This is a genomic window from Pallidibacillus thermolactis, assembly GCF_025660415.1.
Taxonomy (GTDB): Bacteria; Bacillota; Bacilli; order Bacillales; family Caldibacillaceae; genus Pallidibacillus; species Pallidibacillus thermolactis.
Genome location: NZ_JAOUSE010000002.1, coordinates 57,672 through 115,342 on the forward strand (window position 1 = coordinate 57,672; position 57,671 = coordinate 115,342).

Genomic DNA, 57,671 nt, shown 5'->3' on the forward strand with positions numbered 1-57,671 from the left:
AAGCAGATAAAGGATGATGTGGATTAGCAAAAGATTCGAACTTATCAATGACTTCTCCATTCTTAATTTTAACTGCAGCAAGTTCAATTATCGTATTATAAACCGCTGAAAGACCTGTCGTTTCAACATCAAATACAACATATGTGGCGTCTTCTAAATTCCAATTAGTCGGATTATAGACGATTGGAACACCGTCATCAACAAGATTTGCTTCAACACCATAAATAACTTTAATTCCTTGTTTTTTTGCTTGTTTATAAGCTTCTGGAAAGGATTGAACAACAGCGTGATCAGTTATGGCTACTGCCTTATGCCCCCATTTGGCTGCCTGTGCAATTAAGTCACTCGCCGAAACTACAGCATCCATTTGGCTCATTTGAGTATGGGCATGTAGTTCAACACGTCTTTCTCCTTCTGGCGCGAGATCTTTTCGAATGCCCTTTGGTTTTATTTCATTAATATCGTTAGCCATTAAAACTAAATCTCTAACAAACGTATCATTTTGGACATTCCCGCGTACTTTAACCCACATACCTTTTTTTATACGGTTTAGTTTTTCTTTATCTTCCTTATTGTCTTTAGAAAACATTTTTACAAGAATGGAATTGGTATAATCAGTCATTTTAAATTCTAGTAATGTTCGACCACTACGCAATTCTTTCGTTTCACATGCAAAAATATAACCTTCAACAACGATCCTGCGCTCTTCTTCTGTAATTTCATTTAAAGTACGGTACTCTTGATCTCCTTGAATTGGATAACCAATGATAAGCGGACCTTGTTCCTCATTTTCTTCTTTGTTTTCAACAACAGGTTTTTGCATGTCCAATACCGCTTGTTTGGCTCGTTCTTCATCTTCTTTTTGACGCTCAATAAGGAACTGTTGATATATTTCATCGTTTGTTTGATAGTTTTCATCAACATCGAATTGAAGCGGTGGAAAACCATATTGTTGGTATAAATTTAAAATAATAGGCGCATATTTTTTCTTTAAAGTTATACGTTCCGTATCATTTCGTGCTTGGACAATTATTTTGTTCCCTGCTATTTTCGGAACCTGATCATTCAACAAGGTTAATAGTACAGGAGACATTCCGTCCAACTGTTGAATAATATATTTCCAATATTCTTGTACAATTTGTCCATTTACTTCTTGATTAAGGGTTTTAATCATAAAAGAAATTGTAGCAATTTCTGCAAACGTTTCTTTTAATCGAGTCGTAAAGGGGAGAAAGACTTGGAAAGGAAGGACCGATTCAAGTAAAAAATGAAACTCCCATTTTCTGGCTTTCTTCTCTATTACTAACTTTTCGATTTCACCATTTTTAAAATATGGAAAATATTGATCTTCCCTTAAATTTAATTGTTGTAAAAGAATTTGAAAATGCTCTTTATGTTTATTCATTTGATTCATATAATCCCCCCGTAGGATTACAGATTTTCTTCATCCATACCTCTACTAAAAGACGCATCAAAAATGTCATGGACTATTATAACATAAACCAATATTTCTATCAGTTCGTTATTGTTGCTTACATTCAAGTAAAAAGAAAAGGAGGCTGAATGAATAGTCAGCCCCAAATATATTATGCTTTTGCTAGTTCATTTATCATTTGGTCAACAGCGATTTCTTTCACTTCACCTGTTTGACGATCTTTCATCTCAACGATTCCGTCACTAGCTTTTTTACCAATAGTAATTCTTGTTGGTATGCCAATTAGATCACTGTCAGCAAATTTTACACCGGCACGTTCATTTCGATCATCTAATAATACTTCGAAACCTGCTTTTTGTAATCGATGATAAACATCAAAGCCTAAAGACGTTTGGGTTTCGTCTTTCATATTAACAATAAGGATATGAACTTGATATGGAGAAACAACCTCTGGCCATACAAGTCCTTTATCATCTGCAAATTGTTCAGCGATGGCCATCATTAATCTTGAAATACCGATTCCATAGCAACCCATAATCATTGGTTGAGAACGACCATTTTCATCAAGAAAAGTTGCATTTAATGCATTACTATATTTTGTACCTAGTTTAAATACATGACCAACTTCAATACCTTTTGCAAATTTTACTGTGCCTTTACCATCTGGTGAAGGATCTCCTTCTTGAATAAAGCGAAGATCTGCGTATGTGTCTACTTGAAAATCACGATCAGGGTTAACATTTACATAATGCATGTGTTCTTCATTGGCACCACAAACACCGTTAACAATATACTGGACTGCAATATCTGCAATCACTTTTACATTTTGAACACCGATAGGTCCGACGTTGCCAATTTGACAACCGATGATTCGTTCAGTCTCTTCTGGTGTTGCTAGTTCAACAACTGAAGCATCTAGTAAATTTTTCACTTTCACATCATTTACTTCATGGTCACCACGAACTAGAACAAGAACAAATTCGCCGTCAACTTTAAATAATAATGATTTTATCGTATCTTCGGACTGAATTTTTAAGAAGGTTACAACATCTTCAATCGTTTTATGTTCACCAGTATTGACTTTTTGTAATTCTTTTAATGGTTCATCCTTTTTATTATAGGTTGTGACGACTTCAGCCATCTCAATATTTGCAGCATAGTCAGATTCATCAGAAAAAGCGATTGTATCTTCACCAATTTCAGATAATACCATGAATTCATGGGTACCTTTTCCACCAATTGATCCAGAATCGGCAATAACGGCTCGGAAATTCAAGCCTAATCTTGAGAATATATTCGAATATGCTTCGTACATTTTCTCATACGTTTCATCAAGACTTTCTCTCGTGGTATGGAATGAATATGCATCTTTCATTACAAATTCCCTTCCGCGAAGTAATCCCATTCTCGGGCGTTTTTCATCACGGAATTTTGTTTGGATTTGATACAAGGTTAATGGTAACCGTTTATATGATTTTATCTCATCACGAACAAGTGCAGTAATTACTTCTTCATGAGTTGGACCGAGAGCAAATGGTCGTTCATGACGATCATTTAAACGCATCAATTCAGGACCATAATCATTCCAACGCCCGGATTCTTGCCAAAGTTCTGCCGGTTGTAATGCTGGCATTAATAATTCAACACCACCGGCTTTATCCATTTCTTCACGGACAATTTTTTCAATCTTTTGTAAAACACGCCAGCCTAACGGCATATACGTATAAACACCACTAGCCACTTGACGGATGAAACCGGCGCGTAGTAATAGTTTATGACTTTTAATTTCTGCATCTGATGGAACTTCTCTTAAAGTAGGAATAAAAGTATTGCTTTGCTTCATTTTTTACACCTCAAAGTCTATTCTATTTTCTATTTTAAAAAGAATCGTTGAATATCGTTCCATGTTACTAGTATCATAAGCAACATGAGTAATGAAAAACCAATCAAATGGACAAAACCTTCTTTTTCTTTACTTACAGGTTTACCCCGTAATGCTTCAATGGCAAAAAACGTTAGTCTTCCACCATCAAGGGCTGGTATTGGAAGTAAATTCATAATCCCCAAGTTTATACTTAGCATTGCGCCCCAACGTAATAAATTAAAGAACCCTGATTCTGCAACCATTTCTGTGGAAGCGTAAATGGCAACAGGACCGCCAAAGGCATCAATCGTAAATCCCCCACTAATCAAATCTCCTAAAATGATGAAAATCGTTTTAATCCAAAACCAAGTCTCTGTAAATCCATAAGTAAAAGCACTTAATACTGATTGATCCATCGGGGCATATACACCGATTTTACCTTGTCCTTCCACTTCCTTCGGTACAACATCAATTTCGATGTTTTCGTTATCTCGTTCTATTTGGAACGTTAATGTTTCACCAGGGTTATCACGGACAATTTCAACAATTTCTGTCCAAGTTTCCACTTTTTCACCATCAATGGCTTGAACAGTATCCCCTTCTTTTAATCCAGCTTCAATGGCCGCACCATCTTCAGTAATAACCCCTAGCTTTGCTTCTTCAGAAGGTACACCTTGTAACAATCCGATAATAATGAAAACAACAATGGCTAAAAGAAAATTAAAAAGAGGACCAGCAAATATTGTTAATGTTCTTGCTAGTAGTGGTTTACTTGCAAATTGACGATCTAATGGAGCAATTTGATTTTCAACTCCATTTTCAACAATCTGGGCTTTTGGGTCAATTTTATAAATTTTACTTTGTTCATCGTCCTCTTCTTCAATACCTTGGATAAATAGATCTTTTTCAATGTCTGCCCGCTCAATTTCAATAATTCTTGCATTTGGATATTTACTCTTTTGATTAAGGATAATTTTTTGAACGGTTTCTTCATTATCCAATATTAAACCTACCCGAAGCCCAGGCTTTAATTCGATTAATTCGGGATCTTCACCGGCCATACGCACATATCCACCGAGGGGTAATAATCGAATCGTATAAACAGTTTCATTTTTTTTGAAGGCAAATAATTTGGGACCAAAACCTATGGCAAATTCACGACATAAGATCCCTGCTCTTTTGGCGAAAAGGAAATGACCTAATTCGTGAAAAAATACAAGGGCTCCAAACAATAATATAAATGCTAAGACAGTTGACAGTGTACTCACAATGATTACCCCACCTTTGTGAAAATAAGATTTACAATTAATTTTATTCTATTTTCTCATGAATAAAAAATAACTTGTCTTCATTTTTAAAAAACTACTCATTAATATCGGCTAACAACTTCTCGTGTTTCTTTATCAACTTGTAAAATAGTCTGTAAATCTGGATTGGCAATAACTTGATGGGAGGTCAATGCTTTTTCAATCCAGTCTTCAATTTGCAAAAAAGAAATTTCTCCAGCTAAAAATGCATGAACAGCAACTTCATTTGCGGCGTTTAGGACTACAGGTAAGGTACCACCAATTTTTCCTGCTTCGTAAGCAAATTGTAAACATCTGAAACGATCAAAATCCATTTTTTCAAAATGAAGTTTGCCAATTGTTGCTAAATCCAATCTTTCCGATTTCGTAGGAATTCTTTCTGGATACGTTAATGCATATTGAATGGGAATTCGCATATCTGCTGTACCAAGTTGTGCAATAATGCTGCCATCTTTGAATTCGACCATTGAATGGATCGTACTTTCTCTGTGAAGTAAACAATCGATTTTTTCATACGGTTGATTAAATAACCAATGGGCTTCAATCACTTCGAGACCTTTATTCATCATTGTAGCCGAATCAATCGTAATTTTTGCACCCATGGACCAATTTGGATGATTTAATGCATCTTCTACTGTCACATTTTCTAATTCAGCCCTTGATTTATCTCGAAAACTACCACCGGATGCGGTAATTATTAATCTCTCTATTTCCTTATCACTTTCCCCATTTAAACATTGAAATATTGCGGAATGTTCACTATCTACAGGTAGTATTGCGACATTTTTCTCTTTTGCCTTTGCCATCACAATGTGCCCTGCTGTTACTAACGTTTCTTTATTCGCGATAGCGATCGTTTTTCCTGCTTCAATCGCTTTTAGTGTCGGTAAAAGACCAACACTACCTAAAATCGCATTTACTAATACTTGTGATTCCTTATATGTGGCTACCTCGATTAATCCTTCTTCTCCATAATAAATCTTTATATGACTTGAAAACTCAGCTCTTAATTTTTCTTGATCTTCTTTACATTGAACAGATACGACTGATGGTTGAAATTCTTGAATAATCTTTCTCGTTAAATCAAGATTTCTTCCTACTGCGATTGCCTGTAATTTAAAACGATCGGGGTTGGATCGTATACAATCTAATGTTTGAGTGCCTATAGAACCTGTTGCACCTAATAAACTAATTCCTTTCATACCCTCTCACCTCAAATATATGAAAAAACAGCTGCTTCATTCGAAATTTGTCTATATGAATTGAAGAAAATGTAACAACGGCATAACAAATAGCCAGCTATCTACCCGGTCGAGTATGCCACCGTGACCTGGCAGGATATTCCCTGAATCCTTCACATCGTAAAGTCGTTTCAAAGCAGATTCCACTAAATCACCTAACTGACCAAATGCGGATAGAACAATCGTAATCAAAAATAAACGGATTAACGAATATTCTTGTCCTAAATTAGTGAAGAAGAAAAAGATCAGCATAACAATTAATGCACAAATGACGCCGCCAATCGAACCTTCCACCGTTTTGTTGGGGCTAATTGTCGGTGCCAGTTTCTTTTTACCAAATTTTCTTCCAATAAAGTAGGCCCCTGAATCCGTAGCCCAAATGAGAAATAGAGCAAAAAAGATATATAAAATCCCTTCCATTCTCGTTTCAATAATATAAAAAAAGCCAATCCCTATGTATAAAATCGTTAAAACTGAATAAGCCACATTTTCGAAAGAAAATTTGTTATGACTCATAATCGAATATGTCATTAAAATAAGGAAACCGAAAAAGATAAGTTCAATTTTTAATTCTAAATCTAGAAATGAAAATAATGGATACTGATCAATTGGAATTAAAAATACCCATAATATCAATAATGAAAATATTCCAGGAAAAGATCGTATGTCTATATTTTTCATCCTTAAAACTTCAAATAAGGCAACGGAAGCCATCGCATAAATTAAGATTAAAAACGGAATTCCTCCGATGAATGTTAATGGCAAAAAAATTAATGCTGCAATGACTCCTGTGATTATTCGCTGTATCATGAAAACCCACCTTTAAATTCCGCCAAATCGACGTGATCGTTTTTGATATTGTTCTATTGCTTTTAAAAACTCGTCTTCATCAAAATCCGGCCACAACACATCCGTAAAGCAAAATTCAGTATAGGCTAATTGCCACAGCATAAAATTACTTAATCGAATTTCTCCGCTTGTACGAATTAATAAATCTGGATCCGGTAAATGTTTTGTCATTAAATAATTAGAAAATAATTCTTCCGAAATATGTTCTTCAAGAATTTTCCCATCTTTAAGATCATGGGCAATTTCTTTCACCGCGTGTATAATTTCAGCGCGACTACCATAGTTTAAAGCAAAATTTAATATCAAGCCATTATTATTTTTCGTATCATGAATTGCTTTATCCACTGCGCGAAGTGTATGTTTAGGGATTTGCGTGCGATCTCCAATCATTTGCACTTTTACATTTTTTTCAACAAGTTCAGGTAAATAAATTTTTAAAAACTCTTCTGGAAGATTCATTAAAAAATCAACTTCACTTTTCGGTCGCTTCCAGTTTTCAGTTGAAAAAGCAAACATTGTAAGCGTTTCGATTCCGAGATCATTTGCTAAAATCGTAATGTTTCGAACTACTTTCATTCCTTCATGGTGTCCCGCTACTCTAGGTAAAGAACGTTTTTTAGCCCACCTTCCATTTCCATCCATTATGATCGCTACATGTCTTGGAATCACGGATGATTTTATTTTATCCATACGTTCAGCAACAGTTTTAGGCACTGTTTGCTTCTTGAAAAATTTATTATAAAACATAGTCCATCCTCCACTTTAACCTCAAAAAAGCATATGTATACAGGAATAAGGTGACAATTCAAATCTCGATAAGATCCGTTTAGTAGTGATGAGATGAATGTAAAGATCTATCCTTATTCCATTAGTAAATTATACCAGTTTTCCTTCCATTAAAGAATAAAAAAGTCAACGGAATACATACATTATATAGGAAAATGGATATAGAAAAAACCCCTGAATCCTATAGGGGTTTTAATCAATATTTTTTACATATGGACGTGATGGATACTTATACTTCTAAAATTTCGTCTTCTTTTTCTTTCGTCATCTGATCAATTTTTGCAATATATTCATCAGTTAATTTTTGGACATCATCCGTTAGACTTCGTAGCTCGTCTTCAGTAATATCTCCGTTCTTTTCTTGTTTTTTCAAATCATCATTTGCGTCTCTTCGTATATTGCGAATAGCTACTTTCGCATCTTCAGACTCTTTTTTCACTTGTTTTACTAATTCTTTTCTGCGTTCTTCTGTCAAAGGTGGGAAAATTAGTCGCACAACGGTACCATCACTTGTCGGGTTAATGCCTAAGTCTGATTTTTGAATTGCTTTCTCTACTTCGCTTACAATAGATTTGTCATAAGGTTGAATGACTAACATTCTTGCCTCTGGAACAGAAATCGAAGCAATTTGGTTAATTGGAGTTGGAACACCGTAATATTCTACTTGGATACGATCTAATAAGGAAGCATGTGCTCGTCCTGCACGGATGGATGATAAGTTACGAGAATAGGCTTGAACGGCTTTTGTCATTCGATCTTTTGCATTATTCATGATATCATTAGCCATAAATTTATTTCCCCCTCACTATGGTTCCGATTGTTTCACCTAGAACGGCTTTTTTAATATTTCCTTCTTCCATAATTGAGAATACGATAAGTGGAATGTCATTATCCATACATAATGTAGAAGCTGTAGAATCCATTACTTGTAAACCGTTTTTAATCACTTCTAAGTATGAAAGCTCTGTATATTTTTTAGCGTTGCGATCTTTCATCGGATCAGCGGTATACACGCCGTCAACGTTATTTTTTGCCATTAAAATAACATCTGCTTCAATTTCAGCAGCTCTCAATGCAGCAGTCGTATCCGTTGAAAAATATGGATTACCTGTACCTGCAGCAAAAATAACCACCCGGTTTTTTTCAAGGTGACGAATGGCACGACGACGAATATACGGTTCAGCCACTTGTCTCATTTCTATAGAAGTTTGCACTCTTGTTTCAATACCTAGTTGTTCAAGACTATCTTGTAGTGCCAAAGAATTCATTACCGTTGCCAACATTCCCATATAATCAGCTGTGGCTCGATCCATTCCCATCTCACTACCGACTTTTCCACGCCAGATATTTCCACCGCCAACAACAACGGCGACTTCAACACCTAATTCAGCAACTTCTTTCACTTGAGTTGCAATCGATTTTATAATCGTTGGGTTAATTCCAAATCCCTGGTCACCGGCTAAAGCCTCACCGCTCAATTTTAAAACAACACGTTTATATTTTGGTTTAGTCATAGAAAGCCCCCGCTATGTATCAAATCATTGATATTTTAAATACATCTGTTTTCTTTAAAAAGGTTGACAAGGAAGTAATAAATTAAACAAAATAATCATTACTATCCCAACGTCAACCTTTTACATTATTATTTATTTTTAACTTGGCTCATAACTTCTTCAGCAAAGTTATCTTCACGTTTTTCTAAACCTTCACCAACTTCATAACGAATGAAACCTTTTATTGTTGCATTGTGAGATTTAACGAATTTTTCAACAGTCACATCAGGGTTTTTAACGAATTCTTGGTCAACAAGCGTAATTTCTTTAAAGAATTTTTTCAAACGACCTTCTACCATTTTTTCTACAATATTTTCTGGTTTACCTTCATTTAAAGCTTGTTGTTTTAAAACTTCTTTTTCATGTGCAATGACATCTGCAGGCACTTCAGCTTCATTTAAGTATTTCGGATTTAAAGCTGCTACATGCATTGCTACATCTTTCGCAACAGACTCATCTGTCGTTCCTTCTAAAACAGTCAATACAGAAATACGACCGCCTAAGTGTTGATAAGCACCAAATGCAGCATTGTCATCTTTCGTAACTACTTCGAAACGACGAAGTGTAATTTTTTCACCGATTTTCGCAATTGCAGCATTTAAATGTTCGCTCACAGTCGTTCCATTTTCCATTTTTTGTTCAAGCGCTTCTTCAACTGTAGCTGGTTTATTTTTCAAAATATGAGTTGCTAACTCATGAACTAATGTTAAAAATTGTTCGTTTTTGGCAACAAAGTCTGTTTCCGCATTTACTTCTAAAATAACTGCATCGTTTCCTTCGGTAACAATTGATGTAATACCTTCTGCAGCAATACGGTCTGCTTTTTTCGCAGCTTTTGCAATTCCTTTTTCACGTAATAAATCGATGGCTTTATCCATGTCACCATTTGTTTCCGTTAATGCTTTTTTGCAGTCCATCATTCCTGCACCAGTTTTTTCACGTAATTCTTTGACCATTTGGGCTGTAATTGCCATATTTTTTCCTCCTTGAATAGTAAATATGTATCTTTTAGTATGTATCAAGAAAAAATATTCATTTATAAACAGACTATCTTTTAAAAAAGGTGATAAGGGATTGCCCTCTTATCACCTATATCATTCAAAGCTTACTCAGCAGTTTCCGCTACTACTTCTTTTTCTTCAACAGCAGTTTCTTCTTCGCCTTGTTTTGCTTCTAAGATCGCATCTGCCATTTTACTTGTGATTAATTTTACTGCACGAATCGCATCGTCATTAGATGGAATGACATAATCGATTTCATCCGGGTCACAGTTTGTATCAACCATTGCAACAATTGGAATATTTAATTTACGCGCTTCTTGCACTGCAATACGTTCTTTACGTGGATCGATGATGAAGATTGCATCTGGTAAATCCTTCATCTCTTTGATTCCACCAAGAAATCTTTCTAATTTTTCTTGTTCTTTCTTTAATCCAACAACTTCTTTTTTCGGTAATACATCAAATGTACCGTCTTCAGCCATTCTTTCAAGATCTTTTAATCTTTGCACACGTTTGCGGATTGTTTGGAAGTTTGTTAAAGTACCACCTAACCAACGATGGTTAACATAGAACATTCCAACACGTTCAGCTTCTTCTTTAACAGATTCTTGTGCTTGTTTTTTAGTACCGACAAAAAGTACATTTCCACCATCAGCAGCAAGTTCTTTTAAGAAGTTATACGCTTCTTCAACCTTTTTAACCGTTTTTTGAAGGTCAATAATGTAGATGCCGTTTCTTTCTTGGAAAATGTATTTTTTCATTTTTGGATTCCAACGGCGAGTTTGGTGTCCAAAATGTACACCTGCTTCAAGTAATTGTTTCATTGATAAAACTGACATAAAAAAATTCCTCCTAATAAAATTGGTTTATGTTCCTCCGCCCGCTTCTTCTTCAAACAGCACTGAAAAATGTTCAGCACCCCTGTTCGAATCTGCGAACGTGTGTATTCACACCATTAGATAATATAGCATATATCATATTGACATTCAAGGTCCATTTCAAATTTATTTAACTAAAAATGGTAGGTGAAAACGATTCTGATAAAATTGAAGACAGTCTATGTAATACAGAATGATATTTTTAATATAAAGATTCTTTATTATTTAAGTTCTGTAACTTATATAGTTCTGGAGAAAATTTTATGATTAGTTCAATTTCTGTCTTACCTTTATCTAAAATTTTAGCTACTTCTTCAACAGTTTTCCCAGCCTTTAATAGTTCTTTGATTTGCTCTTTTTCAAATTCATGTTCAGTAAGTACTTTATTTTTATTAGATTCAATATGCTCTTTACCATTCCAATCAACGATGTCTTCTTCATTTACATGTTCATTAGTATTATCGGTTACCGATTGTTTAGCCGTATCTTGCATGTTTTCATAGGTTTTAATAGCTGCATAAAATGGCTGACTTTCCACTGAACGTTTGCCGTTATTTTCGGTTTTACTGTTCTCAAATGTTAAATGTTGCTTTTCTTCAGAAGAAACTTGACTTGTTTGAACCTCTTTTAATTTTTTTATAAATGCCTCATTTTCTTCCTGCATTTGTATAAAAAAGGAGGACATTGAATCCTCAAGTTCTTCATTTAGCTGACGATATTTTTTTTCTAAATCCAACAATTGATTTTGTCTTTTAAATAACAAGATTATGGCAAAAATTACTATAATTACGAGTAAAAAGTTAATGATACTAAGAAATTCCATTTTATACTCCTTTAACCGCGAATATCTATAATGTGCCCTTTAAAAGGATGATTGGTTGAAGGTTCTCCTTCGTCTCTCCTTGACTTTTTCGGTAGAGATTGCTCATCTTTTTCTTTATTATATTTATCATCAAGGTTCGTTTGTAATTTTGATGTGGCTCCGTTTTTAATGACCGTTTTGCGTCTCTTCTCAACCTCTTTTACTACCGCTATACTTGCTTGTGCATTGGCATGATTCGAACGTTCATTTAATTCATTTTGTATTTTACTTGCATCCTGTGTTCGAGGGATTGCAATTTGCAATTCTATCGTTTTTAAACTCATCAGACCATCGCCTCTTATATTTGGATTTCAAACGATGTCTATTCTGAGATGGTTAATTTTGTAAATAATTACGTAATTTTTTAATAGTTTTAGAATGAATTTGTGAAATTCGAGAAGTTGATAAGTCAAGTACTTGTCCAATTTCTGTTAATGTTAGTTCTTCCTGATAAAATAAGCTTAATACAATTTGTTCTTTTTTCGTTAATTGTTTAATTGCCTCGGAGAGCTCTTTTATTCGTTCAGAAAAAAGTATACTTTCTTCAGGGGTCTTCACTTTATCATCTTGAATAACAAAAGATTGCTGTTCTTTTTCCTCTCCGTTTTGCGGAATATGATCATCTATGGATAAAATATTGGACAAAAAACTTTCATCCATAAGCGCATTCACTTCATCAATTGTTAAATTTGTTTCTTTTGCAATCTCTTCTGGTGTTACCTTCCGCAAATATTTTTGTTCCAGTTTTTGTATGGTTTGCTCTAATTTTTTCGCCTTTTCTCTCGTTTTTCTAGGTAACCAGTCCTCTTTCCGAAGTCCGTCTATTATTGAACCACGAATTCGAAATGAAGCATAGGTTTCAAACTTCAGTTCTCGTGTGGGATCATATTTCTCTAGTGCCTCATATAAACCAAAAAAACCTAAACTAATCAGTTCCTCTTTCGATATTGATTTAGGTAATGTTTTATAGATTTTTTCGACGATGATATGTACAAGGGGTGTAAATTTTTTTACAAGTTTATTTCCAGCATGATCATCACGTTTTTTTGTCCATAAATAAAATAAATCTTCGATCTCTGAATTTCTTTTTGTCTCTTCTTTATATTTTACATGTATCGAATAAGGCATATACTCCCCTCCTTGCCATCGTTATATGCTTTACTAACTAATTGGAATCAAATTTCTTTCATCCCTTTATTGACTGTTCGGACTAGAAGGATTCCAGTCTCAGGATTAAATTCAATTGTTCGACCACTTGTTCCACCTACATCTTCACTAACTAACGGTATAGCATAACGTTGTAGTGCCTTCTTCACTGCCTCCACATTCCTTGGTCCAATTCGCATGTGGTCATTTTTTGTATGAAAAGTAAACATTTGTGCACCTCCAGCAATTTTCGCTTTCAGTTGTTTCTGTGACACTCCTTTTGATTCTAATAATCTAATTAAGGTGACAATGGCCGTATCTGCAAATTTTGCTTTATGCATTGTTTTCCCTTTTGCTAAATTAGAATCCGGAAGCATCACATGAGCTAGACCTGCAATTTGTTTACTTAAGTCGTAAAGGACGACACCGACGCATGAACCAAGTCCTGATGTTCGAATTTTTTTAGGTGCTTTGCAGTAACTCATATCTGCAATGCCTACTTTTACAACATTTTCATCCGTTTTCATTTCGTTGCAACTCCGAGTTTCGTAAGAATATAACGATAGGAATCTGTGTCAGGCATAAGGAAAAAATGTCCCTTAATTAGAGATTCGCTTTGATGATTTGAATCTGATTCAATGATCTCAGTATCAATCACGATAGCGTAATCACTTTCCTTTGATATTTCTAAAAGCCCGTAACTAATGATTGCACCAAACATATCAATGCCAACATCAGGGACCGTTGGAACGACTTGCATTTGTAAAAAATCGGATAAAGCAGATAAATACGAACCAGCAACAATATTTCCCATCTCTTGAAAGGCAGAAAGAGCAATGTCAGAATAAGGCGGTTCTTGAAAAGAAAACTTAACACTACCTGTTAATTGCCGAACAAACAAGCTGGCCTGTTCTATAGGCAGTACGAAAAACATATTTCCTTTAAGATCACCTTCAATTTGTAAAAAGATGGCTGCTACAGATTCATCTGGACCGCCAACCATTTCCATCATTTCATTAAAGGTAACAACTTGAACAGACGGAACCTTCATTTGTAGACGTTTTTTTACTAACTTCGACAATGCTGTTGCAGCATTTCCTGCTCCAATATTCCCTACTTCCTTTAAAACATCAAGTGCAGTTTGATTAAGGGTCTCTTTATTTACCATTAGGAAACACGATCCTCATCTTCTTTTAATATAGTTTCTAATTTTAATATTATAAGTAGACGATCAGCGACTTTTACTACACCTGTTATATAATTTTGTTGTATATTACCTACAACATCCGGTTGTGGTTCGATATTCTTTTCTTGAATATTAATCACATCGTTCGCTTCATCTACAATAAAACCGACTTCTTTATTTTCCCAAGTCACAATAATAATTCTGGTATTTTGATTGTATTCAACTGGTTCCATGTCAAATCGAATACGTAAATCAAGAATCGGAGTAATGACACCGCGTAAATTTATGACCCCTTTAACATATGGTGGTACATGCGGTACTCGAGTTATAGTCATCATTTTTTCAATCGAAACAACATTTTTCACATCTATTGCATATTCTTTTCCATTTAAGGAAAAGGCGACTAATTTCATCTCTTCTTTTAAAACTTCTTGGACCATCCGATTCACTTCCTTTCCAAGACTATTTAATCAAAGCATTACAATCAACAATTAATGCAACTTTTCCGTCTCCTAAAATCGTTGCACCTGAAATGGCAAATACATTGGTTAAATAATTTCCAAGTGATTTTAATACAATATCTTCTTGGCCAATAAAGGAATCTACAATTAATCCAGCAAGTTTATCCCCTTTCCGGATAATAATCGTTGATAAATATTCATCTTTTTCTTTAACCTGAGGTACATCAAAGATTTGATCTAAATAGAGCAACGGAACAACATTACCACGATAGTCAAAAACCGGTTGTTCATGAGCATAGCGAATATCAGATTCACGAATAATCGCAGTTTCAATAATTGAAGAAAGCGGAATCGCATATGTTTCTTCTTGAACGTTTACTAACATGACCGAAATAATTGATAAAGTTAAAGGCAACTGGATAATAAATTGCGTTCCTACGTTTTCTTTTGAGTGAACGGAAACCGTACCACCTAACGATTCGATTGTGCTTTTAACAACATCAAGTCCAACACCGCGACCGGATATATCGGAAACTTTTTCCGCCGTCGAAAAACCGCTAGACAGAATTAAATTATAAATTTCATTATCTGATAACGTAGCTTTTTCTTCTTCTGAAATGAATCCTTTTTGAACTGCTTTTGTTGCGACTTTTTCTCTATTAATCCCTGCTCCATCATCATTGATTTCAATAAAAACATAATTTCCACTATGGTATGCTTTTAATTCAATCGTCCCTTCTTCTGATTTTCCTTTTTTCAGACGAATTTCTGGGCTTTCGATACCATGATCGACGGAATTTCTCAATAAATGAACTAATGGATCACCAATTTCATCGATTACGGTTCTGTCGAGTTCGGTATCAGCGCCAATAATTTTTAGATTAATTTTTTTATTTAATTCTCGAGATAATTGACGGACCATTTTCGGAAACCGATTAAATACCGTTTCTACAGGAACCATGCGCATGGTTAAAACAACAGATTGTAAATCGTTCGTAACCCGAGACATTTTTTCCACTGTTTCAATTAATTCTTGATGATTGACTTCCTTTGCAATTTGATCAAGTCGACCACGGTCAATGACAAGTTCTTCAAATAAATTCATTAATGTATCTAATCGTTCAATGTTAACACGTATCGTTTTATTCGTTTTTGAATTTGTTTTGGTTTCCTTTTTTAAATTTTGCTTTTGTCTCGTACGTTCAACCTTTTTGCTGTCAGTATTTTGTTTATTTTTTACGTTTAAGTCCAATTCAGTATTTTTTAATTGTTTTATTTTCTGAACATCAATATTTTTAACAATTACATTATCAATCTCGGATACTTTCATAATTTTCTTTTTAACATCATCTTGACCATCTTTTGTAACTAACGTAACGACAAATTCATCATTAAAATTTTCCTCTTCTAAATCTTCTGTTGATGGACTTGACTTAACCACATCGCCCATTTTTTCTAAAACATCGAACACCATATAAACCCTTGCTGCTTTTAACAATGTATCTGAACGGACGATAACAGTAACTTCATATGTATGAAAACCTTGTTCCTGAGCTTGTTCTAAAACGGTCAGTTCAAATTCATCATATATTTGTTTATATTCTTTACCGAATGATTGATCCGTTTTATCTTCAATGACAGTTGCGGCAACTTCCCCGATACTGCTATCCAGTGCTTGACCTGTTTCAATCGCTTTTAACTTTGCAATAACCTCTTCGACATCTTCTTTTCCGTCTCCACCTTCTGCAATTGACTCAATCATATTTTCTAAATGATCAATTCCTCCAAAAATAATATCTAATAGCTGAGAAGAAAATACCAATTTACCATTGCGAATACCGTCTAATACATTTTCCATTTGATGGGTTAAATTTGCCATATCTTCAAACCCCATCGTAGCAGACATTCCTTTTAAAGTATGGGCTGAACGGAAAATTTCATTTATAATGCTCATATCATTTGGATTATTTTCCAATCGTAATAAATTTTGATTGATCGATTGTAAATGCTCTCTTCCTTCGTCTAGAAAAACTTCTAAATACTGATTCATTCCCATTCCGATCACCTCTCATTTACAAATCTAGTAATATGACAAGCTATTTCATCTAAATCTGCAATTTTATCCACATAACCTGTTTGGATTGCTGATTTTGGCATCCCATATATAACAGCTGTATTTTCGGACTCTGCAATTGTATATGTGTTATCGGTATTATGTTTTAGTACTTCCAGTCCATAAGCCCCGTCTGAACCCATACCAGTTAATACAATCGCAATTTTTTGGTGATTTTTTAACTTTGCTGCCGAAAAAAACAATGTATCAACACTCGGGCGATGTCCCTTAACTGGATCATCAGTTGTCAATGAACTAACAATGGAATGACCAACTTGTCTTACTTTTAAATGTTTTCCGCCAGGCGCAATATAAGCAACTCCATTTCTTAGAATTTCACCATGTTCTGCCTCTTTTACCTCGATCGCACTAGCAAAATTTAACCTTTCAGCTAATGATTTTGTAAACCCTTTCGGCATATGCTGAACAATTAATATCGGTGCAGCGAAATTTTTTGGAAGATTTTTTATGACAAACTCTAAGGCTCGTGGTCCTCCAGTTGATGATCCGATTAAAACTAACTTATTATTTCTTTTTTGTGTATAAGAGAAAACTTGATCGGTTGCCGTATTTTGCTTGCCTTTAAATGTTTGATTTCTTAAGCGTAATGGTTTTATATTTGCTCGCTGTGCTTCTATGATTTTCTTGATCAGTTCATCTTTAACTTGACGTAAATCAAATGAGATTGTACTTGAAGGTTTTGGAACAAAATCGAAGGCTCCTTTTTGTATCGCTGCAATCGTATTTTCTGCACCTTCTACCGTAGTACTTGATAACATGATAATTGGAAGTGGTTGTTCATTCATTATTTTTTCAAGGCAATCCAGACCGTTCATGACTGGCATTTCAACATCCATTGTTATGACATCCGGTTCATACCTTTTTAATTTGTTAATCGCATCCGCTCCATTACGGGCCGTTCCAATTACTTGAATTCGTTTGTCACTCGACAGTAAATCTTTAATCATTGTTCGCATAAAAGCAGAGTCATCAACGATCAATACTTTAATTGGTTCCATTCCGTAACCTACTTTCGAAACAAGACGATTTTTAATTTTTCTATGAAACTCGTATTATTTTTGATTTTACTTTCATTTAGATTGGTTGATAAAAATACTTGCGTGATGATGTTGATTTGTTTTGCTGCATAGGATTTTGGATTTAATAAAACAAAAGGGATTTGTCTCTTTACGGCAGTACTTATAATAGAATCTTCAGGTAAAAAACCAATCAGATTACTGTCCTTTTGCAGAAACTGATAAACCGCCTTCTGTAGTCTCATGAGGACAGCATTACTTTCTTTTTCGTTTTTCATCCGGTTTCCTAATAAATGAAAGTTTGAATGAGCATCATTGATCGTTAAAATTTTCATTGCGGAATATGCATCCATAATGGATGTAGGTTCAGGGGTAACGACAACGATAATATCTTGTACACTAGAAAGAAACAAAACCAAATCTTCACTTATCCCTGCTCCCATATCAAAAATGAAATAATCGTAATCGTAAAAAAAGGTATGTATATGATCTAAAAGTTGGTTGACACGATCATTATCTAAACTGATGGCTCCTTCAAGGCCAGAACCACCAGCAATATACTTCAATCCTTCAGGTCCATTTTGTATGATTTGTTCAAATGGGATATCGTTTAAAAAATAATCTGCAATTGTGTATCTCGCTTGATTCCCGACTAATATATCTATATTTCCCATACCTATATCTAAATCAAATAATAGCACCTTTTTCCTATGTTGTGATAACATTATCGATAAATTTAATGCAATGTTCGATTTTCCAACACCACCTTTTCCACTTATGACGGCGATCGTTTGTGCTGCTTTTCGATTGAACCGTTCCCCTCTTACTCGTGCACGCAAATTTCTTGCTTGGTCATTCATCATATGTCCACTCCGATGATTTGATTTATAATGTATTCTTTTGATGCTTCAACGATATCATCTGGGACATCTTGCCCATTTGTAATATAAGCAATCCCCTTTTCATATTTATAGGAAAGGTTAAATAATGATCCGTAATTCATGGTTTCATCTAATTTTGTAAAAATAAACTTATGGATTGGAATATCGGAAAACTGTTCATATATTGTTTCCATATCTTCTTCTTTTGTTGTTAATGAAAACACTAAAAATGATTGCATATCATGACGAAAATCAATCATATTCTTTATATCTTTGACATATTGAGGATTTCGAAAGTTTCTTCCAGCTGTATCAATGAAAACAAAATCTTTATCAGCAAATTTTTTGACGGCCATTTTAAAATCAATCATGTTGTAGCATACTTCACAAGGAACATCTAAGATTTTTGCATAAGTTTTCAACTGTTCTACAGCAGCTATACGATACGTATCTGTTGTAATAAATGCTACATTCTTTTTTAGTTTTAAAACTGTTTCAGAGGCAATTTTAGCTAGCGTTGTCGTTTTCCCTACCCCTGTTGGACCGACAACATTAATAAATTTTTTGTCCAAGTTCATTGGACCAAATGTTACTGTTTCTAAATAGCTTTTCAATTCATTCGCAACAAACAAGACCGCATCTTGTTTTGTCACTTGCTCGTTGTTTTTATAATAATGTTCTATACATCTTGTCTTTATCTCATCTAGGACTCGTTGATGTATATTTTGATTGATCAATCTTTGGTAAATGTCCCGATACATTGATGGTACATGTTGCAACTCTGGTCCGATAGACTTGATATTTTCGACTAAAGCTTTTAATTGCTGAATTTCCTTTAATAACTGTTCTTCATTTTTTTGGTTGTTAACCATTAGACTTTGGGTTTTCTGATCATTATACGCCTCTTTTTTTCTATTCATTTCTTCTTTGCGCTTAACATCGGGATCAATGGCCGCTATCACTTCAATATTTTTTTTGCGAAATAAACCAAAGAAACCTCCGGAATAAACGACTTTTGAATTTAAAATGACGGCATTTTTACCAAGATCTTTACTTATTTTCTTCATCGCCTCAGGCATTGATGATGCAATATATTTTTTTACTTTCAATCAACGTTCACCACCCCAACACTTTGTACTTCAATATTGGCATCTAATTCATTATAGGAAAGTATAGGTACATGTGAAAAAAAGCGTTCGGTTAAATCTCGTACATACATGCGAATTGCTGGTGAACATAGGATAATTGGCGATTGATTTGTCATTTGTACCTGTTCTATATGTTTCTGCATACTTTCCAAGATATTTTGAGTAATTTGTGGATCCAATGCTAAATAGTTGCCATGTTCTGTTTTTTGAATATGATCGGCTATGAGCTTTTCAACTTTACCGCTTAATGTTAATACTTGTAATGTATTGTCATCTTGCTTATATTGATTCGTAATTTGTTTCGCTAGGGCTTGTCTAACATACTCCGTTAATACGTCTGGGTCTGTCGTTAATTTACAAAAATCGGCTAACGTCTCAAAGATGACTGGCAAATTTCGGATCGAAACTCGTTCTTTAAGTAGCTTTGCCAAAACTTTTTGTACATCTCCAATAGATAGTGGTTCAGGTGTTACTTCTTCAACTACAATTGGATATGATTCCTTTAAATGATCAAGGAGTTGTTTCGTTTCTTGACGGCCAAGAAGGTCATGGGCATATTGTTTCAAAACTTCTGTTAAATGTGTACTTACAACCGATGGTGGATCGACTACCGTATATCCAGCGATTTCTGCATCTGTTTTCATATCTTCCGTAATCCATTTAGCTGGTATTCCAAATGAAGGTTCTATTGTATCAATTCCTGTTATAGACGGATCATCTGTCCCAGGACTAATCGCTAAATAATGTTCAAGCAAAATTTCTCCCTTACCAACTTCATGCCCTTTAATCTTTATACGATATTCATTTGGTTCTAGTTGAATGTTATCACGAATACGAACGACAGGTATGACAATCCCTAACTCGATGGCAAGTTGTCGACGAATCATGACGACTCGGTCAAGCAGGTCTCCACCCTGATTCGTATCTGCTAAAGGGATTAATCCATATCCAAATTCAAATTCAATGGGATCGATATGAAGTAAACTGACGACATTTTCTGGTTTTCGTAATTCATCAGAAGCTATTTCTTCCTCTGTTTCCATTGTTTCGGATTCATTATCTATTTGCCCTTTCGTAATCATATACCCACCAAATAATAATAATCCACCGATTGGAACGGTAATATAAAGAGGAATGGGGGTTAATATCCCCATTAAAATAATCGCAAATCCTGCTACATACATCATTTTTGGATAGGCAAATAATTGTTCCGTAATATCCGTACCTAAATTCCCTTCAGAGGCAGAACGAGTTACAATAATACCCGTTGCTGTAGACATTAACAATGCTGGTATTTGAGAAACAAGTCCATCACCAACGGTTAGCATGGAAAAGCGATTGATTGCTTCTCCAAAAGACATGTCCATTTGTAACATACCAATAATAATCCCAAAAATAAGATTTATAAAAACAGTAATGATCCCGGCAATTGCATCCCCTTTAACAAATTTACTCGCTCCATCCATAGAACCATAAAAATCTGCTTCACGGGATATATCACTTCTACGTTTTCTTGCTTCTTGTTCAGAAATTAATCCAGCATTTAAATCCGCATCAATGGCCATTTGTTTTCCTGGCATCGCATCGAGTGTAAAGCGAGCAGCTACTTCTGCAACCCTTTCAGATCCTTTTGTAATAACGATAAAGTTAATAATGACAAGAATCAAAAATACGACTAGACCAACCAATATATTTCCGCCGACGACGAAAGAACCAAATGTTTCAACAACGGCACCAGCATCGCCACCTGACAAAATCGCCCTCGTTGTTGAAACATTCAGTGCAAGACGAAACAATGTCATTACTAATAAGAGAGAAGGAAATATAGAAAAATCTAGTGCCGTACGCATATTCATAGCCGCCAATAAAACTAACAAAGCTAATGACATATTAATCATAATTAAAAAACTTAACAATGTTGGCGGTAAAGGGATGACTAACATAACTACTATAAAAATAACGCCAATGATAACGGATAAATCTTTTACTTTCATTCCTTACTCTCCTAACATAACTCCATTTTGAATACTGAAAACCTAATCATGTATTACACTCTTCTTTGAACTCTGTATACATAAGCTAAAATTTCAGCAACGGCTTTAAAAAATTGTTCAGGGATTTCCTGACCGATATCTGTTTCTGCATATAAGCTTCGTGCAAGGGGACGATTTTCGACAATGATCACTTTATTTTCTTTCGCAATCAGTTTAATCTTTTGTGCAACGAAATCGACTCCTTTTGCAACAACATATGGGGCATCCATTTTGGTTTCATCGTATTTTAATGCCACGGCATAATGAGTCGGGTTCGTAATCACAACATCAGCATGAGGAACTTCTTCCATCATTCGCCTGGTTGCAATTTCCCTTTGCCTTTGTTTAATGCGAGATTTAATGAGTGGATCCCCTTCGATATTTTTATGTTCATCTTTAATATCCTGTTTTGACATGCGAATATTTTTTTCGAAATCATATTTTTGGTACATATAATCCAAAATGGCAATAAAAAGTAAGCCTCCGCCCATTAACAACCCCATATTACCTACAACAGAAGCGATGGCAGAAAGACTATTTACAGGTGTTGAAGTAATTAAAGTTAATATTTCGGGTAAATGATTTCTAATGAAAATAAAACCGATCACACTAATGATCGAAACTTTTAATATCGACTTAATTAATTCAACAATGGCACGTAATGAAAAGATTCGTTTAAAACCTTTAATCGGATCTAATTTTTCCAATTTCATTTTTAATGGCTCACCTGTAAAAAGAAAACCAACTTGAATATAATTGGCTAATAATGCTGCAATCATTGCCAAAAGAAAAATCGGAGCAACTATTTTCATAAACTGTATAAACATTTCCACTGTAATTGTTTCAATGGTATGTGCTGTTATCTCCATTAAAAAATATTTTTCAAAGGTCATATGAAAGATGTCAAAAAAGTATTTTATAATCAACGGTCCAAAAAAAAGAAGTGTCGAAAAAACAAATAAGATGATAATTGCTGTATTAACGTCTTGACTTTTTGCTGTTTGTCCTTTTTTACGAACATCTTGCCTTTTCTTCGGGGTTGCCTTTTCCGTTTTTTCTCCAGCAAAATATTGCAAATCTAAACGGTATTTAAACATTAAGCTCCCCCTTTCTTTAGGATGACGATAAAGGTTGACCTAGAAGTGCCATAAAATCTCTTAAGGCATGCAGTAATAAGTCAAATAAACTTTGTACCGAGAAAATCATTACACCGATAATGATGAATAATAGTATAAAGCCGACTAAAATTTTTACAGGTAAACCGATAACAAAAATATTCATTTGTGGGACTGTGCGAGCAATAATTCCTAATGCAAGGTCCACTATAAATAGACACGCAATAACAGGAATCGATATTTGAAAAGCAATAAGAAACATTGCACTCAGGATTTTAGCGATCATTACAATTATATTTTGTTCGCCAAAGGTTATAAAAGATTGGTCGATCGGAATAAATTGATAACTATAAAAAATTCCATCAATTAACAAATGATGTCCATCAACCGATAATAAAAATAAAAGAGCAAACATATATAAATATTGTCCCATTATCGGGGATTGAGCACCTGTTTGAGGATCCACCACATTGGCTAGCGCAAACCCCATCTGAAAGTCAATTAACCCACCTGCCGTTTGAATGGCGGAAATCAAGATATATGCTATTAATCCAATGGAAATACCGACTAAAATTTCTTTTACAAGAAGCAATATATACATTCCATCAAAAGCAATCGGGTCAACTACTTCAATCACAAAAACCATGATATATGCTAAATAAAAAGCAAGTCCGATTTTAAACATTGTTGGAATGGTTCCATAAGAAAAAATCGGCACAATCATAATAAAGGAAATGACGCGAATAAATATAAGCAAAAAAATCGGTATGGTATTAATGAAAGTTTCCATATGATCAACCTACAAATTTCGTTAAGTTTGCAAAAATTTCTGTGGCAAATTGGACCATATGATTGATCATCCAAGGTGCTAAAACGACAATTCCAAGTAATACTGCTACAATTTTAGGAATAAAAGCTAAAGTTTGCTCCTGAATTTGTGTCGTTGCTTGTAAAATACTTACAATTAACCCAATACCTAACGCGATGGCTAATAATGGACCTGCAACAAGTAAAATGGTTAATATTCCCTGTTCAGCAAGAGCAATTACTTCTTCACTGTTCATTTATTTATTCACCTGCTTAAAATGTCTGTAATAATGATTTGACTACGAGATGCCATCCATCAACGAGTACAAATAACAGTATTTTAAATGGTAATGAGATCATAACCGGGGGGAGCATCATCATCCCCATCGACATTAAAACACTGGCCACAACCATATCAATGACTAGAAACGGTATAAAAATCATAAAACCAATTTGAAAGGCTGTTTTCAATTCACTAATTACGAATGCCGGTACTAATGCTGTCAAAGGGATATCCTCAATCGATTCAGGTTGTTTGGCACCTGAATAATCTAAAAAAAGTGCTAAATCTTTTTGTCGTGTATGTTGGGACATGAATTCTTTAAATGGTGTAGCCGCTGCCTCATATGCTTCTTCGAGATTCATTTCCTCATTAAATAAAGGTTGTAAAGCATTTTCATTCACTTCTTGAAATGTAGGTGCCATGATAAAGAATGTCAAAAACAAACTGATTCCAATAATCACTTGGTTCGGTGGTGTTTGATTGGTTCCTAGACCTGTGCGCACAAAAGAAAGAACTACAACAATTCGTGTAAAAGAAGTTAGGAGAATCAATATACTTGGAGCAATTGATAATACTGTTAAAAGTAATAATAGTTTAATAGAAGTAGATACCGTATCAGGGTCACTACTATTAAAAAATGACATAAAATCATTCATTTTTCATTAGACCCTTTCTTTACATGTTCTTCCATTGCTTCCTTCCTTTTCATTTCGATTTCCTTCATTCTTTTCTCTATTTCTTGTTTAAAAGATGACTGTTGCTTTGCCCCAGTCATAGAGGAATTTTTCTCTAACTTCTCTTTAAAAATAGTAACAAGATTACTAGTACGCATTACTCGGTCCAAACGCTCATCATATTGTTTTAGCAGTTGAGAAATTTCCTTCTCATCGGTTACTTCTTTTAATAATTGAACATTCTCGCCGACACCGACAATGAAAATTGATCTTCCAACTTTAATTAGTTGTATCGAACGATTTCCACCTAAGGGGGTGCCACCTAAATTCTTGATTAAATGATCGGAATGCGGAAAGTTACTCTTTTTTTGCATCCACTTTAACAAAGCGATGAGTAATCCGATGACAATACATAACACTAAGATTGTTCGCATAATATCCATAAAAGTGACACCAACAGAGGAATTAGATTTTTCCTCAGCATTTACATTGTTTATCGATTCTGTTTCATTCTCAGCTTCACTTTCTTGGTCAAAATAATCATATACACTATTATGAATCGAGTCATCGGCATAGACCGTTTGCATGTGAAAAAGCAATGCGAATATCACAATACATATTGAGTACATAAAGATCATACGCTTGTTCATCATTCTTTATCTGTCACCTACTTTCGATTGCCACAACATGAGAAAAAAGAAGTGATAACCTTCAATTAACTAAGCACCTAAAGTCTTTTTAATCGCTTCTAAAACACGGTCAGCTTGGAATGGTTTAACAATAAAATCCTTAGCACCAGCTTGAATCGCGTCGATGACCATCGCTTGCTGTCCCATAGCTGAACACATGACAACTTTTGCATTAGGATCAAACTCACGAATCACTTTAAGAGCAGCGATCCCATCCATTTCAGGCATTGTAATATCCATCGTAACTAAGTCAGGTTTTAACTCTTTATATTTATCAACTGCTTGTGCACCATCCGATGCTTCACCAACAACTTCGAAACCATTTTTAATGAGAATATCTTTAATCATCATTCTCATAAAAGCTGCATCATCAACGATTAAAATACGATTTCCCATTTCTTTTCCCCCATTCAATTACTTCATGTTTTTAATTCTTTCTTTTTGACTTAATATATCAGTAATACGAACACCAAAGTTTTCGTCAATGACCACAACTTCACCCTTAGCAATTAATTTATGATTAATTAATATATCAACAGGTTCTCCCGCTAATTTATCTAATTCGATTATTGAGCCAGGTGATAATTCTAGGATATCTTTAACTTCCTTTGATGTTCTTCCTAATTCCACTGTCACCTGCAGTGGAATGTCAAATAGCATATTTAAATTTCGAGGTGTTTCAGAAATAGAAGTTAATGTATCGAATTCTGCAAATTTTGCAGGTTGTACGTTTTTTACCTTTTGTTTATTTGGTGATGTACGCCCTTGTAATCCATCGTGAGATTGTTGAGCCTGTAGGTAATAATCCTGCATACCATTTAAGTTATCTTCCATTTGCTCGAAATGATTTATATTTTTCATACTGTTACCCTCATCAAACAGATCAACACGATGATCCTGATTTTCCACTACCGTCGTTGTTGCCTCATTTTTTGTTGAGTTTATCAAATCATTCACTAATTGCTTGGCAAAAGGAATCGAAAATAATTGCATAATCGAAGAATTAATTAGTTCTCCGATTTTTAAACTAAAAGATACTTTTACAATATAGTCATCATCTGGTAATTGGTCAGTTCCTTGTCCTTCCGGAATATTTAGTAAATCTAATGTTGGCGGTGAGATATCCACTCGTTTTTGAAAAACAGTAGACATACTCGTTGCTGCATTTCCCATCATCTGATTCATTGCTTCCTGGACAGCACTTAGTTGTAGTTCGTTGATAACATCACTAACATTTTCTCCTGTACCACCGAGCATTAAATCAGCTATAACACTTGCATCGGTTTGCTTTATAACGAGCAAGTTTTGACCAGAAAATCCTGCTGTATAATCAACGGCAACCGCGACATAAGGTCTTGGAAATTCATCTTCTAATTGTTCTTTTCGGATAATAGACACTTTCGGTGTTGTAATTTCCACCTTTTGATTTAACAAAGTTGATAAGGCTGTGGCCGAACTACCGAAAGAAATGTTACCGATCTCACCTAATGCATCTTTTTCAAAGGTATTTAAAATCTCCTCTTCCAAATCTCCATTCGTAATATCGTTTTCATCTTCATAAGAACCATTTAACAATGCATCGATTTCTTCTTGGGAGAGCATTCCATCATTCATCTGCCTCATCTCCCTCCTCTTCAAAATAATCTAGTATTTGGATCGCTAAGTTTTTATTTACCTTCCCTGGTTGTCCAAAGAATTTTGGTACTTCTTGAACTTTGATAATCATTGGTTCATCAATTTTTTTATTTAATTCTATACAATCACCGACAGATAGCTGTAAAAACTCTTCAATTGTAATCTCTGATTGACCTAGTTCAGCAATGATCGGTAAACGACTACGTTTTAACTGGGTGCGAATGGCCTCTGCGTTTTCTGGATCTTCCGCTTTTTCCTCTGTTTGCATCCAATAACTTACCGATAATTTCTGTATTATTGGTTCTAAAACAATGTGTGGAATACATATATTAATCATCCCACTTGTTTCACCAATGATGGTATTCAACGAGATTACGACAACCGTTTCATTTGGTGAAACGACTTGTAAAAATTGAGGATTTACTTCAAAACTTTGCATTTCCGGTTCAACTTGAATAACGGTTTCCCATGCATCTCGCAAAGATTTGAATGCCGATTGAAATAAATTGGTCATTAGCTCTTCTTCAATATCTGTTAACTGATCTATTTTATTAACACTTGTTCCATCGCCACCAAGAATACGATCCAACATTGCATAAGCAATATTTGGATTAATTTCAATTAACATATTTCCATCTAAAGGTGTTAACTCGTATAAGTACAAGACTGTCATTTTCGGAATTGAACGAACAAATTCCTCATATGGTAATTGATCAGCACTCGTTACCGATACTTGTACATATGTTCTTAATTTTGCCGATAAATGTGTTGTAAGTAACCTCGCTAAATTTTCATGAATTCTTGTTAAGCTTCGAATTTGTTCTTTGGAAAATCGAAGCGCCCGTTTAAAATCATATGTTTTTACTTTTTGTTTTTCTTCTTCTTTAATCTCATCTGCACTTAACTCTCCTGTCGATAAAGCCGAGAGTAAGGCATCGATTTCACTTTGGGATAATATTTCTTCAGATGGCAAGTACACTCACCTCCAGCCATCGATTCCTTCCATTGATGGCTCTATTATGCATTATTTATTTACGAAAAGTTATTGTATAATTGCTGTTGTAATATATACTTGCTCGACTTCACCTTCTTCCAACAATGAGTTTAAGGAAGATTTCAAAGTTTCTTCTAACTGAATTTTTCCTTCTGTACCTTTAATTTCTTCGGCTTGCATACCCGATAATTGTTTAATAATTGTATTGTTAACCTGGAAATTCCGTTTTTCTAATTGTTGTTTTGTTTTTTTACTATCTGTTTGAATAGTAAAGGCAATGCGAATAAAATGATCACTTGCAAGATTGGTCGTAAGTTCAGGGATTTCAACAGAATTCGCTACAATTTCATCTACAGAAGATTCGTTTTCAGTTCCTTCTACTGTTTTTTGACAAAAAAGATAAAGACCAGCAGCAAGTATGATAATTACGATTAACATAGATATAATCAATAATTTAACGCCATTTTTCATCACAATCCTCCTGTTTTTGCTGATCGATGGTGATCAATTGAACCTTTCGGAAAAACGCCATTATTTTTTTAACAACAATCGCTTCATCTTCTTTTACAACATATCTTTTTCCATTTGTTAAAAGTATGGTTGTATCAGGAAAAGATTCAATCGTTTCAATGAGTAAAGGATTTAAATGAAAGGTTTTTCCATTCAACCTAGTTAATTTTAACACTGTAACCTCCCTAAAGATTTTTTTATAGAGAAGAATTACTAGAGAGAATGAGAATCTCTCTAGCCATTCGTTTTATAACTTATTTGATTAACGTTTTAAATTTACAATTTCTTGTAGAATTTCGTCTGAAGTTGTGATAATTCTTGAGTTCGATTGAAATGCTCTTTGTGCAACAATCATTTCAGTAAATTCTTCTGTTAAGTCAACGTTTGACATTTCCAATTTTCCACTTTCAATGATTCCAAAACCAGCACCGCCATTTCCGAAAATCGGATCTCCAGAGTTTTCAGAAACGTTAAATAGATTTCCTCCTATTTTGGTTAAGCCTTCTGGGTTATTAAAGCGAGCAAGTGCAAGGGTTGCAATCCTACGAACGGAACCATCACTATACTGAACGATAAAATCACCATTACCACTAATGCTGTATTCTTGGAGTTCAGCTATATCTGCATTAAAGGAAAAATTATTGCTAGTACTGAATAAGTTCGTAAAATCAATGGTAAAATTCATCCCATCTTCACTTGTAAATGGAAAAGAATCGAGATTTGTACTGGAACCGTTAATACTAATTAAATCACCAGTTATATTATCAAAAGTTAATTCGACTGTATTTGGCACTACATCGCCCATAGTTACATTCCATTTTGTAACCGTATCGTTACGGGAACCTTTTGAAAATTCAATCGTTATGTCTTCTTCTTTTAATCCATCACTGACAGTTATATTTATTGGACTTGGTGCATTATCTTCCCACAATAATCCTCCTGTTAACGTCACATTAGAGCCTTTTGCATCAGCGCTTGTATTGCTACTTGATATAGATGTTACATCTGTTAGATCTATATCAAGAGCAACCTCAACTAATCCACCTCTCCCATCGTCTAACTGGAATGAAAAACTTCCAGATTTTGTCACCAATCCATTTAAATCAACATTTTTAAATTCGCCAGTTTTTTCATCAAATATGGCTTTAAAGGAACCAACAGTATTTCCACCTACTTGTAACGTCACATTCCATGTATTCGAGTTACCAATTTTCTCAAATTCGAAGTTTATAGAATGTGCATTAAGATTAGTATCAAATACGGTACGACTGTATGAGAAATTACGATCGAAGTTACCGACAAGCTTAAACGAATTTGACGGTATTTTTTTCGGTACTTGAATTTGACTTAACGTATTCGAATAAGCATCATAGGCTAGAACAAAATTCCCATCACTATTCACTAAAAAACCTTGTTCATCAATATAAAAGTTTCCAGCTCTCGTAAAATAGTTGTTTGATCCGTTTCTAACGACAAAATATCCGTCTCCGCCAGAAATTGCTAAGTCAAGGGCACGCCCTGTGGTTTGTAAGCTACCTTCTGTAAATACCGTATCAATCGATCCGGTTTCAATCCCTAAACCAACTTGTTGTGCGTTCTTTCCTCCTAAAGTTTCAGTCGGTCTTGAAGCATAACTTATCGTTTGGTTTATAGCGTCTTTGAATGTTACACGACTTTTTTTAAATCCATATGTATTTACATTTGATATATTATTGCCGATCACATCAAGTTTTGTTTGCATATTTTTCATACCGCTAATACTTGAGTATAATGAACGTAACATTGAAAAAGCTCCCTTCCTATTTACATTTATTATTAAGCTGTTTCTATCGTTCCACAGCTTAGGGCTTCCTTACGGGTCCAGCCTAAAGGATAATTGCGCCATTGATATTCGTAAAAATTTGAGACGCAGCTTCATTACGGTCCATTGCTGTAATGACTGTTTTATTTTGTGCACTAACAATCAGTGCCGCATTGTCTAATATGACAAGAGATTCTTTCACACCCTTTTGTCTTGCTTCTTCTAACTTTGCACCAATCTGATTCCATTTCTCAGAACTGATTTCAATGTTTCTCTGTTCGAGACGATATTGTGCATGTTTACTGATTGTTAATTTATCCTTTGCTACAATCGCATCCTGTAAAAAACTTGAAAAATCATGATTTGTTTTAACCGTTTGATTTCGCTTGACAGCACTTGTGTTCTCAATACCTACTGGTGGAATGAATGGCTTATAAATGTTCATAATAATCATCCTTATCCATTAAGTTCATCACACCGTTTCTATTGAAATGATTTGTTCATCTGTAAGCTGAGTTTTTTCTTCATCATCTAAATTAAAATAGATTTTTCCGTCCTTTTTTGAAACAGACTCAACAATGGCACTTTTAATTTCATCTTCCACCTTCCAGCTCACCTTTTTTCCTATTAAAAAACTAGCAGAAACAATTGAATTTTCATTACTATTTATTGTTGTGATTCCTTTAATATGTTCTAATGAAACTTTTGTTCCATTATCTAAAGTAAAAATCGGACCTTCCGTAGAAAAGCTAATGGATTTAATTGTATTTTTCCCTTCTATCACAACTGGCTCACGATCTGGATTTTCTAAATCTAGTTTTACTTGTTGCCATTCTACTTCTTTTCCTAATAATTGTTGATAAGCAAGGAATTGTTGGTTTTTCTGACTTTCAACTAGCTTATCAAGTGTTTTGTTCATTTGCATCATTTGTTCGAGTTCTGAAAATGTAGCCATTTGTGAGATAAATTCGGTATCTTGCATTGGATTTGCTGGATCTTGATGTCGTAATTGTGCAATTAATAACTTTAAAAACGCATCTTGTCCAAGTGTGCTGTTATTTAATGTTTTTGTTTCATTACTTACAGTTGATAAGTATAGATCAGATTGAATTGTATTCGTCATGTCATCACCTAAACTTCATAGTTTACTAGTGTTTCTAGTAACGTTTCGGAAAAATTTTGTCGCTCTTTTTGATCTGGATGTTGTTCTCGTTCGTTATGATCCTTTGGTTGATCATGTTCATGAAATCCTTGTTGTTCTTCTTGATTTAGATGCGTTTCAATATCAATACGTGTGACGTTTATGTTTTGTTGAATAAAGGCATGACGTAAAGCTTGAATTTGTGATTCTAGAAGTTCCTTTGCTGCCTTCGTAGACGAAATAATCTTAGCAACCAATTCATTATTTTGCTGAACTAGTTCTATTTTTAGTGTACCGAGATGTTCCGGCTTAAGTTGGATTGTCAATTTTTGTAATGGACCACTGTTCATTAGTTTTCCTTTATTAAGGATTGTGGTAAATTGTCTGACAAAACTGTCGAAATTAACAGGCCTACTATGTCCATCCTGTAATGTTAATGATTCTAATTTCATCTGTCCCGGTTGATGGTATAAAGATGAATGCGTTACAACTGTATTCTCTGTTGCTTTATCTATTCCATTAATTGAAGCTAACAGTGTACTGCTATTTTCATCCGCTTTTTTAACCGAAACATAAACATTTGCATATGGATGATTGGAAGTAAACGTATTAGGTTTGACGATTTCTATGTTTGTAAAAGCTCGTCTAATGATCTTTTCATTGACTAATAATTTCTCACTTTGTTGGACAAGTTTGTCAATCATTGGTAGTTCTTCTGCTGTTCGTTCATTAAATGTTCGCAAAGTTTGAACAAAACTTTGTATCGTCTTAAAAATTAGATCAATATTTAATTTACTTGTCTTATTTGATACATTTCCTTGTTCTGTTTGTTTGTGAACGAAGTTCGTCAAGTCAATGTTAGATAAGGTTGAATCAAGCATTAAAATCATGTCGAGATGACTGCCGATTTGTTCCGACTCAATCCATTCAAGCCCTTCCATAACGTCCGTTATTATTTGGTGCAAATCTTCATATTCGTCCGGTAACTGTTCGGATAAATTTGTAAGCATAGAATGAATGGAATTCATTAGCTCACTCGTTGATATTTCTCGATGTTGAAGTACTGTTTCTATCATTTGATTGTTTGGAACCGTTATATTGTTCATTTCTGATTGATCATTTACGAAGGATTGAAGCATATTAACAAATGACTCACTTGTCTTCTCATCCATACTTTTGCTCATATGACTTGTTAATGAATTAGTCGTTTGTATTTGCATTGGCAGCATATTGATCATTTGTTCACCTCCCTTCAAAAATCGTGAGTATTAATTATTGTGTTTCAACAAGTTTTACAGTAAATTTCGCAGCATTTTCCGCAGGCATTTTTTCTAAAATTGCAGCTACATTTTTTTCTCGCATACTACGTAAAATATTTAATGCGGTAGGCTCATCCATTGAAACGAGAATCGCTGCTGCATTTTTCGGTTTCATATTTTCATAGGTTTTAGCAATCATTGCCCATTCATCAGTTATGGACTGCTCTTCTAAATTTTCACTATTTACTTCTTGATTAACTAAATCACTTTCTATGTTTTCTTGTTTTACAGTTTCAAGTTCTTGCTCTTTTTGTTCTAATTGGAATTCAAGATCACTTACTTTGGCCTGTTCATCACTTAATGCAGCTTTCAATTGATTGATTTGCTTTTGTAAATCTTCCGTTGTAACAACGGAGGCATCCGATGCAAATATTGAACCTATAATTGGAATATTCGATGCTTCTTCAAAAATGTTTTTGCCTAAAAATGAAAAAATAATGATCATGATCATGCAAATGAATATAAGCGGTAAAACAATTGCAAATAGGATCTTTTTACCAATATTTGATTTTTGCTTTTTTTCTGTTTCTTTTTTCATGGATCCTATTTCTCCCTTACTACAATTTGCGTACAAATTTCATCCATCACTTTGGTTTCCTCTACTATCCGTTCACGTAAATATTTTTCATATTCTTTGTCTTTTAATTTCTCGAACTTTTTCACTTCAATATTCTTATCCATTAGTCGCTTTTCCTCAAATTGCATATGATGTCTTGCTTGAATCACGAGGTTTTGATAATGATCAATTTCCTTTTGCAAATTCATTAAATATTTTTGATGGAAGCGAATTTCATGGACCTGAATCCCTGTGCGGATTTTTTCATGTTGGTAACTCTCCAGATCTTCCTTCTTTTTTAATAACTCATAAAGCTTCTCTGCAACTTCCTTAAATCGCTGAACAGCTTTCTCATAAACGAGGGCTTGATTTTCCTTTTCACTTTCTCGCAACTCTAGTAATTTTGCAAACTTGTAAGTGAAACCCATTCCTATTCACCTGCAATCAGTGTTTTTAAAGCTTGAACACTATCTTCATAAGTCATTTTTTCATCTATTCCTTGAGTTAAATAGGAGATTAGCTTTGGATAATAATCAATGGCTACATCAATCTCCTTTGAAGAACCTTTTTTGTATGCACCTATATTAATTAAATCTTCCGATTGTAAATATGTATTTAATATTTGCCTAAATTGGATTGCTTTCTCTAAATGCTCCTGGTCAACTAAACTTTTCATTAAACGGCTAATACTCTTTAATACATGAATGGCAGGATACTGCCCTTTATTGGCTAGATTCCGATCAAGTACTATATGTCCGTCTAAAATTCCTCGGACTGTATCTGCAATCGGTTCATTGAAATCATCACCATCGACTAAAACCGTGTAAAAAGCAGTAATTGAACCAAATTCATTTGTCCCTGTTCGTTCCAATAATTTCGGTAATAATGAAAATACCGATGGCGTGTATCCCTTCGTTGCAGGTGGTTCACCTGTAGCAAGACCGACTTCCCTCTGGGCCATGGCAACACGTGTTACGGAATCCATCATCAACATAACATTTAATCCTTTATTTCTGAAATACTCCGCAATGGCCGTTGCCGTATATGCTCCTTTGATTCGCATTAAAGCCGGTTGATCACTCGTAGCAGCTACTACTATTGAACGATTCAGACCCAATTCACCTAAATCACGTTCAATAAACTCACGAACTTCTCTTCCACGTTCTCCAATCAATGCGATGACATTTAAATCAGCTTTCGTATTACGGGCAATCATCCCCAAAAGCGTGCTTTTTCCAACACCACTGCCTGCAAATATACCAACTCTTTGTCCCTTTCCTATTGTTAAAAGACTATCAATAGATCGAACACCTATTTCTAATATTTCATGAATCGGTGGTCGACTTAATGGATTAGGAGGAGCATGTTCGATTGGCCATCGTTGTAATGCTTCAGGTAAGGGACTACCATCCATTGGGTTTCCTAGCGGATCGATGACTTTTCCAATTAAAGCATCGCCTACTTTTATTTCTAAAGAACGTCCTGTACCTTCAACAATCCAACCGGGTGCAATGTCATGGACTTCATTGTATGGCATAATTAATACATTGTTATTTTTAAAGCCGACAACCTCACCAATGATCCTTTTTTTGTACCCATTTTTCGGATAAATATAGCAAACATCACCTATGGAACTTCTTGGTCCCTTTGCTTCGATCATGATCCCTACAACTTTCGTTACACTTCCATAATGTTTATACGTATCGATGAAAGGTATTTCAGCTATTAATTCATTTAAATTCATGTCAAATCACCATTTAAAAGTTCAAAAAGTTTAATGCGTACTTCATGGAGTTGATGATCAATACTTGCATCAACCCGTTCGCCATTTGTTTCGATAATGCAGCCACCATAAGATAAGTGTTGATCTGGATAAATATATATAGGTGCTTCTTGTAAAATTGGTGATAAATACTCTTCTTTTTTATGAACAACGACTTCGTATAAACTAGGATGAACATGAATTTTTATCTCTTTTCGATCCAGTGTTTCCGTGATTGCCTTCTTAATTAAGTCATTAAACTTCTCAGGCTGCTCAGAAAGTGTACAGTTTAATATTTTTTCAGCAGTCTTCAATCCAATTTCGAGTATAGTATGATCAGACCTTTCGACAGTTTGGACAAATTCCTTTCTGGCATTTTCAACTATTGTTTTTGCCAATTCAATTTGCTCTTCCATCTCTTGATACGCTTGTTCTTTCCCCAGTTGAAGACCGGTTTCATACCCTTTTTGTTTAGCTGTTTCAAAAATTTCCATCTTTTCCTCTTCTATTTTTTGTCTTTCTACTTCAATCTGCCTTTTTATTTGATCTGCGTGTTCTTTTGCCTGATTTAATATTTTTTCAGCTTCTTCTTTTGCTTTTTTTAGTTGTTCGTCGGATACGACAGGTACGTTATCTTCTTGAACTTTTGAATTTGTTCGATGATGTTGCGGTTTTAACATTCGTATAGAAATGACTTTTTCTTGTGAGTGCTCTGCAAAACTCCTCTTTATGATATTAGACAATGATATCGTCACCCCCGCCACGGGCGATGATAATCTCTCCAGATTCTTCCAGACGACGAATCACACCAACAATTCTACCTTGAGCTTCTTCAACATCACGTAAACGAACTGGTCCCATAACTTCCAATTCTTCTTGGAACGTTTCACGCATACGTGTTGACATATTTTTAAAGATCACTTCTTTCACTTCTTCACTTGCTACTTTCAATGCAAGTATGAGATCTTCATTATCACAATCACGGATAACAAGTTGAATTGCTCGATTATCTAGTGTCACAATGTCTTCAAAGACAAACATTCGTTTCTTAATTTCCTCTGCTAATTCAGGATCTTTGTATGCCAATTCTTCAAGAATTGTTCTTTCAGTAGCACGGTCAACACCATTTAATACATCAACAACAGCTTCAATTCCACCTGTTTGTGTGTAGTCAGTAGTAACGGTTGCGGAAAGTTTTTGTTCTAATATCTGTTCCACTTTATAGATGACATCAGGTGACGTACTGTCCATTAGTGCAATTCTTCTTGCAACGTCGGCTTGCATTTCCTCAGGTAGATTTGATAATATTTGTGCAGCTTGGTTTGATTCTAAATATGAAAGTATTAATGCAATCGTTTGTGGATGTTCATTTTGAATAAAGTTTAATATTTGATTCGGATCAGCTTTCCTTGCAAAGTCAAATGGTTTCACTTGTAAGGAAGATGTGAGACGATTAATGATTAAATTTGCTTGTTCTGGTCCTAATGCTTTTTCTAATATCATTTTTGCATAGCCAATCCCGCCTTGAGAAATATAATCTTGAGCCATAACAAGATTATAAAATTCCTCCATTATTTCATCTTTTTTATCTGAACTTACATTTTTTATCGTTGAGATTTCTAACGTTAGTTTTTCAATTTCATCTTCAGTTAAATGTTTATAGATTTCCGCCGACACATCTGGTCCGAGAGAAATAAGGAGGAGAGCTGCTTTTTGTTTCCCCGTTAATCCTTTTTTTGTCGCCAAAATCAACCCTCCTAATCTTGTGATAACCACGTACGCAACAATTTCGCAAATTCATCTGGTCGTTCTTTTGCCATTTTTTCTACTTGTTTTCTCCGAATAGTGTCTTCTGTTTCCTGCTGGTGTTCCATTAGGTCAGGGATGACGGTTTGCTCTTGTTCTCTTCCTTTTAAGTCATCGTCATCGTCGAATTCAAACTCATGATCTTCTTTTTTTCTAAATACAAAAATCAGTAAAACAATAATAATGATCACAAGAATTCCTATCACAAGGTAACCCCAGAATGGAAATTGCGATTGTTGATGTTCTAATGAATGATTATCCTGTTTACCTAGCAATTCTTGGAATGATACGGCGATTTTACTATTGATTTGCTGATCGGTAAGCTCACCGTCTACATCACTTGTATCAATCGTTGTACGAATAATGGTGCTAAGAATATCCGTAATATCTTGTTCTACATTGGCACTTCCAGCTGTGGCTTGTTCAGGTGGTTCGACTATCACTTGAATACCTAAATCTCGAATTTTATAAGGACTTTCTACAATCTCTTTTCTGATGCGGTTTACTTCATAATTAATTGTTTCTTCTGTATTTTCATATTCACCATTTTCCCTTGTTCCTTCTACGTATGTAGCACCTAAAGCGTCACCTGAATCTTCAGCTTGCGGAACACCACCTGCACCCGCATCCTCACCAGAATACGTTTCTGAAAGTCTTTGTGCACTGATTGCAATACCTTCCATATTTTCATTATCAACTGGCTCAACTAAGTTTTCTTCTCGTTTCTCTTGTGAAAAGTCAATATCAGCCGTAACGGATACGATGACCGAGTCTTGTCCCATTAACATGCCGAGCATCCGTTGTACTTCTCGTTGAATATCTTTTTCTATTTCTTTTTTCATGTTGTATTGAGATTCCAGTTGATAACCTTGGGTGTAACTTTCTCCATTTTTTAAATCATAATAATTAAAGTTCTGGTCCATTATGACGATATTATTGGTAGGTAAATTCGGGACCGATTTCGAAACTAATGTATATAAAGCTTTGATTTGATTTTCAGAAAAATTGTTTCCAGGTTCTGTCGTAATAACGATAGATGCAGAAGCTTCTTTACTTTCATCTGAAACGAAAATACTTTCTTCTGGAAGAGTAATCATGACCTTCGCATCTTTTATACCGTCAACTGTTTTTATTAAATTTGCTAATTCCGTTTGCATGGCATCAAGTTTCATTACATTAAACTCATTATCGGTCATTCCTAATCCAGCATTTTCACTAAAAAAGGAATAATCAATACTGCCTGATTCAGGAATTCCTTGTGCAGCTAACTCCACTAACAGTGTATCTACCTGTTTTTCCGGAACTTTAATCGTCGTACCATCATTTGTAATCTGAGATGGGACACCCATACTATCCAAAGTTTCTTTTATGCTTCCCGTCTCAGCTGGTGTTAAATCACTATATAACGGGACCATCGTTGTCTTTGTCGTAAAATAGATTAGAATACCAATTAAAATCAATACACTTATTATTGAACCTAGGAGTACTGCCTTTTGTTTGTTAGTTTTGTTTTGCCAACGATCTTTAATATGATTGATATAATTTTGTACAGTCTCATTCATTTATTTCTCGCTCCGTACAGTTAAATTCTTAAATCTTGTTATTACCATCAATTCTTATAAAAACTAAGTTTAGATCTGCATTCTCATAATCGATTGATAAGCTTCAACGACTTTATTTCGGACTTGTAGTGTTGTCTCAAGCATGATAGATGCTTTCTGTGAAGCAATCATAACATCGTGTAACTGTACATTTTCACCATTTGCTAACTTTTCTGTCATTATATCTGATTGCACTTGTGCGTGATTCACTTCATTTACAGCTTTTTTTAACAAACTTGAAAATGTCTCTTGTACTTCAGATGGAGTAACTTTATTATTTTCATTTGGCTGAATAGTACCAGATAAAGCTTGTACTGATATTGGATGTATAGCCAACTAGATCTCTCCTTTCATTTTTTGGAGACTATTTTCCGATTTCAAGAGCTTTCATTAACATCGATTTCGATGCGTTAAAAGATGTTACATTGGCTTCGTAAGATCGTGTAGCACTAATTAAATCTACCATTTCTCTTAATGGATCCACATTTGGTAACTGTACATAACCTTCCTCATTTGCATCCGGATGTTCCGGATTAAAAACCAGTTTGAAAGGAGTTTGGTCTTCAATAATTCTCGTTACAGCAACTCCTTCAACCGCTTCAGATTTATCCATTGCTTTATTTAAATAACTTGAAAAACTTCCTTCCTTCGGTTGTAGTACAACTGTTTTTCTTTGATATGGGACCCACTCCCCATTGACATAATTTGCTCTCGTCGTATCCGCATTCGCAATATTCGAAGAAATAACGTCCATTCTTAATCTTTGAGCAGTTAATGCACTTGCTGTTATATTTAAACTAGAAAACAAAATTATTGTCCTCCTTTTATGACATTTTTCAAAGTATTAAACTTACCATTCAACCGTTCGATCATCGCATTATAGTAAATTTGATTATCCGCCAACTTCGCCATTTCTTGATCCATGTTCACACTATTTCCATTTTCATTAAATTGTACATTTCGATGTGTAATTGTTAATGATTTTGTTGAGGACTGAAATGGAATATGTTTTTCATTTGATCGCTTAGCGGTAATGCCTTTTGATAGCTCCTGATTGAAAAATTTCTTAAAAGACACCACATCTTGTGCTTTATATTGAGGGGTATCAACATTTGCAATATTATTAGAAATTGTTTTTTGTTTAAGTGCAGAATAATCTAAAGCTCGATCTAATACATGAATTGTATGTGAAAATAGACTCATCACAATCTTCCCCCGACTAAAAATATAGAAACAATTCATACTCAAATTTATTTATTACATTTTTATTACATCACTATTTTATCTAGATTAAAACTTATTGTCTATAAGATAAATGTCGAAATTTGTGGGTATTTAGTACTATTCTATGAACTTTTGGATAAATAGTCCTTAATTTTTTCATAATTAAAATAAGAAATTAGTACAATAAATTTGATATTTTTATATTTTTTTCGATATAAATCGATAAGATTCTATCTTATTTTACATCATTATATCGTTTTAGGACAGTGGGATTACAACTTTTACATTTTTTCGATTGGAATGTTCCTTTTGTAATAAAAAGGCTAAAAAGTATCTGGTAGCCTCAAGGGAATCCAACTTTATACTAATTCATATAAAAAAGACTGCTCTACTGAACAGCCTTTTGAATGACACATATTAATTTATGACAAATGGGTTACGATTTAACTTTTTCAAGCTCTTCTAGGAATTTATCATTAAGTACTTTTATAAAGGTACCTTTCATTCCTAATGAACGTGATTCAATCACACCTGCACTTTCTAACTTACGAAGAGCATTTACGATAACTGAACGCGTAATTCCGACACGGTCAGCAACTTTAGAAGCGACGAGTAATCCTTCTTTACCACCTAATTCTTCGAAAATATGCTCGATTGCTTCTAATTCACTATAGGATAAAGAACTGATCGCCATTTGAACAACCGCTTTACTACGTGCCTCTTCTTCAATTTCCTCTGCTTTTTCACGTAAAATTTCCATTCCTACAACAGTTGCACCATATTCAGCTAATATTAAGTCATCATTATTAAATTCTTCCTCTAGACGGGATAAGATTAATGTACCAAGACGTTCTCCACCGCCATTAATCGGAACAATTGTTGTCAAACCATTCGCAAATAACTCTTTATTTTCAACAGGAAATACAGTGTATTCGCTATTAATATCAAGGTTTGCTGTTGTTTCATTAATGTTGAACAAATTTTTTGTATAGTCTTCTGGGAATCGTCGTTCTTCAAGCATATTTTTCATACGCTCATTTTCAATTTGTTGTGTAATAGCAAAACCTAATAACTTTCCTCGTCTCGAAACAATATACACATTTGCTTCGATCACATCACGTAATGTTTCTGACATTTCTTTAAAGTTTACGGGATTTCCTCCTGTATTTTGTAACATCGCATTAATTTTTCTTGTTCTTGCTAATAGCTCCATTATTATTCCTCCTATTAATGTATAGACTTATTGTTGAATTTATTTCATTTTATAAAATATAACGACTTAAATCTTTATCTTGTACAATATCTTTAAGTTTTTTATCTACATATTCAGCATTAATGGTGATCGAATTATTTGGCATCTCTGGTGCTTCAAAGGATAAATCTTCCAACAATTTTTCTAAAATCGTATGTAACCTTCTCGCACCAATATTATCTGTATTTTGATTTACTTCAAATGCAACTTCTGCAATTCTTTTAATAGCATCGTCAGAAAATTCTATTTTTATACCTTCAGTTTCCAATAATGCTGTATATTGTTTAACTAGTGCATTATCAGGTTCAACAAGTATACGAACGAAATCTTCAATTTGGAGTTTTTCAAGTTCTACGCGAATTGGAAAGCGTCCTTGTAATTCAGGAATTAAATCAGAAGGTTTCGCTATATGAAACGCTCCAGCAGCAATAAATAAAATATGATCGGTTTTTACCGGTCCGTATTTCGTAACGACAGTTGATCCTTCTACTACTGGTAAAATATCTCGTTGGACACCTTCACGAGAAACATCTGCTGAATTGTTTGTACCTTTGCTTGCTATTTTATCGATTTCATCAATAAAAATGATTCCAGCTTGTTCAGCACGTTCGATCGCTTCCTGAACAACTTCGTCCATATCGATTAATTTGTTTGCTTCTTCATTGATTAAAATATTTCGCGCATCCTTAACTGGTAATTTTCGTTTCTTTTTCCTTTTCGGTATTAAGCTACTTAATGCATCTTGCATATTCATCCCAATTTGATCAACACCGGCACCTTGGAACAAATCGAACATGGATGGTGCTTGCTCTTCTACTTCGATTGTTACGATTTCATCTTCCAATTCACCAGCAGCTAACTTCTCACGAACAATTCTCCGTTTTTCAGCTTTACTTACATCTTCTTCCTCATTTTTTATATCTTCTTGATCAGAAGATGTATTACCAAACAGCATTTCAAACGGATTTTTAAAGTTCGCCTGCTTATTCGAAGACGGAACAAGCAACTCAACCAATCGACGATTGGCATTTTCTTTTGCCTTTTCTTTCACTTTTGACATTTTTGCATTTTTTACAATACGTACACTTGTCTCAACAAGATCCCGGACCATCGATTCTACATCTCTTCCAACATAACCGACTTCTGTAAATTTCGTTGCCTCTACTTTTACAAAGGGGGCATTGACAAGTTTCGCAATCCGACGAGCAATTTCCGTTTTACCAACACCAGTAGGTCCGATCATTAAAATATTTTTAGGCATGATTTCTTCACGCAATTTTTCTGGTAACAAGCTTCGACGATAGCGATTACGTAAAGCAACTGCAACAGCTCTTTTGGCTCCATTTTGCCCCACAATATATTGGTCAAGACGATCCACAATTTGACGTGGAGTTAATTCAATTGCAGCATTTTTTTCACTCATTCTTTTCACTCCTTATAGAAAAAGATCGTAAGAAGGTCAGATTTATATTTCTTCAACAATAATATTGCTGTTTGTAAACACACAAATATCAGCTGCAATCTCTAATGCTGATTTTGCTATTTCTTTTGCCGTCATTGAGTCTCCAGCATGTTGTTTAAGTGCACGTCCTGCTGCAAGTGCATAATTCCCACCGGAACCAATTGCTAAAATGCCATCATCAGGTTCAATGACCTCACCATTACCAGAAACAAGCAATAAGTTCTGATCGTCCATTACAATTAATAATGCTTCTAACTTTTGTAAAACTTTATCACGCCGCCATGACTTAGCCAATTCAACAGCAGCCCTCTGCAAATTGCCATTAAACTCCTCTAGTTTACCTTCAAATAATTCGTACAATGTAAATGCATCGGCGACTGATCCTGCAAAACCAGCCAAAACTTTTCCATTAAATAATCTTCTTACTTTTCGAGCGGTATGTTTCATAACCACTTGATTTCCTAAAGTAACTTGACCGTCACCAGCCATAGCACTTTTGCCTTTATGCTGGATGGCAAAGATCGTTGTCGCATGAAATTGTTCCATATGAATCCTCCTTTTTTAAGCACGAGGATGATGTGCCATATAAGTGTTTTTTAAATGATCTTTTGTCACATGGGTGTATACTTGGGTTGCGGAAACCGAAGAATGTCCTAAAAGTTCTTGAACCGTCCGCAAATCCGCTCCGCGATTCAAAAGATGTGTTGCAAAAGTATGTCGAATCATATGAGGATGAATGCGTTTGTTCGTACCAGCTTTTTCGATAAGTTGATTAAATATATAGCGAATACCCCTTGCTGTAAGTGGTGTTCCTTTTTGATTAACAAATACATATGGATGAACTTGACCTTTCATTAGTCTCTTACGTCCGCTATTTATATATGTATGTAAGGCTTCCTTAGCAAAATAACCAAATGGAACAAATCGTTCTTTCTTTCCTTTACCACTGACTAAAATAACAGAAGAAGAAAAATCGATATCTGACAATTTTATGCCTGCACATTCACTAACTCGAATACCAGTAGCATACATAATTTCTAACAATGCTTTATTTCGTTCACCAGAAGGTGTCGATGTATCAATCGATCGAAATAACTCTTCCAATTCCTCTTCATAAAAAAAGTCTGGAAGTTTTTTTTCCAGTTTAGGTAAAGAAACTTGAGCAAATGGGTTTGTATCTAAATAAGATTCTCGAACGAGATACTTATAGAAAGAACGAAGACTTGACACTTTACGGGAAATAGACTTTTTCGCATAACGATTTTCATATAGCTTTGTAAGGTAAATTCGCGCATCTTGATAGGTAACTGCAGATAAACTTTGTAATATTTGTTCATCCATGAACAAAAAAAAGTCTAGTATATCCTTTTTGTAACCATCTATAGTGTGCTGTGAACTGTTTTTTTCAAGTTGCAAATATTCAATAAACTCTGCGAATAAAGTGTCTCTATTCTTCAATTCTTTCACCTCATTTAAGCACTTTTAAATAATAGCACATAGTTTTGAATATTGCAATAGCAGTTCACAATATATTCATAAATTTCAGAATTGTCCTTTCTTCATTTTAACATAATATACCATTCTTTCATTATCCTTTGATATATTACAAAATTCGACAGAATTTGTCCAATAAAAAATACCTGAAAATAGGAAAAAAGAGTGAGTCCATTATCACTCACTCTTGTGGTTGTTCTTTATAATCACATTCTGTACATTGAATTTGAACACCTTTTTTAATTTTTTTCTCAACTAATAAACCTTCACATTTCGGACATGGACGAGGGACTGGTTTATCCCATGAAACAAATTCACACTCCGGATAACGGCTACAACCGTAAAAAATTCTTCGTTTTTTCGATTTCCTTTCAACCACTTGACCTTCATTACATTTTGGACACGTAACTCCAATTTCTTTTACAATTGCTTTCGTATTCCGACAATCAGGAAAATTACTGCATGCCATGAACTTACCATAGCGTCCCATTTTAATAACCATAGGACTGCCACATTTTTCACAATCTTCACCGGCAGGTTCATCCTCGATTTCGACTTCTTCCATTTCTTTTTCTGCAATTTCTAGGCGAACTCGAAAATCTTTATAGAAATCATCTATCACTTTGACCCAATTTTCTTTTCCTTCTTCAATTTCATCTAGTTCTTTTTCCATTTTTGCTGTAAATTCCACATTAATAATTTCAGGGAAAAAGTTAGAAATTAGTTGAATTACAATTTCGCCTAATTCCGTTGGAACAAAACGACGGTTTTCCAAAGCGACATATCCGCGTTTTTGAATCGTATCTAAAGTCGGTGCATAAGTCGACGGTCTTCCAATCCCTAACTCTTCTAATGTTTTAACTAAACGAGCTTCAGAATAGCGTGGTGGTGGTTGTGTAAAATGTTGTTTTGGTTCAATCTCTTTCGTTGTAACAAACTCCCCTTCTATCAAGTCAGGAAGGAGTGCATCCTTTTCTTCCTTATTATCATCCGTTCCTTCAACATAAACCTTCATAAAACCTGGGAATTTGATTTTTGAACCATTAGCTCTGAATATAATCGATTCGTTAACTAAATCAACAGTCATCGTATCCATAATTGCAGGTGCCATTTGACTAGCAACAAACCGTTCCCAAATTAGCTTATATAATCGGTATTGGTCACGAGACAAAGCATCTTTTACAGAAGAAGGTGTTCGAAAAACACTCGTTGGTCTTATTGCCTCATGGGCATCTTGAACATTCGTATTATTTTTTCGCTTAACAGTTGTTTTCTGAGTATACTGTTCACCATATTCACCAGCAATGTATTCAAGTGCCTCTTTTTGGGCTGACTCGGATATCCGTGTTGAATCTGTTCTCATGTACGTAATTAAACCTACGGTTCCTTCTTTACCTAAGTCAATTCCTTCATATAATTGTTGCGCAAGCATCATTGTTTTTCTTGCTCTAAAGTTTAATTTTCTTGCTGCCTCTTGTTGTAACGATGATGTAATAAATGGAGGAGAAGGGTTTCGCTTTCTTTCTTTTTTCTTAACGGAATGAACTTTAAACTTTTCATTTTTTATTTCAGCTAAAATATTTTTAACATCATCTTCAGATTTTAACTCTCGTTTCTTTTGTTCACCACTTTGATTTACACCATAAAATTGAGCCGTGAAGAGTTCATTTTCATATTCAAATTGACCGCTAATTGTCCAATATTCTTCAGGGACAAAATTTTTTATTTCATTTTCACGGTCGATAATGAGTTTGACAGCAACAGATTGAACTCGCCCGGCACTAAGTCCTTTTTTCACTTTCTTCCATAATATTGGACTTATTTTGTAACCGACTAGACGATCTAATATTCGTCTTGCTTGTTGAGCATCTACTAAATCCATATTAATCGGCCGCGGATGTTTAAAGGATTCCTGAATCGCATCTTTTGTAATCTCATTAAAAACAACACGACAATCGGATGTTGAATCTAAGTTTAATGAATGTGCTAAATGCCATGCTATTGCTTCACCTTCACGATCAGGGTCGGCTGCTAAATATACTTTTTTCGCTTTTTTAGCCGCTGATTTTAATTCTTTTAAAACAGGACCTTTTCCGCGTATCGTTATATATTTGGGTTCGTAATTATTATCTATATCGACACCGGTTTGACTTTTTGGTAAATCTCGAACATGTCCCATCGATGCTTTCACTTTATACTTTTTTCCTAAATAACGTTCAATCGTTTTGGCTTTCGCTGGTGATTCCACAATTACTAAATAATCTGACATGTTTATCCTCCTTAGAGGTCTCTCTTTCAAATTACATTTATTCAAGAAACTTCTTTATATTATACATGTAGAAAAGGAAACTATCACTAATTATTAAAGAAAAAGTAATGGTTTGTCAATAAGAAACCCTTTTCAACTCTAAATTTGTGTAAGTATAACATTGGTATGATAAAGATTTCATTTGCATAGTTTATTCAAAAATAATTTCTTTCATACCATTTGTGTAGTATTTTTTGGTAATTCTGATAATATGTCAGATACAGATTGAATTAATTTTGCACCTTGTTGAATAAGATTATTCGTTCCTTTCGAAGGTTCAGAGAAGATGGATCCGGGAACAGCAAAAACTTCTCTTCCTTCATTTAATGCTAGATCTGCTGTTATTAAGGAGCCACTTTTTTCTCTTGCTTCAATGACAAGTGTGCCAATTGATACACCGCTAATGATTCGATTTCGTTCTGGAAAATATCTCTTTTGTGGTTTTGTATTCGGAGGATATTCTGATAGAAGTAAATGTGATTCCGCCATCTTTTTTGCTATATTTTTATGTTCACGGGGATAAATTTGTGAGAAGCCACTACCTAAAATGGCAATTGTTTGACCGTTTTGCTCCATGCAAGTTTTATGTGCAATATAATCAATGCCCCTAGCTAAACCGCTAACAATACTATAATTTGCTTCAACTAATTCACTCACAAATTTTTTTGTCGCTTGTATACCATATGTGCTTGGATTTCGTGTACCAACAACAGCTAGACTCTGATTTTGTAACAATTGGATGTTTCCTTTACAGTAAAGGACAAGTGGAGGGTTATATATATGTTTTAATAATTTCGGGTACTCATGATCAAAGATTGTAATAATTTGGATGTTCATTTGTTGATAATTTTTATAAACTTCATACGGTTCTCTATGATGAAGATCAAAATACATTACATCAATAAAATTGCTGGATATTTGAAAATAATATTGTAACTCCTGTTTAGTCATGAAGTAAATCTCATTTAATGACGGATCAAATTTTACCATTTTACTAAGCGTCTTTAAACCAATCCCACGACACTCATACAAATGAACCAATCTATTTTTAAATTGCTCATTTTTCATTACCTTGATACGACTCCTTTCATGATTATGAAAAAGAAGGGGCTGTCATTGAAGGCAGCCCCATTTTGTGTAGAATTTTATTCATTCATGTGTTTTACATTTTTCATATAGTCCTTTTTCTTTCAACACGTTAATTAATGTTTCGCCGATTACAGCCGGTGTGTCAGCGACTTCTATACCACACTCATTCATGACACGAATTTTTTCATCAGCTGTTCCTTTACCACCGGCAATTATCGCTCCAGCGTGTCCCATACGTTTTCCTGGAGGTGCTGTACGTCCTCCAATAAATCCGACAACCGGTTTAGTCATATTTTCTTTAATCCATCTTGCTGCCTCTTCTTCAGCAGTTCCACCAATTTCACCAATCATGATAACAGCATAAGTTTCTGGATCTTCATTAAACTCTTTTAACACATCGATAAAGTTTGTACCGTTGACTGGGTCACCCCCAATACCAACAGCCGTTGATTGACCGATTCCCGCTTGAGTTAATTGATGGACAGCTTCATATGTTAATGTTCCTGAACGGGATACGACACCAATATGACCTTTTTTATGTATATATCCAGGCATAATGCCGATTTTACATTCATCAGCTGTAATCACTCCTGGACAGTTTGGTCCAATTAAACGTGTCTTTTTCCCTTCCATATATCTTTTTACTTTGACCATATCGAGAACAGGAATATGCTCAGTGATACAAATAACTAAATCTAATTCTGCATCAACCGCTTCCATAATAGCATCTGCAGCAAATGGAGCTGGTACATATATAACAGATACTGTTGCACCAGTTGCTTCTTTCGCCTCTTGTACGGTATTGAATACCGGAACACCTTCTACTTCTGTTCCACCTTTGCCTGGGGATGTTCCACCAACAATTTTTGTACCATATTCAATCATTTGCTTTGTATGAAAAAGGGCTGTTTTACCTGTTATTCCTTGCACAATAACCTTTGTATCTTTGTTTACATAAACTCCCATGTTTACCCCTCACCTTCATTCTCATCTAAATACATTGTAATTCTATTAACAAAGGAAATTATTTTACTAGTTCAACAATTTTTTGTGCACCATCTGCCATTGATTCAGCTGATACAACATTAATACCAGACTCTTCTAAGATACGTTTACCTAACTCAACATTTGTACCCTCAAGTCTTACTACTAAAGGTACAGATAAACCTACTTGTTTCGCTGCTTCAACAACACCTGTAGCAATCACGTCACATTTCATAATGCCACCAAAAATATTGACAAAAATTCCTTTTACATTTTCATCAGATAAAATAATTTTAAACGCTTCCGTCACTTTTTCTGTAGTCGCACCGCCACCAACATCTAGGAAGTTAGCTGGTTCTCCTCCGTAATATTTAATTATGTCCATTGTTGACATTGCAAGGCCAGCACCATTTACCATACATCCGATATTTCCATCTAAGGAAACATAACTTAAATCATATTTCGATGCTTCGATCTCTTTTGGATCCTCTTCATCAAAATCACGTAATTCAACGATATCAGGATGACGATACAGTGCATTACTATCAAAGTTCAGTTTCGCATCCAACGCCATTACATTGCCATCTCCAGTTACAACGAGCGGATTGATTTCAGCGATAGAACAGTCTTTTTCAACGAATACTTCATATAAACCAATCATAAATTTTACTGCTTTATTAACTAATTCATTTGGAATACCGAGTTTAAATGCAATTCTTCTAGCTTGGAAAGGTGTTAGTCCTACTAGAGGATCAATCTCTTCTTTAAATATTTTTTCAGGAGTTTTCTCCGCCACTTCCTCAATTTCGGTTCCACCTTCACTTGAAGCCATCAATACAACTCTTGAAATAGCACGGTCAAGTACTAAACCAACATAATATTCTTGTTTAATATCGCATCCTTCTTCAATAAGTAAACGCTTAACTTCTTTCCCCTCAGGACCTGTTTGATGCGTTACCAAGGTTTTACCTAATAATTCTTCCGCATATGTACGAACTTCATCAAGACTCTTAGCTACTTTGACACCGCCAGCTTTCCCTCTTCCACCGGCATGGATTTGTGCTTTAACCACAACAACATCCGTACCTAGTTCTTTAGCTGCTTCAACAGCTTCATCTACAGTAAATGCAACTTTTCCATTAGGAACAGAAACACCTTTTTTTCTGAGGATTTCTTTTCCTTGATATTCATGAATATTCATTTCCCATCCTCCTAATCTCCCTAAAAAAATAATTGCGACTTCATTTTATCCAATACTTAAAATCTTGTCTAGTTTTTTGCAATATTTTCTATTCTAGGTCATTATTTTTCTATATAATTCCAAATGTTTTTTAAACCAACGTGACTAAGCGCATAAAGCTGAATTGATTTCATTCTATTCTATTAGAAAATTGTTATTCTTATAAAATTCTAAACATTACAGCCTTAAAAAAAAGGAACTTATCGATCCTTATTTATTTTGTAGTTCCTTTTTTGTTCTTCCTTGTCCAAACGGTATATAAAAGCAAACACTTCTGCTACAGCAGTATATAATTCTTCAGGAATTGTTTCATTTAAATCAAATTTACCTAATAATTCGACTAGCGCTTTGTCTTCATAAATTGGTATATCATTTTCTTGAGCCAATTGTATTATTTCATCGGCAATTAAACCATTTCCCTTCGCTTTAATAATTGGAGCCGACCGTTCATCTGAATGGGATACCGCTACTGCTTTTTTTCTTTTTTTACTTTTCATATTTTCACATCCACATTCCTAAAAGAATGGTAAATAGGTAATTTTTCATGTTTATTATTTATCTTATCTTGACTTTGGAATTTTTCAAATTTGATCGTACTTAATGTATATCCATGTTTCGCTAAGTTCTTTTTCAGTTGTGCAATTAATCCCTTACTAACTTTTTCCAAATGTGGAAGATCACTTTTCATTTGTATCGTAATGACGCGATTTTGAACGTTCATATAAGCATATAACTTCCCAATATTCGGTAGCATTAAATCAAACACGATTTGACAGTAATCTTTATTTAATTGTCCATTTTTATCTTTTTTTCCTCGAAATTGTATTTGTGCATCAATGACTTGTTCCGGCAATGGTATCGGTAAGGCAACAGTACATTGTAAAAAGGAATCATTGTTTATTGTTTGTAATTGACCGCCGGAAATTTTAAAAATTAATTGTTCTGCTAAAATTTTTAAGTTAGAAGATAATTGCTTATCTCCTTGTAAAAGGTTCATGATTTGCCATTTTAATGTTGTTGCCTTATCCTTTCCATTCATGATTTGCACACCTGCATTATAGCCAATGACGTTCAAAATAAATAGAAGGGCTTGATGGACATTATCTCCTCTCCCCCAATTTACTCCTTGTAAATCTCCATTTGATTTACCTAATAAGGATTGAATTAATGGATAAAGTTGATGTTGATCTAGATGCTCTAATTGTATGTGGAGGTGATGCAGTAACGTCGTGATAGATGGACCATGATGAAAGGAATATAAACTTTTAAAAATATCATTTGTAAAAGGCAAATTGGCTTGATGCATGAATTTCATTATTTGTAGGACACTTTCAGGATTTTTTGCAACCTGCAGCCATTGAAGCGCCTTATGTACAATAGAACGATTTATTGGTAGATTTGTGTTTAACCAAGTTTGAATGAAACGGTTCATTTTTTTATTGTTCGGTATTTGTAAAAATGTTAATAACGATTCTTTATTTGTTACATTTTCCAATACCTTCAATTGGATTTTCCCTACAGTCTCTTGTACTTGAAAGTAATAATTTTGTAGAACATCAATCGGAGCTTCCAATTTAGCTAAAAATTTTTGATTATTTACTTGTAAAAGGGCAATATTTTGCTGGTCAATGTAAAGGACTTTACCAGAAATAATTTGCCCCTTTTGTAAAGGAAATTGGTCAAGCTTTGAATTTTGTATATTCGTAACATGAGATAAAGAAGTTAATTGGTAATTGTGCATTCAAACTCATCCTATTTTTTGTATTATTCATCCTCTCGATATGTAAAAAGACTGTCTTCAACCATTTCCTTTATAGGAGAAAAAGTTTTGCGATGTATAGGAGTTGGTCCGAATTGATGTAAGGCTTTTAAATGTTCTTTTGTTCCATAACCCGAATTCTTATCAAAATGATATTGAGGGTATTGTTTATGATAATTTAACATAATGCGATCTCGATAAACTTTTGCTATGACTGATGCACTGGCAATGGAAATTGATTTTGCATCACCTTTTACTAATGACCGTTGCGGAATTGGTGTAACTAATTCCATGGCATCAATTAAAAGATAATCCGGAAATGGTTTGAGTTGTTGGAGTGCATCTAACATCGCCTTTTTAGTCGCTTCATAAATATTATAACGATCAATTTCTTCCGGACTAACTATGCCAATGCCAATAGAAATCGCGGACTGTTGAATTTGGTCATACAATGCTTCACGTTTTTTAATGGTAAGCTTTTTCGAATCATCTAATCCTGGTAGATATATATCCTCTGGTAACATAACAGCACTAGCAACAATCGGTCCTGCAAGAGGACCTCTTCCAACTTCATCAATTCCAGCTACAAATGAAAAGCCTTGATTACGCGCTTCTTTTTCATAGATCGACATATTTTCGAAGCGAATACGGTCTTTCTTTTCCTGCTGAATTTTCTTATTCCATTTTTTTAATAAAGCTTGTACCCCTTTTCGTTCATCTTGTGCACATTGTTTAATAAACGGATCATTTTCATCTGAAATCGTTTGTAACCGTTGTTCGATTTGTTTAACCGTATAGTTCATCCGTACTACTCCTTTTCTTGTTGCTCAGGGGCTTCGAATGTAATTTGACCTAATTTCAAAGTACGAATATCTCGTATAATCACTTCTGCTGTTTTATCATAGTCAATTTCACTGCCAGCAGTTAAACAACCACGTCGTTTTCCAATCCAATTAAACTGCTCGATAATATCCGTTGGTATTTCTGTAAAACCATAACGTTCCTTTAAATTTTCTGGATAATTTTTTTCTAAAAATTGTAACGCATAAACAGCGATGTCTTGCAGGTTTAATATTGTATCTTTAATTGCACCAGTCAACGCTAAGTTCATGCCTACTTGTTCATCTTCAAATTTCGGCCAAAGAATTCCAGGTGTGTCTAATAATTCAATTTCCTTACCAACTTTAATCCATTGCTGTTGTCGTGTTACCCCTGGTGTATTACCAGTCTTAGCGATGTTCTTTTTTGCAAGTTTATTAATTAAAGTTGACTTTCCTGAATTTGGAATTCCAACGACCATCGCACGAATCGCACGTGGTTTAATAATCCCTTTCGCACGCATTTTATCAAACTTTTCCTTTGTTAATTCCTTTGTCTTAGCTATAAGTTGTTTGAGACCATCACCAGTCTGTGAATTAATGGGAATCGCTGTAATATTTTGTTCTTGATAATATTTAACCCATTTATTCGTCATGATGGGATCGGCCATATCCTCTTTATTTAGTAACACGATTCTTGGCTTTTGCTTAATAATCTCATCAATCATCGGATTACGAGAGGAGTAAGGAATTCTTGCATCCGTTAATTCAAAAACTATATCAATCAAGTTTAGCTTTTCCGTCACTTCCCGTCTCGCTTTAGCCATATGTCCAGGAAACCATTGTATCTGTTGCATTGAAATCCTCCTGCGCTGTAATAATCTTGTTAATTTATAATTTTTATATCTTCTAATGGCCAGTAGATAATACTCGCTTTTCCTAATATGTTCTCAATTGGAATTGGTCCAACCGTATAGTCACGACTATCTCGACTAAACCTACGATTATCGCCCATAACAAATACGTGACCTTCTGGAACTTCGTATGAAAAATCTGGTGTTAATGGTCCACCCATATAGATTTGATGATATTCTTTCCTATACTCATCTAAATACGGTTCATCATATTTGACACCGTCGACATACAACGTATCATTTTTGTATTCAATATATTCACCTGGCAGTCCAATTACCCGTTTAATATAATCTTTCTTATCCGATACTTTAAAAACAACAATATCAAACCGGTCAATATCTCCAAGTTTATAAGAAAGTTTATTTACGATCATCCGATCTCGATCTTCTAGTGTGGGCATCATGGATTCTCCATCGACAATGATCGGTGTAAATAAAAAGAAGCGAATGACAGCCGCCAAAGCGGCAGCAATCGTTAATATTTTTATCCACTCCCATAGCTCACTTTTTTTCGTCAATAATATAACCTCCATTAATAAACAAGTCAAAAGTCCTAAATGTAATAAATGAATAGTATGTATCGATCAATCCTATATTTATTTTACATAATCTATGTTTTCTATAGCAACTTATTTATTGGTTTTTAACACAATTTTATAGATAAAAAAGGAGCCTGGCGACCAAGCTCCCTTGTTTCGATAATTATCTAATTTCTTTAATACGTGCAGCTTTACCACGTAAATTACGTAAGTAATAAAGTTTAGCACGACGAACTTTACCACGACGTACAACTTCAAGTTTAGCGATTTTTGGTGAATGTACAGGGAATGTACGTTCAACGCCAACACCGTAAGAAATTTTACGTACTGTGAAAGTTTCACTAATGCCACCGCCACGGCGTTTAATAACTACACCTTCAAAAACTTGGATACGTTCGCGAGAACCTTCAATAACTTTAACATGTACACGAACTGTATCACCAGGGCGGAATGCAGGTAAATCAGTACGAAGTTGTTCTTTTGTAATTTCATCGATAATGTTTTGCATTCGATTCAACTCCTTCCAACAGATGCTCTTACCAATAAATTCTATTGCAGCGGAACATCGTTTTAAACGGGCATGGATCCATACCCAAAACCACGAAATATAGTTTATCATATTCCTTAATGAAAAATCAATAGTGTTTTCCAATTTTTGTGGAATCAATTTATAAGTTTGAATCGTGTTTTTTCGCTTTTATTTCCTCGAGCCATTTTTTATCTTGGTCTGACAACGGATAATGATGTAATAGATCAGGTCTACGTTCAAGGGTACGTTTTAATGATTGTTTTCTGCGCCACTCTTCAATTAATTGATGATTTCCTGAAAGTAAAACATCCGGTACTTTCATGCCTCGGAATTCTGCCGGTCTTGTATATTGAGGATGTTCAAGTAAACCGGTTGAAAAGGAATCCAATACCGGTGAATCTTCATTGCCCAGAACTCCTGGTAAAAGCCGAACAACACTATCAATAATAACCATTGCCCCAAGTTCTCCACCGGTTAATACATAGTCGCCAATGGAAATTTCATCGGTGACTAGATGCATGCGAATACGTTCATCATAACCTTCATAATGACCACAAATAAATACTAAATGCTCTTCTTTCGCTAACTCTTCAGCCTTTTTTTGGGTATATTGTTCCCCTTGTGGGCAAAGTAAGATAACCCTTGGCTTTGAACTTGTTTTTGCCTTTATCGATTCAACTGCGTTAAATATCGGTTCTGGCTTCAAAACCATGCCAGCACCGCCACCATAAGGATAATCATCGACAGTATTATGTTTGTTATTCGCATATTCACGGAAATTTATGACATTGTATTCAACCTTGCCGATTTCTTTTGCCCTTTTTAAAATCGATTCATTTAGAACACCTGTAAACATGTTCGGAAAAAGGGATAACACATCAATTCTCATTCATCTAACAATCCTTCCATTGGTTCAATGATGACAACTTTTTCTTTCACGTCTACTTTTTTTACGACTTCCTCAATATACGGTATTAAATATTCTTTTTTACCTTTACCTTTTACGACCCATACATCGTTAGCGCCAGGTGTTAGTATCTCTTTAATCATTCCAATTTCTTTTTCGTCGGTCGTTTTTACTGAACAACCAATAATTTCATGAAAATAATATTCATTCTCTTCAAGACGCTCTAAATGTTCTTCAGAAACTTTCAATATTCCACCTTTAAAATGTTCAACATCATTAATGGATTGGTATCCTTCAAATGTTAATAAGTCAAAATGTTTATGTTTGCGCCAAGACTTTACTGTAAGTGGAATAGGTTCATGTTTATCTTTTTTAAATAATAATAGCTCTGATCCTTTTTTATAGCGTTCTTCGGGAAAATCGGTAACAGATATTACTCTAACTTCTCCATTTATCCCATGTGTATTTACTATTTTCCCAACGTTATAAAAAGTTTTCAATCTATTCACCTCTAATCTCTGTGATTACTCCATCTTTGACAACTATTGTTTTATTTAAGTTGTCATTCCACTTGTCACCTACTTCAACATTAACTAAGCCTTGAACTTCCCGTTCTTTTAATTGGGAACCGAGGGGGAGGATTTCAAGTTGTTCGATTTGAAATTCAAGAAGCTTAATTTTTTCGTTTCGATTTTCAATCTCTTTTTCAAAATAATTATGTAACATCTTAATATTATACTTTTTTGTTTTCTCAAGTCTTTTCTTTTCAAATTTTAACTGATCAATTTCTTTTTGTAATGCTTGTTTTCGATTTTGAAAGGTATGGAAAAGTTTTTCACGGCTTTTTTCAGTTAAAATTTGATTAACCGTAACAGTTGTAAGGATTTGCATAAATTTCCCCCTTTCCTTTAGTTAAACTTATTATTTACATATTATAGCGCTAGCTTACAAAATAGGAAATTTCAAATAGATCTTTGTAAAAAGAAAAGATTGATTAGATAAAAAAAAGGGGGACCCAGCCCCCTTCTTATTCTGTAATCTCAAGAACAACCTTCTTGTTTTCTGTTGTATTTGCATGTGCATAAACAACAGTTCGTATCGCCTTAGCCACTCTACCGCGTTTTCCAATGACCTTCCCAATATCATCTTTATGAACTGTTAATTTATAGGTGATTTGGTGGTCCTCTTCAACGGCTTCGATTTTGACCTCCTCAGGATTTTCAACCAGAGGTTTGACGATCGATTCAATTAAATTTTTCATTGTTCTTACTTACCGAATTTTTCATTATGGAATTTTTCTAAAATACCTTGTTTTGAGAACAGGTTACGAACTGTGTCAGAAGGTTTTGCACCATTTTTCAACCATTTTAATGCTAAGTCTTCATCAATATTAATTGTAGCTGGTTGAGTTAATGGATTGTAAGTACCAATTGTTTCAATTTGACGTCCATCACGAGGAGAACGTGCATCTGCAACTACGATACGATAAAATGGAGACTTTTTAGCTCCCATACGTTTTAATCTGATTTTTACTGCCATAATTAAAAGCACCTCCGAATTAGTTTCACACAAGATAGTATGATAACAAGTTTTTTTATGTTTGTAAAGTAATTTTTCTTAACAGATAAAAACCTATTTTAGTTTAACAACTTCCCTATGAAAAATCAACATCTTTTTTATATGAAAATGTAAAAAAGATTACATAAACGGTAATTTAAAACCTTTTCTTTTCCCTTTTTTCGTCATATTATTCATTTGCTTCATCATTTTTTTCATTTCTTCGAATTGTTTTAATAAACGGTTTACTTCTTGAACAGGTCTTCCGCTTCCTTTTGCAATCCGCCTTCTTCTTGATGCATTAATAATTTCAGGTTTTTCTTTCTCTTCTTTGGTCATTGAGCGAATAATTGCTTCTACATGAGAAATTTGTTTATCATCAATTTTTAAATTGTTTAAACCCTTCATTTTATTAGCACCAGGAAGCATTTTTAATAGTTCATCAAGCGGTCCCATGTTACGCACTTGGTCCAATTGATCAAGAAAATCATCCAACGTAATCGATGCTGAACGCATTTTTTGCTCTAATTCTTTCGCTTTTTCTTCATCAACAGCAGCTTGAGCCTTTTCAATTAAGGACAATACATCCCCCATGCCAAGAATTCGTGATGCCATTCGTTCAGGGTGGAAAGGTTCTAATGCGTCCATTTTTTCACCTAAACCGACAAATTTAATCGGCTTTTCCGTTACTGCACGAATCGATAGAGCTGCTCCCCCTCTTGTATCACCATCCAATTTTGTTAAGACAACACCTGTAATTCCCAATTGATCATTAAAACTTGTTGCAACATTGACGGCATCTTGTCCCGTCATCGCATCCACTACAAGTAATATCTCATCTGGTTTTACTTTTTCCTTAATTTGTTTTAATTCGTCCATTAAATTTTCATCAATATGTAATCGACCCGCAGTATCAATTAAAACATAGTCATGATGCTGTTCTTTAGCATGTTCAATTGCTTTTGTTGCAATTTCAACAGGACTAACTTGATCACCGAGAGAAAACACTGGTAAAGATAATTGTTTCCCTAATGTTTGTAATTGATTGATCGCTGCTGGACGATAAATATCTGCTGCTACAAGTAGAGGTTTACGATTATATTTTTTTCTTAATAAGTTTG

At 34.5% G+C, this 57,671-nt stretch carries 64 protein-coding genes (2 of these 64 cut by a window edge); all 64 read right to left on the reverse strand.

What is annotated here, in order from left to right:
• A protein-coding gene (locus OEV82_RS01135) for a PolC-type DNA polymerase III (protein ID WP_263060737.1) crosses the window boundary here: on the reverse strand, positions 1 to 1,414 show its start. It extends 2,909 nt beyond the left edge of the window; the window shows 1,414 of its 4,323 coding nt (coding positions 1-1,414); the start codon lies at positions 1,412 to 1,414; its stop codon lies off the left edge, out of view.
• 172 nt (positions 1,415 to 1,586) lie between these two features.
• Positions 1,587 to 3,278, reverse strand: coding sequence for a proline--tRNA ligase (locus OEV82_RS01140; RefSeq protein WP_173658219.1), 1,692 nt, complete (start codon positions 3,276 to 3,278; stop codon positions 1,587 to 1,589).
• A 29-nt stretch (positions 3,279 to 3,307) separates the two neighbouring features.
• A complete protein-coding gene (gene rseP / locus OEV82_RS01145; protein ID WP_173658233.1) occupies positions 3,308 to 4,558 on the reverse strand; it encodes an RIP metalloprotease RseP in 1,251 nt (416 codons plus the stop codon).
• A 110-nt stretch (positions 4,559 to 4,668) separates the two neighbouring features.
• Positions 4,669 to 5,808, reverse strand: coding sequence for a 1-deoxy-D-xylulose-5-phosphate reductoisomerase (gene dxr, locus OEV82_RS01150; protein ID WP_173658218.1), 1,140 nt, complete (start codon positions 5,806 to 5,808; stop codon positions 4,669 to 4,671).
• Between the two features lie 51 nt (positions 5,809 to 5,859).
• Complete coding sequence (locus tag OEV82_RS01155) at positions 5,860 to 6,657, reverse strand: phosphatidate cytidylyltransferase (RefSeq protein WP_173658217.1); 798 nt, start codon at positions 6,655 to 6,657, stop codon at positions 5,860 to 5,862.
• A gap of 12 nt (positions 6,658 to 6,669) precedes the next feature.
• Entirely contained in the window at positions 6,670 to 7,443 is a 774-nt protein-coding gene (locus tag OEV82_RS01160; RefSeq protein WP_173658216.1) for an isoprenyl transferase, read from the reverse strand.
• Positions 7,444 to 7,711: 268 nt separating this feature from the next.
• Positions 7,712 to 8,269 carry a ribosome recycling factor gene (gene frr / locus OEV82_RS01165; protein WP_173658215.1) on the reverse strand — a complete coding sequence of 186 codons (558 nt, stop codon included), beginning with the start codon at positions 8,267 to 8,269 and terminating at the stop codon, positions 7,712 to 7,714.
• A gap of 4 nt (positions 8,270 to 8,273) precedes the next feature.
• Positions 8,274 to 8,996 carry a UMP kinase gene (gene pyrH, locus OEV82_RS01170; RefSeq protein ID WP_173658214.1) on the reverse strand — a complete coding sequence of 241 codons (723 nt, stop codon included), beginning with the start codon at positions 8,994 to 8,996 and terminating at the stop codon, positions 8,274 to 8,276.
• Positions 8,997 to 9,124: 128 nt separating this feature from the next.
• The gene (gene tsf / locus OEV82_RS01175) at positions 9,125 to 10,009 is read right to left on the reverse strand and encodes a translation elongation factor Ts (protein WP_173658213.1); all 885 of its coding nucleotides are present in this window, start codon (positions 10,007 to 10,009) and stop codon (positions 9,125 to 9,127) included.
• Between the two features lie 131 nt (positions 10,010 to 10,140).
• Positions 10,141 to 10,875, reverse strand: coding sequence for a 30S ribosomal protein S2 (gene rpsB, locus OEV82_RS01180; RefSeq protein WP_173658212.1), 735 nt, complete (start codon positions 10,873 to 10,875; stop codon positions 10,141 to 10,143).
• Between the two features lie 241 nt (positions 10,876 to 11,116).
• Positions 11,117 to 11,737: a hypothetical protein gene (locus OEV82_RS01185; protein WP_263060739.1), complete on the reverse strand. Its 621-nt coding sequence runs from the start codon at positions 11,735 to 11,737 to the stop codon at positions 11,117 to 11,119.
• A gap of 11 nt (positions 11,738 to 11,748) precedes the next feature.
• On the reverse strand, positions 11,749 to 12,060 hold the full coding sequence (locus OEV82_RS01190) for a hypothetical protein (protein ID WP_263060740.1): 312 nt from the start codon (positions 12,058 to 12,060) through the stop codon (positions 11,749 to 11,751).
• Between the two features lie 52 nt (positions 12,061 to 12,112).
• A complete protein-coding gene (locus tag OEV82_RS01195) occupies positions 12,113 to 12,904 on the reverse strand; it encodes a FliA/WhiG family RNA polymerase sigma factor (protein ID WP_263060741.1) in 792 nt (263 codons plus the stop codon).
• A 47-nt stretch (positions 12,905 to 12,951) separates the two neighbouring features.
• Positions 12,952 to 13,449: a chemotaxis protein CheD gene (locus tag OEV82_RS01200; protein ID WP_173658208.1), complete on the reverse strand. Its 498-nt coding sequence runs from the start codon at positions 13,447 to 13,449 to the stop codon at positions 12,952 to 12,954.
• Positions 13,446 to 14,090: a chemotaxis protein CheC gene (locus OEV82_RS01205; protein ID WP_263060742.1), complete on the reverse strand. Its 645-nt coding sequence runs from the start codon at positions 14,088 to 14,090 to the stop codon at positions 13,446 to 13,448. The genes OEV82_RS01200 and OEV82_RS01205 overlap by 4 nt, the downstream gene beginning before the upstream one ends.
• Positions 14,090 to 14,548, reverse strand: a complete 459-nt coding sequence (locus OEV82_RS01210; RefSeq protein WP_173658206.1) for a chemotaxis protein CheW — start codon at positions 14,546 to 14,548, stop codon at positions 14,090 to 14,092. Before OEV82_RS01210 ends, OEV82_RS01205 begins: the two co-directional genes overlap by 1 nt.
• Before the next feature lie 22 nt (positions 14,549 to 14,570).
• Positions 14,571 to 16,625 (reverse strand): chemotaxis protein CheA, encoded by a 2,055-nt coding sequence (locus OEV82_RS01215; protein ID WP_263060743.1) that lies wholly within the window; start codon positions 16,623 to 16,625, stop codon positions 14,571 to 14,573.
• Positions 16,626 to 16,630: 5 nt separating this feature from the next.
• A complete protein-coding gene (locus OEV82_RS01220; RefSeq protein ID WP_263060744.1) occupies positions 16,631 to 17,701 on the reverse strand; it encodes a protein-glutamate methylesterase/protein-glutamine glutaminase in 1,071 nt (356 codons plus the stop codon).
• Positions 17,702 to 17,709: 8 nt separating this feature from the next.
• Positions 17,710 to 18,582, reverse strand: a complete 873-nt coding sequence (locus OEV82_RS01225; RefSeq protein WP_263060745.1) for a MinD/ParA family protein — start codon at positions 18,580 to 18,582, stop codon at positions 17,710 to 17,712.
• The gene (gene flhF / locus OEV82_RS01230) at positions 18,579 to 19,709 is read right to left on the reverse strand and encodes a flagellar biosynthesis protein FlhF (protein ID WP_173658202.1); all 1,131 of its coding nucleotides are present in this window, start codon (positions 19,707 to 19,709) and stop codon (positions 18,579 to 18,581) included. Before flhF ends, OEV82_RS01225 begins: the two co-directional genes overlap by 4 nt.
• Positions 19,706 to 21,742, reverse strand: coding sequence for a flagellar biosynthesis protein FlhA (gene flhA, locus OEV82_RS01235; protein ID WP_263060746.1), 2,037 nt, complete (start codon positions 21,740 to 21,742; stop codon positions 19,706 to 19,708). The genes flhF and flhA overlap by 4 nt, the downstream gene beginning before the upstream one ends.
• Before the next feature lie 53 nt (positions 21,743 to 21,795).
• Positions 21,796 to 22,878 (reverse strand): flagellar biosynthesis protein FlhB, encoded by a 1,083-nt coding sequence (gene flhB, locus OEV82_RS01240; RefSeq protein WP_263060747.1) that lies wholly within the window; start codon positions 22,876 to 22,878, stop codon positions 21,796 to 21,798.
• Positions 22,879 to 22,894: 16 nt separating this feature from the next.
• Positions 22,895 to 23,686, reverse strand: a complete 792-nt coding sequence (fliR, locus tag OEV82_RS01245) for a flagellar biosynthetic protein FliR (protein ID WP_263060748.1) — start codon at positions 23,684 to 23,686, stop codon at positions 22,895 to 22,897.
• A 4-nt stretch (positions 23,687 to 23,690) separates the two neighbouring features.
• A complete protein-coding gene (gene fliQ, locus OEV82_RS01250) occupies positions 23,691 to 23,960 on the reverse strand; it encodes a flagellar biosynthesis protein FliQ (RefSeq protein WP_173658198.1) in 270 nt (89 codons plus the stop codon).
• Positions 23,961 to 23,976: 16 nt separating this feature from the next.
• On the reverse strand, positions 23,977 to 24,642 hold the full coding sequence (gene fliP / locus OEV82_RS01255; RefSeq protein ID WP_173658197.1) for a flagellar type III secretion system pore protein FliP: 666 nt from the start codon (positions 24,640 to 24,642) through the stop codon (positions 23,977 to 23,979).
• A complete protein-coding gene (locus tag OEV82_RS01260; RefSeq protein ID WP_263060749.1) occupies positions 24,639 to 25,313 on the reverse strand; it encodes a flagellar biosynthetic protein FliO in 675 nt (224 codons plus the stop codon). Before OEV82_RS01260 ends, fliP begins: the two co-directional genes overlap by 4 nt.
• A 66-nt stretch (positions 25,314 to 25,379) precedes the next feature.
• A complete protein-coding gene (locus OEV82_RS01265; protein WP_173658195.1) occupies positions 25,380 to 25,745 on the reverse strand; it encodes a response regulator in 366 nt (121 codons plus the stop codon).
• Positions 25,746 to 25,763: 18 nt separating this feature from the next.
• Complete coding sequence (gene fliY / locus OEV82_RS01270) at positions 25,764 to 26,963, reverse strand: flagellar motor switch phosphatase FliY (RefSeq protein ID WP_263060750.1); 1,200 nt, start codon at positions 26,961 to 26,963, stop codon at positions 25,764 to 25,766.
• Positions 26,956 to 27,957, reverse strand: a complete 1,002-nt coding sequence (gene fliM, locus OEV82_RS01275) for a flagellar motor switch protein FliM (protein WP_263060751.1) — start codon at positions 27,955 to 27,957, stop codon at positions 26,956 to 26,958. The genes fliY and fliM overlap by 8 nt, the downstream gene beginning before the upstream one ends.
• A gap of 69 nt (positions 27,958 to 28,026) precedes the next feature.
• On the reverse strand, positions 28,027 to 28,449 hold the full coding sequence (fliL, locus tag OEV82_RS01280) for a flagellar basal body-associated protein FliL (RefSeq protein ID WP_263060752.1): 423 nt from the start codon (positions 28,447 to 28,449) through the stop codon (positions 28,027 to 28,029).
• Positions 28,433 to 28,663, reverse strand: a complete 231-nt coding sequence (locus OEV82_RS01285; RefSeq protein WP_263060753.1) for a flagellar FlbD family protein — start codon at positions 28,661 to 28,663, stop codon at positions 28,433 to 28,435. Before OEV82_RS01285 ends, fliL begins: the two co-directional genes overlap by 17 nt.
• An 87-nt stretch (positions 28,664 to 28,750) precedes the next feature.
• The gene (locus OEV82_RS01290) at positions 28,751 to 30,271 is read right to left on the reverse strand and encodes a flagellar hook protein FlgE (RefSeq protein ID WP_263060754.1); all 1,521 of its coding nucleotides are present in this window, start codon (positions 30,269 to 30,271) and stop codon (positions 28,751 to 28,753) included.
• Between the two features lie 82 nt (positions 30,272 to 30,353).
• Positions 30,354 to 30,734, reverse strand: a complete 381-nt coding sequence (locus tag OEV82_RS01295; protein ID WP_173658189.1) for a TIGR02530 family flagellar biosynthesis protein — start codon at positions 30,732 to 30,734, stop codon at positions 30,354 to 30,356.
• Positions 30,735 to 30,761: 27 nt separating this feature from the next.
• Positions 30,762 to 31,412: a flagellar hook assembly protein FlgD gene (gene flgD, locus OEV82_RS01300; protein WP_263060755.1), complete on the reverse strand. Its 651-nt coding sequence runs from the start codon at positions 31,410 to 31,412 to the stop codon at positions 30,762 to 30,764.
• 8 nt (positions 31,413 to 31,420) lie between these two features.
• Positions 31,421 to 32,668, reverse strand: a complete 1,248-nt coding sequence (locus OEV82_RS01305) for a flagellar hook-length control protein FliK (RefSeq protein ID WP_263060756.1) — start codon at positions 32,666 to 32,668, stop codon at positions 31,421 to 31,423.
• A 34-nt stretch (positions 32,669 to 32,702) separates the two neighbouring features.
• On the reverse strand, positions 32,703 to 33,287 hold the full coding sequence (locus tag OEV82_RS01310) for a MotE family protein (protein WP_263060757.1): 585 nt from the start codon (positions 33,285 to 33,287) through the stop codon (positions 32,703 to 32,705).
• A 5-nt stretch (positions 33,288 to 33,292) separates the two neighbouring features.
• Positions 33,293 to 33,733: a flagellar export protein FliJ gene (gene fliJ, locus OEV82_RS01315; protein WP_263060758.1), complete on the reverse strand. Its 441-nt coding sequence runs from the start codon at positions 33,731 to 33,733 to the stop codon at positions 33,293 to 33,295.
• A gap of 2 nt (positions 33,734 to 33,735) precedes the next feature.
• On the reverse strand, positions 33,736 to 35,049 hold the full coding sequence (gene fliI / locus OEV82_RS01320; protein ID WP_263060760.1) for a flagellar protein export ATPase FliI: 1,314 nt from the start codon (positions 35,047 to 35,049) through the stop codon (positions 33,736 to 33,738).
• Complete coding sequence (fliH, locus tag OEV82_RS01325; protein ID WP_263060761.1) at positions 35,046 to 35,810, reverse strand: flagellar assembly protein FliH; 765 nt, start codon at positions 35,808 to 35,810, stop codon at positions 35,046 to 35,048. The genes fliI and fliH overlap by 4 nt, the downstream gene beginning before the upstream one ends.
• Complete coding sequence (fliG, locus tag OEV82_RS01330) at positions 35,803 to 36,813, reverse strand: flagellar motor switch protein FliG (RefSeq protein WP_263060762.1); 1,011 nt, start codon at positions 36,811 to 36,813, stop codon at positions 35,803 to 35,805. Before fliG ends, fliH begins: the two co-directional genes overlap by 8 nt.
• An 11-nt stretch (positions 36,814 to 36,824) precedes the next feature.
• Entirely contained in the window at positions 36,825 to 38,435 is a 1,611-nt protein-coding gene (gene fliF, locus OEV82_RS01335) for a flagellar basal-body MS-ring/collar protein FliF (RefSeq protein ID WP_263060763.1), read from the reverse strand.
• Positions 38,436 to 38,504: 69 nt separating this feature from the next.
• Positions 38,505 to 38,810: a flagellar hook-basal body complex protein FliE gene (gene fliE / locus OEV82_RS01340; RefSeq protein ID WP_377701955.1), complete on the reverse strand. Its 306-nt coding sequence runs from the start codon at positions 38,808 to 38,810 to the stop codon at positions 38,505 to 38,507.
• 28 nt (positions 38,811 to 38,838) lie between these two features.
• The gene (flgC, locus tag OEV82_RS01345; RefSeq protein WP_173661180.1) at positions 38,839 to 39,288 is read right to left on the reverse strand and encodes a flagellar basal body rod protein FlgC; all 450 of its coding nucleotides are present in this window, start codon (positions 39,286 to 39,288) and stop codon (positions 38,839 to 38,841) included.
• On the reverse strand, positions 39,285 to 39,677 hold the full coding sequence (gene flgB / locus OEV82_RS01350) for a flagellar basal body rod protein FlgB (protein WP_173661169.1): 393 nt from the start codon (positions 39,675 to 39,677) through the stop codon (positions 39,285 to 39,287). The genes flgC and flgB overlap by 4 nt, the downstream gene beginning before the upstream one ends.
• A 457-nt stretch (positions 39,678 to 40,134) precedes the next feature.
• Positions 40,135 to 40,911, reverse strand: coding sequence for a GTP-sensing pleiotropic transcriptional regulator CodY (gene codY / locus OEV82_RS01355; protein WP_173661167.1), 777 nt, complete (start codon positions 40,909 to 40,911; stop codon positions 40,135 to 40,137).
• Positions 40,912 to 40,960: 49 nt separating this feature from the next.
• Complete coding sequence (hslU, locus tag OEV82_RS01360) at positions 40,961 to 42,373, reverse strand: HslU--HslV peptidase ATPase subunit (protein WP_173661165.1); 1,413 nt, start codon at positions 42,371 to 42,373, stop codon at positions 40,961 to 40,963.
• Positions 42,374 to 42,415: 42 nt separating this feature from the next.
• Entirely contained in the window at positions 42,416 to 42,958 is a 543-nt protein-coding gene (hslV, locus tag OEV82_RS01365; RefSeq protein ID WP_173661163.1) for an ATP-dependent protease subunit HslV, read from the reverse strand.
• 15 nt (positions 42,959 to 42,973) lie between these two features.
• Positions 42,974 to 43,870, reverse strand: coding sequence for a tyrosine recombinase XerC (xerC, locus tag OEV82_RS01370; RefSeq protein ID WP_173661161.1), 897 nt, complete (start codon positions 43,868 to 43,870; stop codon positions 42,974 to 42,976).
• Between the two features lie 217 nt (positions 43,871 to 44,087).
• The gene (gene topA / locus OEV82_RS01375) at positions 44,088 to 46,175 is read right to left on the reverse strand and encodes a type I DNA topoisomerase (protein WP_263060764.1); all 2,088 of its coding nucleotides are present in this window, start codon (positions 46,173 to 46,175) and stop codon (positions 44,088 to 44,090) included.
• A 210-nt stretch (positions 46,176 to 46,385) separates the two neighbouring features.
• Positions 46,386 to 47,282, reverse strand: coding sequence for a DNA-processing protein DprA (gene dprA / locus OEV82_RS01380; protein ID WP_263060765.1), 897 nt, complete (start codon positions 47,280 to 47,282; stop codon positions 46,386 to 46,388).
• A gap of 81 nt (positions 47,283 to 47,363) precedes the next feature.
• Positions 47,364 to 48,269 carry a succinate--CoA ligase subunit alpha gene (gene sucD, locus OEV82_RS01385; RefSeq protein WP_173659043.1) on the reverse strand — a complete coding sequence of 302 codons (906 nt, stop codon included), beginning with the start codon at positions 48,267 to 48,269 and terminating at the stop codon, positions 47,364 to 47,366.
• 58 nt (positions 48,270 to 48,327) lie between these two features.
• Positions 48,328 to 49,488, reverse strand: coding sequence for an ADP-forming succinate--CoA ligase subunit beta (gene sucC / locus OEV82_RS01390; RefSeq protein ID WP_173659045.1), 1,161 nt, complete (start codon positions 49,486 to 49,488; stop codon positions 48,328 to 48,330).
• Between the two features lie 239 nt (positions 49,489 to 49,727).
• On the reverse strand, positions 49,728 to 50,024 hold the full coding sequence (locus OEV82_RS01395; protein ID WP_263060766.1) for an EscU/YscU/HrcU family type III secretion system export apparatus switch protein: 297 nt from the start codon (positions 50,022 to 50,024) through the stop codon (positions 49,728 to 49,730).
• The gene (locus tag OEV82_RS01400) at positions 50,021 to 51,268 is read right to left on the reverse strand and encodes a hypothetical protein (RefSeq protein WP_263060767.1); all 1,248 of its coding nucleotides are present in this window, start codon (positions 51,266 to 51,268) and stop codon (positions 50,021 to 50,023) included. Before OEV82_RS01400 ends, OEV82_RS01395 begins: the two co-directional genes overlap by 4 nt.
• Before the next feature lie 23 nt (positions 51,269 to 51,291).
• On the reverse strand, positions 51,292 to 52,089 hold the full coding sequence (locus tag OEV82_RS01405) for a ribonuclease HII (RefSeq protein WP_263060768.1): 798 nt from the start codon (positions 52,087 to 52,089) through the stop codon (positions 51,292 to 51,294).
• A 5-nt stretch (positions 52,090 to 52,094) separates the two neighbouring features.
• Positions 52,095 to 52,961, reverse strand: a complete 867-nt coding sequence (gene ylqF, locus OEV82_RS01410; protein ID WP_173659053.1) for a ribosome biogenesis GTPase YlqF — start codon at positions 52,959 to 52,961, stop codon at positions 52,095 to 52,097.
• Between the two features lie 29 nt (positions 52,962 to 52,990).
• Positions 52,991 to 53,551, reverse strand: coding sequence for a signal peptidase I (gene lepB, locus OEV82_RS01415; protein WP_263060769.1), 561 nt, complete (start codon positions 53,549 to 53,551; stop codon positions 52,991 to 52,993).
• Between the two features lie 169 nt (positions 53,552 to 53,720).
• Positions 53,721 to 54,065: a 50S ribosomal protein L19 gene (gene rplS / locus OEV82_RS01420; protein WP_173659057.1), complete on the reverse strand. Its 345-nt coding sequence runs from the start codon at positions 54,063 to 54,065 to the stop codon at positions 53,721 to 53,723.
• Between the two features lie 160 nt (positions 54,066 to 54,225).
• Entirely contained in the window at positions 54,226 to 54,975 is a 750-nt protein-coding gene (trmD, locus tag OEV82_RS01425; protein WP_173659059.1) for a tRNA (guanosine(37)-N1)-methyltransferase TrmD, read from the reverse strand.
• Positions 54,972 to 55,493 (reverse strand): ribosome maturation factor RimM, encoded by a 522-nt coding sequence (gene rimM, locus OEV82_RS01430; protein WP_173659061.1) that lies wholly within the window; start codon positions 55,491 to 55,493, stop codon positions 54,972 to 54,974. The genes trmD and rimM overlap by 4 nt, the downstream gene beginning before the upstream one ends.
• Position 55,494: 1 nt before the next feature.
• The gene (locus tag OEV82_RS01435; RefSeq protein ID WP_173659063.1) at positions 55,495 to 55,884 is read right to left on the reverse strand and encodes a YlqD family protein; all 390 of its coding nucleotides are present in this window, start codon (positions 55,882 to 55,884) and stop codon (positions 55,495 to 55,497) included.
• Positions 55,885 to 56,020: 136 nt separating this feature from the next.
• The gene (locus OEV82_RS01440; RefSeq protein ID WP_173659065.1) at positions 56,021 to 56,254 is read right to left on the reverse strand and encodes a KH domain-containing protein; all 234 of its coding nucleotides are present in this window, start codon (positions 56,252 to 56,254) and stop codon (positions 56,021 to 56,023) included.
• 5 nt (positions 56,255 to 56,259) lie between these two features.
• A complete protein-coding gene (gene rpsP, locus OEV82_RS01445; protein ID WP_173659067.1) occupies positions 56,260 to 56,532 on the reverse strand; it encodes a 30S ribosomal protein S16 in 273 nt (90 codons plus the stop codon).
• Between the two features lie 159 nt (positions 56,533 to 56,691).
• A protein-coding gene (ffh, locus tag OEV82_RS01450) for a signal recognition particle protein (protein WP_173659069.1) crosses the window boundary here: on the reverse strand, positions 56,692 to 57,671 show its 3' portion. The gene runs 364 nt beyond the window's last position; only the last 980 of its 1,344 coding nucleotides appear in the window; its start codon lies beyond the right edge, outside the window; it ends in the stop codon at positions 56,692 to 56,694.

Bases quoted from the DNA above. Each gene is read 5' to 3' on its own strand.
- OEV82_RS01140 (WP_173658219.1), bottom strand. From the start codon at position 3,278: ATGAAGCAAAGCAATACTTTTATTCCTACTTTAAGAGAAGTTCCATCA.
- dxr (WP_173658218.1), bottom strand. From the start codon at position 5,808: ATGAAAGGAATTAGTTTATTAGGTGCAACAGGTTCTATAGGCACTCAA.
- OEV82_RS01155 (WP_173658217.1), bottom strand. From the start codon at position 6,657: ATGATACAGCGAATAATCACAGGAGTCATTGCAGCATTAATTTTTTTG.
- OEV82_RS01160 (WP_173658216.1), bottom strand. From the start codon at position 7,443: ATGTTTTATAATAAATTTTTCAAGAAGCAAACAGTGCCTAAAACTGTT.
- frr (WP_173658215.1), bottom strand. From the start codon at position 8,269: ATGGCTAATGATATCATGAATAATGCAAAAGATCGAATGACAAAAGCC.
- pyrH (WP_173658214.1), bottom strand. From the start codon at position 8,996: ATGACTAAACCAAAATATAAACGTGTTGTTTTAAAATTGAGCGGTGAG.
- tsf (WP_173658213.1), bottom strand. From the start codon at position 10,009: ATGGCAATTACAGCCCAAATGGTCAAAGAATTACGTGAAAAAACTGGT.
- rpsB (WP_173658212.1), bottom strand. From the start codon at position 10,875: ATGTCAGTTTTATCAATGAAACAATTACTTGAAGCAGGTGTACATTTT.
- OEV82_RS01185 (WP_263060739.1), bottom strand. From the start codon at position 11,737: ATGGAATTTCTTAGTATCATTAACTTTTTACTCGTAATTATAGTAATT.
- OEV82_RS01190 (WP_263060740.1), bottom strand. From the start codon at position 12,060: ATGAGTTTAAAAACGATAGAATTGCAAATTGCAATCCCTCGAACACAG.
- OEV82_RS01195 (WP_263060741.1), bottom strand. From the start codon at position 12,904: ATGCCTTATTCGATACATGTAAAATATAAAGAAGAGACAAAAAGAAAT.
- OEV82_RS01200 (WP_173658208.1), bottom strand. From the start codon at position 13,449: ATGAAAACGGATGAAAATGTTGTAAAAGTAGGCATTGCAGATATGAGT.
- OEV82_RS01205 (WP_263060742.1), bottom strand. From the start codon at position 14,090: ATGGTAAATAAAGAGACCCTTAATCAAACTGCACTTGATGTTTTAAAG.
- OEV82_RS01210 (WP_173658206.1), bottom strand. From the start codon at position 14,548: ATGGTCCAAGAAGTTTTAAAAGAAGAGATGAAATTAGTCGCCTTTTCC.
- OEV82_RS01215 (WP_263060743.1), bottom strand. From the start codon at position 16,625: ATGGGAATGAATCAGTATTTAGAAGTTTTTCTAGACGAAGGAAGAGAG.
- OEV82_RS01220 (WP_263060744.1), bottom strand. From the start codon at position 17,701: ATGGAACCAATTAAAGTATTGATCGTTGATGACTCTGCTTTTATGCGA.
- OEV82_RS01225 (WP_263060745.1), bottom strand. From the start codon at position 18,582: ATGATGAATGACCAAGCAAGAAATTTGCGTGCACGAGTAAGAGGGGAA.
- flhA (WP_263060746.1), bottom strand. From the start codon at position 21,742: ATGAAAGTAAAAGATTTATCCGTTATCATTGGCGTTATTTTTATAGTA.
- flhB (WP_263060747.1), bottom strand. From the start codon at position 22,878: ATGTTTAAATACCGTTTAGATTTGCAATATTTTGCTGGAGAAAAAACG.
- fliR (WP_263060748.1), bottom strand. From the start codon at position 23,686: ATGGAAACTTTCATTAATACCATACCGATTTTTTTGCTTATATTTATT.
- fliQ (WP_173658198.1), bottom strand. From the start codon at position 23,960: ATGAACAGTGAAGAAGTAATTGCTCTTGCTGAACAGGGAATATTAACC.
- fliP (WP_173658197.1), bottom strand. From the start codon at position 24,642: ATGAATGATTTTATGTCATTTTTTAATAGTAGTGACCCTGATACGGTA.
- OEV82_RS01260 (WP_263060749.1), bottom strand. From the start codon at position 25,313: ATGATGAACAAGCGTATGATCTTTATGTACTCAATATGTATTGTGATA.
- OEV82_RS01265 (WP_173658195.1), bottom strand. From the start codon at position 25,745: ATGGGAAATCGTATTTTAATCGTTGATGATGCAGCTTTTATGAGAATG.
- fliY (WP_263060750.1), bottom strand. From the start codon at position 26,963: ATGAATGATGGAATGCTCTCCCAAGAAGAAATCGATGCATTGTTAAAT.
- fliL (WP_263060752.1), bottom strand. From the start codon at position 28,449: ATGAAAAATGGCGTTAAATTATTGATTATATCTATGTTAATCGTAATT.
- OEV82_RS01290 (WP_263060754.1), bottom strand. From the start codon at position 30,271: ATGTTACGTTCATTATACTCAAGTATTAGCGGTATGAAAAATATGCAA.
- OEV82_RS01295 (WP_173658189.1), bottom strand. From the start codon at position 30,734: ATGAACATTTATAAGCCATTCATTCCACCAGTAGGTATTGAGAACACA.
- flgD (WP_263060755.1), bottom strand. From the start codon at position 31,412: ATGACGAATACAATTCAATCTGATCTATACTTATCAACTGTAAGTAAT.
- OEV82_RS01305 (WP_263060756.1), bottom strand. From the start codon at position 32,668: ATGATCAATATGCTGCCAATGCAAATACAAACGACTAATTCATTAACA.
- OEV82_RS01310 (WP_263060757.1), bottom strand. From the start codon at position 33,287: ATGAAAAAAGAAACAGAAAAAAAGCAAAAATCAAATATTGGTAAAAAG.
- fliJ (WP_263060758.1), bottom strand. From the start codon at position 33,733: ATGGGTTTCACTTACAAGTTTGCAAAATTACTAGAGTTGCGAGAAAGT.
- fliI (WP_263060760.1), bottom strand. From the start codon at position 35,049: ATGAATTTAAATGAATTAATAGCTGAAATACCTTTCATCGATACGTAT.
- fliF (WP_263060763.1), bottom strand. From the start codon at position 38,435: ATGAATGAGACTGTACAAAATTATATCAATCATATTAAAGATCGTTGG.
- flgB (WP_173661169.1), bottom strand. From the start codon at position 39,677: ATGAGTCTATTTTCACATACAATTCATGTATTAGATCGAGCTTTAGAT.
- codY (WP_173661167.1), bottom strand. From the start codon at position 40,911: ATGGAGCTATTAGCAAGAACAAGAAAAATTAATGCGATGTTACAAAAT.
- hslU (WP_173661165.1), bottom strand. From the start codon at position 42,373: ATGAGTGAAAAAAATGCTGCAATTGAATTAACTCCACGTCAAATTGTG.
- hslV (WP_173661163.1), bottom strand. From the start codon at position 42,958: ATGGAACAATTTCATGCGACAACGATCTTTGCCATCCAGCATAAAGGC.
- topA (WP_263060764.1), bottom strand. From the start codon at position 46,175: ATGTCAGATTATTTAGTAATTGTGGAATCACCAGCGAAAGCCAAAACG.
- dprA (WP_263060765.1), bottom strand. From the start codon at position 47,282: ATGAAAAATGAGCAATTTAAAAATAGATTGGTTCATTTGTATGAGTGT.
- sucD (WP_173659043.1), bottom strand. From the start codon at position 48,269: ATGGGAGTTTATGTAAACAAAGATACAAAGGTTATTGTGCAAGGAATA.
- sucC (WP_173659045.1), bottom strand. From the start codon at position 49,488: ATGAATATTCATGAATATCAAGGAAAAGAAATCCTCAGAAAAAAAGGT.
- OEV82_RS01395 (WP_263060766.1), bottom strand. From the start codon at position 50,024: ATGAAAAGTAAAAAAAGAAAAAAAGCAGTAGCGGTATCCCATTCAGAT.
- OEV82_RS01400 (WP_263060767.1), bottom strand. From the start codon at position 51,268: ATGCACAATTACCAATTAACTTCTTTATCTCATGTTACGAATATACAA.
- OEV82_RS01405 (WP_263060768.1), bottom strand. From the start codon at position 52,089: ATGAACTATACGGTTAAACAAATCGAACAACGGTTACAAACGATTTCA.
- ylqF (WP_173659053.1), bottom strand. From the start codon at position 52,961: ATGCAACAGATACAATGGTTTCCTGGACATATGGCTAAAGCGAGACGG.
- lepB (WP_263060769.1), bottom strand. From the start codon at position 53,551: ATGGAGGTTATATTATTGACGAAAAAAAGTGAGCTATGGGAGTGGATA.
- rplS (WP_173659057.1), bottom strand. From the start codon at position 54,065: ATGCAAAACATTATCGATGAAATTACAAAAGAACAACTTCGTACTGAT.
- trmD (WP_173659059.1), bottom strand. From the start codon at position 54,975: ATGAGAATTGATGTGTTATCCCTTTTTCCGAACATGTTTACAGGTGTT.
- OEV82_RS01435 (WP_173659063.1), bottom strand. From the start codon at position 55,884: ATGCAAATCCTTACAACTGTTACGGTTAATCAAATTTTAACTGAAAAA.
- OEV82_RS01440 (WP_173659065.1), bottom strand. From the start codon at position 56,254: ATGAAAAATTTAATTGAATCGATCGTCAAACCTCTGGTTGAAAATCCT.
- rpsP (WP_173659067.1), bottom strand. From the start codon at position 56,532: ATGGCAGTAAAAATCAGATTAAAACGTATGGGAGCTAAAAAGTCTCCA.